The sequence below is a fragment of the Streptosporangium sp. NPDC000396 genome (assembly GCF_042898655.1).
Classification (GTDB): Bacteria; Actinomycetota; Actinomycetes; order Streptosporangiales; family Streptosporangiaceae; genus Streptosporangium.
The window spans coordinates 110,906-166,544 of sequence record NZ_JBIAZA010000013.1 but is presented as its reverse complement, the minus strand read 5'-3'; the positions used below and the strand labels follow the sequence as shown (position 1 = coordinate 166,544).

57 protein-coding genes (2 of these 57 cut by a window edge) are annotated in these 55,639 nt (G+C 69.1%); 39 read left to right on the top strand and 18 right to left on the bottom strand.

Annotated features, from left to right (window positions below; all coding sequences use genetic code 11):
- On the top strand, positions 1 to 57 hold the 3' portion of the coding sequence (locus ACFY2X_RS22405; protein ID WP_389940614.1) for an NAD(P)H-dependent glycerol-3-phosphate dehydrogenase. It extends 954 nt beyond the left edge of the window; the window shows 57 of its 1,011 coding nt (coding positions 955-1,011); the start codon falls outside the window, past its left edge; the stop codon is at positions 55 to 57.
- Between the two features lie 212 nt (positions 58 to 269).
- Positions 270 to 1,379 (top strand): D-alanine--D-alanine ligase family protein, encoded by a 1,110-nt coding sequence (locus ACFY2X_RS22400; RefSeq protein WP_389940613.1) that lies wholly within the window; start codon positions 270 to 272, stop codon positions 1,377 to 1,379.
- Here the strand turns inward: ACFY2X_RS22400 and ACFY2X_RS22395 are convergent.
- Complete coding sequence (locus ACFY2X_RS22395; RefSeq protein WP_389940612.1) at positions 1,362 to 1,730, bottom strand: DUF3515 domain-containing protein; 369 nt, start codon at positions 1,728 to 1,730, stop codon at positions 1,362 to 1,364. The two genes, ACFY2X_RS22400 and ACFY2X_RS22395, sit on opposite strands and share 18 nt — an antisense overlap.
- 95 nt (positions 1,731 to 1,825) lie before the next feature.
- The gene (locus ACFY2X_RS22390; RefSeq protein WP_389940610.1) at positions 1,826 to 2,059 is read right to left on the bottom strand and encodes an Lrp/AsnC family transcriptional regulator; all 234 of its coding nucleotides are present in this window, start codon (positions 2,057 to 2,059) and stop codon (positions 1,826 to 1,828) included.
- A gap of 51 nt (positions 2,060 to 2,110) precedes the next feature.
- Between ACFY2X_RS22390 and ACFY2X_RS22385 the strand changes: the two genes are divergently transcribed.
- The 3 genes from ACFY2X_RS22385 to thiD all read left to right on the top strand — a co-directional run bounded on the left by ACFY2X_RS22385 (position 2,111) and on the right by thiD (position 5,150).
- Positions 2,111 to 3,067 carry a thiamine-phosphate kinase gene (locus ACFY2X_RS22385; RefSeq protein ID WP_389940608.1) on the top strand — a complete coding sequence of 319 codons (957 nt, stop codon included), beginning with the start codon at positions 2,111 to 2,113 and terminating at the stop codon, positions 3,065 to 3,067.
- Positions 3,068 to 3,164: 97 nt separating this feature from the next.
- Positions 3,165 to 4,322, top strand: coding sequence for a hypothetical protein (locus ACFY2X_RS22380; RefSeq protein ID WP_389940606.1), 1,158 nt, complete (start codon positions 3,165 to 3,167; stop codon positions 4,320 to 4,322).
- 15 nt (positions 4,323 to 4,337) lie between these two features.
- On the top strand, positions 4,338 to 5,150 hold the full coding sequence (gene thiD, locus ACFY2X_RS22375) for a bifunctional hydroxymethylpyrimidine kinase/phosphomethylpyrimidine kinase (protein ID WP_389940604.1): 813 nt from the start codon (positions 4,338 to 4,340) through the stop codon (positions 5,148 to 5,150).
- A gap of 147 nt (positions 5,151 to 5,297) precedes the next feature.
- On the opposite strand, the gene rpmB is transcribed toward thiD, so the two are convergent.
- Entirely contained in the window at positions 5,298 to 5,483 is a 186-nt protein-coding gene (rpmB, locus tag ACFY2X_RS22370) for a 50S ribosomal protein L28 (protein ID WP_389940602.1), read from the bottom strand.
- A gap of 197 nt (positions 5,484 to 5,680) precedes the next feature.
- Here rpmB and ACFY2X_RS22365 point away from each other — a divergent pair, with 197 nt between their 5' ends.
- From ACFY2X_RS22365 to ftsY, 12 genes are all read left to right on the top strand, one after another.
- Positions 5,681 to 7,246: a DAK2 domain-containing protein gene (locus ACFY2X_RS22365; RefSeq protein ID WP_389940601.1), complete on the top strand. Its 1,566-nt coding sequence runs from the start codon at positions 5,681 to 5,683 to the stop codon at positions 7,244 to 7,246.
- A gap of 120 nt (positions 7,247 to 7,366) precedes the next feature.
- On the top strand, positions 7,367 to 9,538 hold the full coding sequence (recG, locus tag ACFY2X_RS22360) for an ATP-dependent DNA helicase RecG (protein WP_389940599.1): 2,172 nt from the start codon (positions 7,367 to 7,369) through the stop codon (positions 9,536 to 9,538).
- A 436-nt stretch (positions 9,539 to 9,974) separates the two neighbouring features.
- Positions 9,975 to 10,544 carry a 16S rRNA (guanine(966)-N(2))-methyltransferase RsmD gene (gene rsmD, locus ACFY2X_RS22355; protein WP_389940597.1) on the top strand — a complete coding sequence of 190 codons (570 nt, stop codon included), beginning with the start codon at positions 9,975 to 9,977 and terminating at the stop codon, positions 10,542 to 10,544.
- Between the two features lie 15 nt (positions 10,545 to 10,559).
- The gene (coaD, locus tag ACFY2X_RS22350; protein WP_389940595.1) at positions 10,560 to 11,036 is read left to right on the top strand and encodes a pantetheine-phosphate adenylyltransferase; all 477 of its coding nucleotides are present in this window, start codon (positions 10,560 to 10,562) and stop codon (positions 11,034 to 11,036) included.
- A 65-nt stretch (positions 11,037 to 11,101) separates the two neighbouring features.
- On the top strand, positions 11,102 to 11,656 hold the full coding sequence (locus ACFY2X_RS22345; protein WP_389940593.1) for a YceD family protein: 555 nt from the start codon (positions 11,102 to 11,104) through the stop codon (positions 11,654 to 11,656).
- Between the two features lies 1 nt (position 11,657).
- Complete coding sequence (gene rpmF / locus ACFY2X_RS22340) at positions 11,658 to 11,837, top strand: 50S ribosomal protein L32 (protein WP_179824792.1); 180 nt, start codon at positions 11,658 to 11,660, stop codon at positions 11,835 to 11,837.
- Positions 11,838 to 12,117: 280 nt separating this feature from the next.
- Positions 12,118 to 12,783 carry a ribonuclease III gene (gene rnc / locus ACFY2X_RS22335; RefSeq protein ID WP_389940751.1) on the top strand — a complete coding sequence of 222 codons (666 nt, stop codon included), beginning with the start codon at positions 12,118 to 12,120 and terminating at the stop codon, positions 12,781 to 12,783.
- A gap of 19 nt (positions 12,784 to 12,802) precedes the next feature.
- A complete protein-coding gene (mutM, locus tag ACFY2X_RS22330) occupies positions 12,803 to 13,669 on the top strand; it encodes a bifunctional DNA-formamidopyrimidine glycosylase/DNA-(apurinic or apyrimidinic site) lyase (protein ID WP_389940591.1) in 867 nt (288 codons plus the stop codon).
- Complete coding sequence (locus ACFY2X_RS22325; protein WP_389940589.1) at positions 13,666 to 13,941, top strand: acylphosphatase; 276 nt, start codon at positions 13,666 to 13,668, stop codon at positions 13,939 to 13,941. The genes mutM and ACFY2X_RS22325 overlap by 4 nt, the downstream gene beginning before the upstream one ends.
- 189 nt (positions 13,942 to 14,130) lie before the next feature.
- Complete coding sequence (locus tag ACFY2X_RS22320) at positions 14,131 to 14,325, top strand: hypothetical protein (RefSeq protein ID WP_389940587.1); 195 nt, start codon at positions 14,131 to 14,133, stop codon at positions 14,323 to 14,325.
- A gap of 704 nt (positions 14,326 to 15,029) precedes the next feature.
- Positions 15,030 to 18,719, top strand: a complete 3,690-nt coding sequence (smc, locus tag ACFY2X_RS22315) for a chromosome segregation protein SMC (protein WP_389940585.1) — start codon at positions 15,030 to 15,032, stop codon at positions 18,717 to 18,719.
- 48 nt (positions 18,720 to 18,767) lie between these two features.
- The gene (ftsY, locus tag ACFY2X_RS22310) at positions 18,768 to 19,955 is read left to right on the top strand and encodes a signal recognition particle-docking protein FtsY (protein ID WP_389940583.1); all 1,188 of its coding nucleotides are present in this window, start codon (positions 18,768 to 18,770) and stop codon (positions 19,953 to 19,955) included.
- Positions 19,956 to 20,286: 331 nt separating this feature from the next.
- Here ftsY and ACFY2X_RS22305 read toward each other — a convergent pair whose 3' ends face one another.
- Positions 20,287 to 20,874, bottom strand: coding sequence for a TetR/AcrR family transcriptional regulator (locus ACFY2X_RS22305; protein WP_389940581.1), 588 nt, complete (start codon positions 20,872 to 20,874; stop codon positions 20,287 to 20,289).
- A gap of 239 nt (positions 20,875 to 21,113) precedes the next feature.
- On the opposite strand from ACFY2X_RS22305, the gene ACFY2X_RS22300 reads away from it, so the two are divergent.
- The gene (locus ACFY2X_RS22300) at positions 21,114 to 21,266 is read left to right on the top strand and encodes a hypothetical protein (protein WP_389940579.1); all 153 of its coding nucleotides are present in this window, start codon (positions 21,114 to 21,116) and stop codon (positions 21,264 to 21,266) included.
- A 336-nt stretch (positions 21,267 to 21,602) separates the two neighbouring features.
- Positions 21,603 to 22,196, top strand: coding sequence for a hypothetical protein (locus tag ACFY2X_RS22295; RefSeq protein WP_389940577.1), 594 nt, complete (start codon positions 21,603 to 21,605; stop codon positions 22,194 to 22,196).
- A 189-nt stretch (positions 22,197 to 22,385) separates the two neighbouring features.
- On the opposite strand, the gene ACFY2X_RS22290 is transcribed toward ACFY2X_RS22295, so the two are convergent.
- The 3 genes from ACFY2X_RS22290 to ACFY2X_RS22280 all read right to left on the bottom strand — a co-directional run bounded on the left by ACFY2X_RS22290 (position 22,386) and on the right by ACFY2X_RS22280 (position 25,356).
- On the bottom strand, positions 22,386 to 23,168 hold the full coding sequence (locus ACFY2X_RS22290) for an ABC transporter ATP-binding protein (protein ID WP_389940575.1): 783 nt from the start codon (positions 23,166 to 23,168) through the stop codon (positions 22,386 to 22,388).
- Positions 23,169 to 23,230: 62 nt separating this feature from the next.
- On the bottom strand, positions 23,231 to 24,307 hold the full coding sequence (locus ACFY2X_RS22285; RefSeq protein ID WP_389940573.1) for a FecCD family ABC transporter permease: 1,077 nt from the start codon (positions 24,305 to 24,307) through the stop codon (positions 23,231 to 23,233).
- On the bottom strand, positions 24,304 to 25,356 hold the full coding sequence (locus ACFY2X_RS22280) for a FecCD family ABC transporter permease (RefSeq protein WP_389940571.1): 1,053 nt from the start codon (positions 25,354 to 25,356) through the stop codon (positions 24,304 to 24,306). Before ACFY2X_RS22280 ends, ACFY2X_RS22285 begins: the two co-directional genes overlap by 4 nt.
- A 102-nt stretch (positions 25,357 to 25,458) precedes the next feature.
- Here ACFY2X_RS22280 and ACFY2X_RS22275 point away from each other — a divergent pair, with 102 nt between their 5' ends.
- The 3 genes from ACFY2X_RS22275 to ACFY2X_RS22265 all read left to right on the top strand — a co-directional run bounded on the left by ACFY2X_RS22275 (position 25,459) and on the right by ACFY2X_RS22265 (position 27,956).
- Positions 25,459 to 26,472: an ABC transporter substrate-binding protein gene (locus tag ACFY2X_RS22275; protein WP_389940569.1), complete on the top strand. Its 1,014-nt coding sequence runs from the start codon at positions 25,459 to 25,461 to the stop codon at positions 26,470 to 26,472.
- Positions 26,473 to 26,578: 106 nt separating this feature from the next.
- A complete protein-coding gene (locus tag ACFY2X_RS22270; RefSeq protein ID WP_389940567.1) occupies positions 26,579 to 27,046 on the top strand; it encodes a hypothetical protein in 468 nt (155 codons plus the stop codon).
- Between the two features lie 13 nt (positions 27,047 to 27,059).
- On the top strand, positions 27,060 to 27,956 hold the full coding sequence (locus ACFY2X_RS22265) for a hypothetical protein (protein WP_389940565.1): 897 nt from the start codon (positions 27,060 to 27,062) through the stop codon (positions 27,954 to 27,956).
- A gap of 41 nt (positions 27,957 to 27,997) precedes the next feature.
- Here the strand turns inward: ACFY2X_RS22265 and ACFY2X_RS22260 are convergent, their stop codons facing one another.
- Together ACFY2X_RS22260 and ACFY2X_RS22255 are read right to left on the bottom strand one after the other, a co-directional pair.
- Positions 27,998 to 28,453: a YbaB/EbfC family nucleoid-associated protein gene (locus tag ACFY2X_RS22260; RefSeq protein ID WP_389940563.1), complete on the bottom strand. Its 456-nt coding sequence runs from the start codon at positions 28,451 to 28,453 to the stop codon at positions 27,998 to 28,000.
- Between the two features lie 157 nt (positions 28,454 to 28,610).
- Positions 28,611 to 29,687, bottom strand: a complete 1,077-nt coding sequence (locus ACFY2X_RS22255; RefSeq protein WP_389940561.1) for a PLP-dependent cysteine synthase family protein — start codon at positions 29,685 to 29,687, stop codon at positions 28,611 to 28,613.
- Between the two features lie 266 nt (positions 29,688 to 29,953).
- On the opposite strand from ACFY2X_RS22255, the gene ACFY2X_RS22250 reads away from it, so the two are divergent.
- Entirely contained in the window at positions 29,954 to 30,550 is a 597-nt protein-coding gene (locus ACFY2X_RS22250; protein ID WP_389940559.1) for a sigma-70 family RNA polymerase sigma factor, read from the top strand.
- 144 nt (positions 30,551 to 30,694) lie between these two features.
- Here ACFY2X_RS22250 and ACFY2X_RS22245 read toward each other — a convergent pair whose 3' ends face one another.
- Complete coding sequence (locus tag ACFY2X_RS22245; RefSeq protein WP_389940557.1) at positions 30,695 to 31,540, bottom strand: EamA family transporter; 846 nt, start codon at positions 31,538 to 31,540, stop codon at positions 30,695 to 30,697.
- 85 nt (positions 31,541 to 31,625) lie between these two features.
- Here ACFY2X_RS22245 and ACFY2X_RS22240 point away from each other — a divergent pair, with 85 nt between their 5' ends.
- The 4 genes from ACFY2X_RS22240 (at position 31,626) to ACFY2X_RS22225 (ending at position 34,224) form a co-directional block, all read left to right on the top strand.
- Positions 31,626 to 32,201: a helix-turn-helix domain-containing protein gene (locus ACFY2X_RS22240; protein WP_389940555.1), complete on the top strand. Its 576-nt coding sequence runs from the start codon at positions 31,626 to 31,628 to the stop codon at positions 32,199 to 32,201.
- Between the two features lie 141 nt (positions 32,202 to 32,342).
- Positions 32,343 to 32,648, top strand: a complete 306-nt coding sequence (locus tag ACFY2X_RS22235) for a hypothetical protein (RefSeq protein ID WP_389940553.1) — start codon at positions 32,343 to 32,345, stop codon at positions 32,646 to 32,648.
- A gap of 122 nt (positions 32,649 to 32,770) precedes the next feature.
- Entirely contained in the window at positions 32,771 to 33,538 is a 768-nt protein-coding gene (locus ACFY2X_RS22230; protein WP_389940551.1) for a polysaccharide deacetylase family protein, read from the top strand.
- Between the two features lie 50 nt (positions 33,539 to 33,588).
- On the top strand, positions 33,589 to 34,224 hold the full coding sequence (locus tag ACFY2X_RS22225) for a DUF2461 domain-containing protein (protein WP_389940549.1): 636 nt from the start codon (positions 33,589 to 33,591) through the stop codon (positions 34,222 to 34,224).
- Here the strand turns inward: ACFY2X_RS22225 and ACFY2X_RS22220 are convergent.
- Complete coding sequence (locus ACFY2X_RS22220) at positions 34,199 to 36,241, bottom strand: HelD family protein (RefSeq protein ID WP_389940547.1); 2,043 nt, start codon at positions 36,239 to 36,241, stop codon at positions 34,199 to 34,201. The genes ACFY2X_RS22225 and ACFY2X_RS22220 overlap by 26 nt on opposite strands.
- A 66-nt stretch (positions 36,242 to 36,307) precedes the next feature.
- Between ACFY2X_RS22220 and ACFY2X_RS22215 the strand changes: the two genes are divergently transcribed.
- Positions 36,308 to 36,922, top strand: coding sequence for a TetR/AcrR family transcriptional regulator (locus ACFY2X_RS22215; RefSeq protein ID WP_389940545.1), 615 nt, complete (start codon positions 36,308 to 36,310; stop codon positions 36,920 to 36,922).
- A 238-nt stretch (positions 36,923 to 37,160) separates the two neighbouring features.
- On the opposite strand, the gene ACFY2X_RS22210 is transcribed toward ACFY2X_RS22215, so the two are convergent.
- A complete protein-coding gene (locus tag ACFY2X_RS22210) occupies positions 37,161 to 37,829 on the bottom strand; it encodes a superoxide dismutase family protein (protein ID WP_389940543.1) in 669 nt (222 codons plus the stop codon).
- A gap of 321 nt (positions 37,830 to 38,150) precedes the next feature.
- Entirely contained in the window at positions 38,151 to 40,004 is a 1,854-nt protein-coding gene (gene typA / locus ACFY2X_RS22205) for a translational GTPase TypA (RefSeq protein ID WP_389940541.1), read from the bottom strand.
- A 234-nt stretch (positions 40,005 to 40,238) separates the two neighbouring features.
- On the opposite strand from typA, the gene ACFY2X_RS22200 reads away from it, so the two are divergent.
- Genes ACFY2X_RS22200 through ACFY2X_RS22190 form a run of 3 tightly spaced genes read left to right on the top strand, consistent with a single transcriptional unit; the run spans position 40,239 to position 44,352 of the window.
- Positions 40,239 to 41,090: an alpha/beta hydrolase gene (locus ACFY2X_RS22200; protein ID WP_389940539.1), complete on the top strand. Its 852-nt coding sequence runs from the start codon at positions 40,239 to 40,241 to the stop codon at positions 41,088 to 41,090.
- A 57-nt stretch (positions 41,091 to 41,147) separates the two neighbouring features.
- Positions 41,148 to 43,193, top strand: coding sequence for a phosphate acetyltransferase (pta, locus tag ACFY2X_RS22195; protein ID WP_389940537.1), 2,046 nt, complete (start codon positions 41,148 to 41,150; stop codon positions 43,191 to 43,193).
- A gap of 37 nt (positions 43,194 to 43,230) precedes the next feature.
- Positions 43,231 to 44,352 (top strand): acetate/propionate family kinase, encoded by a 1,122-nt coding sequence (locus ACFY2X_RS22190; protein WP_389940749.1) that lies wholly within the window; start codon positions 43,231 to 43,233, stop codon positions 44,350 to 44,352.
- Between the two features lie 196 nt (positions 44,353 to 44,548).
- Here ACFY2X_RS22190 and ACFY2X_RS22185 read toward each other — a convergent pair whose 3' ends face one another.
- Positions 44,549 to 45,982, bottom strand: a complete 1,434-nt coding sequence (locus tag ACFY2X_RS22185; protein ID WP_389940535.1) for an aldehyde dehydrogenase — start codon at positions 45,980 to 45,982, stop codon at positions 44,549 to 44,551.
- A 141-nt stretch (positions 45,983 to 46,123) separates the two neighbouring features.
- Between ACFY2X_RS22185 and ACFY2X_RS22180 the strand changes: the two genes are divergently transcribed.
- The gene (locus ACFY2X_RS22180; RefSeq protein ID WP_389940533.1) at positions 46,124 to 46,516 is read left to right on the top strand and encodes a VOC family protein; all 393 of its coding nucleotides are present in this window, start codon (positions 46,124 to 46,126) and stop codon (positions 46,514 to 46,516) included.
- A gap of 174 nt (positions 46,517 to 46,690) precedes the next feature.
- On the top strand, positions 46,691 to 47,602 hold the full coding sequence (locus tag ACFY2X_RS22175) for a coiled-coil domain-containing protein (RefSeq protein WP_389940531.1): 912 nt from the start codon (positions 46,691 to 46,693) through the stop codon (positions 47,600 to 47,602).
- Positions 47,603 to 47,772: 170 nt separating this feature from the next.
- On the opposite strand, the gene ACFY2X_RS22170 is transcribed toward ACFY2X_RS22175, so the two are convergent.
- The 3 genes from ACFY2X_RS22170 to ACFY2X_RS22160 form a co-directional block, all read right to left on the bottom strand.
- Positions 47,773 to 48,516: a maleylpyruvate isomerase family mycothiol-dependent enzyme gene (locus ACFY2X_RS22170; protein ID WP_389940529.1), complete on the bottom strand. Its 744-nt coding sequence runs from the start codon at positions 48,514 to 48,516 to the stop codon at positions 47,773 to 47,775.
- Between the two features lie 90 nt (positions 48,517 to 48,606).
- A complete protein-coding gene (locus ACFY2X_RS22165) occupies positions 48,607 to 49,044 on the bottom strand; it encodes a hypothetical protein (RefSeq protein ID WP_389940527.1) in 438 nt (145 codons plus the stop codon).
- 175 nt (positions 49,045 to 49,219) lie between these two features.
- Positions 49,220 to 50,533 carry a GH1 family beta-glucosidase gene (locus ACFY2X_RS22160; protein WP_389940747.1) on the bottom strand — a complete coding sequence of 438 codons (1,314 nt, stop codon included), beginning with the start codon at positions 50,531 to 50,533 and terminating at the stop codon, positions 49,220 to 49,222.
- 71 nt (positions 50,534 to 50,604) lie between these two features.
- Here ACFY2X_RS22160 and ACFY2X_RS22155 point away from each other — a divergent pair, with 71 nt between their 5' ends.
- A complete protein-coding gene (locus ACFY2X_RS22155; RefSeq protein ID WP_389940525.1) occupies positions 50,605 to 51,261 on the top strand; it encodes a TetR/AcrR family transcriptional regulator in 657 nt (218 codons plus the stop codon).
- A gap of 53 nt (positions 51,262 to 51,314) precedes the next feature.
- Positions 51,315 to 52,118, top strand: coding sequence for an enoyl-CoA hydratase (locus ACFY2X_RS22150; protein ID WP_389940523.1), 804 nt, complete (start codon positions 51,315 to 51,317; stop codon positions 52,116 to 52,118).
- Positions 52,119 to 52,168: 50 nt separating this feature from the next.
- Here the strand turns inward: ACFY2X_RS22150 and ACFY2X_RS22145 are convergent, their stop codons facing one another.
- A complete protein-coding gene (locus ACFY2X_RS22145; protein ID WP_389940521.1) occupies positions 52,169 to 52,345 on the bottom strand; it encodes a hypothetical protein in 177 nt (58 codons plus the stop codon).
- 93 nt (positions 52,346 to 52,438) lie between these two features.
- Here ACFY2X_RS22145 and ACFY2X_RS22140 point away from each other — a divergent pair, with 93 nt between their 5' ends.
- The 4 genes from ACFY2X_RS22140 to ACFY2X_RS22125 form a co-directional block, all read left to right on the top strand.
- Positions 52,439 to 52,843: a DUF4267 domain-containing protein gene (locus ACFY2X_RS22140; protein WP_389940519.1), complete on the top strand. Its 405-nt coding sequence runs from the start codon at positions 52,439 to 52,441 to the stop codon at positions 52,841 to 52,843.
- Between the two features lie 149 nt (positions 52,844 to 52,992).
- Positions 52,993 to 53,355: a MerR family transcriptional regulator gene (locus tag ACFY2X_RS22135; RefSeq protein ID WP_389940517.1), complete on the top strand. Its 363-nt coding sequence runs from the start codon at positions 52,993 to 52,995 to the stop codon at positions 53,353 to 53,355.
- An 86-nt stretch (positions 53,356 to 53,441) separates the two neighbouring features.
- The gene (locus ACFY2X_RS22130; RefSeq protein ID WP_389940515.1) at positions 53,442 to 54,902 is read left to right on the top strand and encodes a peptidoglycan D,D-transpeptidase FtsI family protein; all 1,461 of its coding nucleotides are present in this window, start codon (positions 53,442 to 53,444) and stop codon (positions 54,900 to 54,902) included.
- A 143-nt stretch (positions 54,903 to 55,045) separates the two neighbouring features.
- Positions 55,046 to 55,639, top strand: partial view of an ATP-binding protein gene (locus tag ACFY2X_RS22125; RefSeq protein ID WP_389940513.1) — the 5' end (the start) only. It continues 1,878 nt past the right edge of the window; the window shows 594 of its 2,472 coding nt (coding positions 1-594); the start codon lies at positions 55,046 to 55,048; its stop codon lies beyond the right edge, outside the window.

The window sequence follows — 55,639 nt, the reverse complement described above, 5'->3', positions numbered from 1 at the left end:
GAGGCCGCGATGCTGCTGATGTCACGGACCCCCAAACCGGAACGGTACGGCGTTTGACGTCCTCCCCGGTCCCGGGCTTCACGGCCTCGGGCGCCGGGGCGGCCGACCGGAGCGGAAGTCACCGGGCGTCCGCGGTCCCGGGGGCGCCGAGAACCTGATCGTGGGCCGTGAGGGGACCACGACCGAGGCCTTCGGCATCCTTCCCGTATCGGGTAATAAGCGCGTCTGACAGGCGGATTGACCCCCCAGAGGGGGTAGATTCGGTCATCATGAGCGAGCAGCACGAACCCCGGCCGCGGGTCGCAATCGTCTTCGGTGGCCGTAATTCCGAGCACGCCGTCTCCATCCTCGGAGCCGGAAGCGTGCTGGATGCCATTGATCGGTCCAAGTACGAGGTGATCCCCGTTGGGATCGCCCAGGACGGGCGATGGGTGCTCGCCCCCGACGACCAGCGCTACGCGATCGAGAGCGGGGCCCTGCCGTCCGTCGACGGCCAGGGGGCCGGCCTGGCGCTGCCGTCGGGTGGCGGCTCGCTGGTGGCCTACGACCCCGGCAGCATCCCGGTCGAGCTCGGCCAGGTGGACGTCGTCTTCCCCGTGATGCACGGGCCCTTCGCCGAAGACGGCACGATCCAGGGGCTGCTGGAGATGGCAGGGGTTCGCTACGTCGGCTCCGGGGTGCTGGCCAGCGCGGTCGGCATGGACAAGGGCTACATGAAGATGGTGCTGGCGGCCTCGGGCCTGCCGGTCGGCCCGTACGTCGTGATCCGGGACCGTGACTGGCGGGTCGACCGCGACCGGGTCCTCAAGGAGGTCGAGGAGCTCGGCTGGCCGGTCTTCGTCAAGCCCGCCCGTGCCGGGTCCAGCCAGGGCATCTCCAAGGCTCACGACCTGGACGAGCTGGAGCGGGCCGTCGAGTTCGCCCGCACCCACGACCCCAAGGTGCTCGTGGAGGCGGCCATCGTGGGCCGCGAGATCGAGTGCGCGGTGCTGGAATCCCTGGGTGACGAGGCCGCGAGGGCCAGCCTGCCCGGTGAGGTGCTGGTCCGAGGCGACCACGAGTTCTTCGACTTCGAGGCCAAATACATCGGGGACGACATGTCCCTCGCGGTCCCCGCCGACATCCCGGCGGACGTGGCGGAGAACCTGCGGGCGATGGCCGTGCGCGCCTTCGAGGCGCTCGGCTGCGAGGGCCTGTCCCGGGTCGACTTCTTCTACACGTCCGACGGCCGCCTGATCCTCAACGAGATCAACACGATGCCGGGCTTCACCGCGATGTCGGTCGCGCCGCAGCTGTGGGCGGCCACCGGCCTGTCCTACGCGGACCTGGTCGACCGCCTGATCCAGCTCGCGCTGAACCGGTCACCCGGTCTGCGGTAGCGCCGCCTTGATGGGGCCCGCGAGATCGACGAAGACGTTCTGCGGGTCGTGCTGCCGGGAGATCGTCACCTCGACGTAGGCCTGCCTGCCGATCGAGGTGAACAGCAACGGTCTGGTGGGGTCGGCGAACCACGCCACCCCATCGATCTCCGGGATCTGCTCGGTGGCCGTCATCGCCGCGGGTCGCGGCACCCCGCAGCGCAACGCGATCTGCCCGTCCCCCCACACCGCGACGTACGGCGACGCGGGGGTGGACTCCACCCGTTCCGCGCCGTCGAGCTTCTGGGGGAGCCGCTCGCCGAGTGACCTGCACGCGGCGGCGGCCGCACCCTCCGGGGTGGGGGGATCCACCCGGACCGTACTACTGCATCCCGCCAGGATCAGCAGGGCGCAGGCACACCCCGTCCAACGAGCGAATCGGAGTGGCATCTCACGTTCCCAGAAGTTCAGATGTGGACGATGGGACACGTAAGAGTACGGGTGATTCCCCCGACTGCCTGAATCTGAGCCACCACGAGTTTGCCTAGCTCGTCCACGTTCCGGGCCTCGGCGCGGACGATCACGTCGTAGGGGCCGGTGACGTCCTCGGCCTGCGTGACACCGGGGATCACGGAGATCTCACCGGCCACGCTCGCCGCTTTACCGACCTCGGTCTGGATAAGGATGTAGGCCTGCACCATCACGTCCTCCCGGGCGATTGGATCAGTGCCGAAGGGCCACCGTACCCTGTGATGAACGGGAGGTGTGTCATCACAGTCGGAGATCTCGGCGAATTCGGAGTTGTTGCTCGTATTGCTGGACGGTTGCCACAGGGTGGGACCGTATTGCTCGGCCCTGGAGACGACGCCGCGCTGGTGAGCGCTCCTGATGGGCGGGTCGTCGTGACGACAGACTTATTGATCGAGGGTAGGCACTTTCGTCGCGATTGGTCCAGTGGGTACGACATCGGTCGTAAAGCCGCCGCACAGAACCTGTCCGATGTCGTGGCGATGGGAGCCGATCCCACCGGCATCGTGGTCGGCCTCGGCCTGCCCGCCGACGCCACCACGGACTGGCTGGACGACCTCACCGACGGCTTCCGCGACGAGTGCGACCTCGTCGGCGCCAGTGTGGTCGGGGGTGACATCACCCGCTGCGATCTGGTCGTGATCGGCGTCACCGCCCTGGGAGACCTCGGCGGGCGCGCGCCGGTCACGCGTTCGGGAGCCTGTCCGGGCGATGTGGTCGCGGTGGCCGGACGGCTCGGGTACGCCGCGGCGGGGCTCGCGCTGCTCGCTGCCGGCCGTACGGAGCCGGCGGAGCTGGTCGACGCTCACCGTCGCCCGCAGCCGCCCTACGCCTGCGGGCCGGAGGCGGCGGCACTCGGCGCGACCTCGATGCTCGACGTCAGCGACGGTCTGTTCCAGGATCTCGGTCACGTCGCGAAGGCCGGTAAGACGGGCATCGTGCTCGATCCGGAGGCCTTCACCGTCCCCGCCTCGATGGAGGAGGCGGCCCGGCTGCTCGGGGCCGACCCCCTGGAGTGGATACTCTCCGGCGGGGACGATCACGCCCTCGCCGCGACCTTCCCGGACGGCGTGCGACTTTCTCCCGCCTGGACCGTGGTGGGCCGCGTGGTCGACGGTAAAGGTGTGCAGGTCAAGGGGCGTTCTCTGGAGCACGGTGGCTGGGATCACTTCCGGGCGTGACCTTTCCCACTCATGTGACATTAGTGAAATTTGCGACAAACGGTTATGAAACTGGTATGAAGATGGGCGGCCGAGATTCCCTAGAGAAAGGGGCGCTATGGGCCGCCATGGTGGACATGGAGAAGACGCCCCCCACAGCGGGGGGAACCACGAGCCGCAGCCCTCACAGGAGGCCGACTATCGGGACGAGCCGTTCGGGCGCCGGCTCCGTCCCGAGGAGTCGGCGATCACCGAGCCCCAGACGGGTTTCCCGGGGTCGGGGCTGAGCCGGACCGAAGAGCTGTCCGAGCGGGTCTGGCCGCCCGCCGAGGGGCGCTCCGAGCGGGTCTGGCCGCCCGCTGAGGAACTGCCCGAGCAGATCTGGCCGCCCGACGAGGAGCGGCCCGAGCAGATCTGGCCGCCCGACGAGGAGCAGGAGCGCCGGCCCGGCGGACGGATCAAGATGGCGCTGCTGGCCGTCGTGGGGGTGGCCGTGGTGCTCGGCGGCACCGTGGCCGGCATCCAGATCATGAGCAGCACGGCGGGATCGAGCACCGACTGCCCGTCGTCCGGCTGCTACGCGAAGTCCTCCAACCAGCCGGAAACCGCCTCCATCACCACCGAGCCGAGCGAGGAGCCGGAGCCGACCGAGGATCCTGTCCCCAGCGAGGAACCCAAGGCGACGAAGCCGAAGCCCACCCCGAGCCTCACACCCTCGGCCACACGTCCGCGTGTCGGCCGTACCGCCACCGCGAAACCGACGCGGACCCCCACCCAGAGGCCGAAAGCCACCCGCGCTCCCCGGCCTACCCGGTCGGCATGGCCCACCAAGGAGCCGGAGTCCACGCCGAGCCCCACCGACGAGCCGCTCGTCATCGACGATCAGGGACACCACAACCCGACGCAGTCCCCGTCCGCCACCACCTCCCAGACCGCCCAGCCCACCGGGACGGCCGCGCCCGCCGCGGCGGGAGTGGCGGGAGCGGCGCTCACGGTCGGCTACGACCTGGTGAAGCAGCAGTCGAAGACGTACACCGCCAAGCTCGTGGTCGTCACGAATGAGAATCTCGGCGGGCTGGCGCTGAGCCTGCCGGTCAGCGGCGAGGTCACCTCGGTGAAGGGGGCCGAGTGGAGTCAGGCGGATGACACCCTGACGCTTGAGTCGGTCCAGAGCCTGGAGGCCGGTGAGGACCTGGTCATCACCTTCACCGCGTACGGCGAGGCGAAGGCTCCGCGGACCTGCCAGAGCACCCAGGGAGAGTGCTCCATCACCTGACCGGAAGCTGGTTGGATGGTGAACATGACCGATTCGACCCCTCCTCGCGTGCTGACCGTCGCCGGTTCCGACTCCGGCGGCGGCGCCGGCATCCAGGCCGACCTGAAGACCATGCTGGCCCTCGGCGTGCACGGCATGAGCGTGATCGCCGCGGTGACGGCGCAGAACTCGCTGGGCGTCCAGGGATACTGGGAACTTCCCCCGGAGGCGGTGCGCGCCCAGCTCGACTCGGTGCTCGGCGACATCGGCGCTCAGGCGGTCAAGACGGGGATGCTGGCCTCGCCCGTGCTCGTGGAGACGGTCGCCGAGGTGCTGGCCGGACTGGACGTGCCGGTCGTGGTGGACCCGGTGGGGGTCTCCAAGCACGGTGACGCGCTGCTCGCGCCCGAGGCCGTGGAGACGGTGAAGTCGCGCCTGCTGCCGACGGCCACCGTGGTCACCCCCAACCTGTGGGAGGTGTCGCAGCTCACCGGGGTGAAGGTCGAAGACGAGGGGGACCTGCGCCGGGCCGCGGACGCGGTCCTGGAACTGGGCTCCACCTGGGTGCTGATCAAGGGCGGCCATCTGCCCGGTGCCCCGGTGGATCTGCTGACCGACGGTGTCCAGGAGTTCCGTTTCACCGCCGAGCGCCATGACAACCGGCACACCCACGGCACTGGCTGCACCCTGGCCTCGGCCATCGCCTCCTACCTGGCGCTGGGTGAGGACATCCCGGCCGCGACGGAGAAGGCCAAGGCGTACGTCACGGGAGCGATCGCCCGGGGGTTCCCGCTGGGCGAGGGCATCGGCCCGGTCGACCACGCCTGGCGCTGGCGCCAGGCGGACTGACGCCGCCGGCGGCGGAGCAGAACGGCCGCCTCGGAGGCCCGCAAAGGCCGGCTCGGGGAGCCTGCAAAGGCCGGCTCGGGGAAAGGGGCCCGGAAAGCAACAGCCCGCCGTCCCTCACAGGGGACGACGGGCTGCGTGGAAGTCTGACTAGCGGGTGACCTTGCCGGCCTTGATGCAGGAGGTGCACACGTTCATCCGCTTCGGCGTGCCGTTCACCACGGTGCGCACGGGCTGGATGTTGGGGTTCCAGCGGCGGCGGGTGCGGCGGTGCGAGTGGGAGACGTTGTTGCCGAAGGTCGGCTTCTTAGCGCAGACGTCGCAGACGGAAGCCACGATTCGCTCCTTCTATCGGTTGAGAGGCTCGATCCGCCGCTATGGCGGCGATCATCGGGCACGCCGGGACGACCGGCTGGCCACACGAGAATATCTGATGTCCGGCTATGCATGCCAACACGAGCCGCCATGACTGGCCGAACGGGGATAATCTCCATTGGCAACCGTAGCGCATCCCGGACGGGCGGAGGGCAGGCATGCTGCAGGTGCTCGACCCGCCCGCGGTCCGGCAGTGGTCGCGGCTGGCCGCGGAGACCTTGGGAAAGGCGCGCGAGGAGATCAACGCGCTCAACGTCTTTCCCGTGCCTGACGGCGATACGGGCACCAATCTGCACCTGACCATGCTCTCCGCGGCCGAGGCGCTCGACGAGCTGCCCGATGACGCCGACGCCGCGGTCACCTGGCAGACGCTCGCGAGGGGGGCGCTGCTCGGCGCCCGGGGCAACTCCGGTGTCATCGTGAGCCAGGCGCTGCGCGGTCTCGCCGAGGTGCTCAAAACGGCCGAGGGCCGGGGCGCGGACCTCGGGCGGGGATTGATCAGGGCCGCCGAGCTGGCCCGCGGCGCGGTGGAGCGGCCGGTCGAGGGCACCGTGCTCAGCGTGCTCAGCGCCGTCGCCGGGGCGGTGCGCGACCTGTCCGACGATCTGGCGTCGGTCGCCAGGAGCGCGGCCGACGCGGCCCGCTCCGCGCTCCGGCGCACCCCGGACCAGCTTGACGTGCTCGCCCGGAGCGGGGTCGTGGACGCCGGCGGCGCGGGCCTGGCGATCATCCTGGAAAGCCTCGCCGCGGTGATCACCGACTCCTACACCGAGCGGGTGGACGTCCCCGCGCCGACTCACCGGGTCACCCCCGAGCCGGAGGAGGGCCCCGGCTACGAGGTCATGTATCTGCTGGACGCCGACGCGGCCGCCGTCGACGCGCTCCGGCGGGAGCTGGACGCGCTGGGCGACTCCCTGGTGGTCGTGGGCGGAGAGGGCCTGTGGAACGTGCACGTTCACGTGGACGACGCGGGCGCGGCGATCGAGGCGGCCATGCGGCTGGGGCGGCCCCACCGGATCAAGGTGACCTACCTGGTCGGGTCCGGCCGGACCCACCCGGCCTCCCGGGGGAGAGGCGTGGTGGCCGTGGCCGCGGGGCCCGCGCTGGGCGCCGTGTTCGAACAGTCGGGGGCCGTGGTCGTCCGCCGGAAGCCCGGCTCCAGCCCGCCCCTGGCGACGGTGCTCGCCGCGATCCGCGAGGCGGGCTCCGAGGTCGTGGTGCTGCCCAACGACAGCGGGACCCGCGAGGTCGCGGTGGCCGCCGCCGAGATCGCCCGCGAGGAGGGTCTGGTCGTCAGCGTGCTGCCCACCAAGGCCTCGGTTCAGGGCCTGGCGGCGCTGGCCGTCCACGATCCGCTGCGGCGCTTCGACGACGACGTGGTCGCCATGACCGAGGCCGCCGCGCACACCCGCCACGGGCATGTCTGGGTGGCCGACCGCGAGGTCATGACGAGCGCGGGCCTGACGAGGCCGGGAGACGTCCTGGGGGTGATCGACGGCGACGCCGCCGTGATCGGCACGGATCTCCTGGACACCGCCCTTAAGGTCATCCGCCGGATGGTGTCCTCCAGCAGCGAACTGGTGACCATGCTCGAAGGCGTCAACGCCCCGGCCGGGCTGGCGCGAGCCGTGCATGACCATCTGGCCGAGACCCGGCCCGACGTCGAGGTCGTCCTTTACGAAGGAGGGCAGGGCGGCTACCCGCTGCTCATCGGCGTGGAGTGAACGGCGCGCGCCGAACGAGGCGGGGAAGCCTGGGCCGTCGGCTCCGTGAGGGGGATGACGGGTGGGGCGGGAAGGCGGCGTCACGTGAATTCTGTCGCCCGGACGCGGTAGAAACTTGGGGTGACGAGCTTCGACGAGCCGCTGGCGAAGGCGCTGGACCCCAAGACGGCCAAGCTACTGGAGAGCGTCCTCGACCTGCGCACCGTCGGTGACCTGCTGAGGCACTACCCGCGGCGCTATGCCGAGCGGGGCGAGCTGACCGACTTCGACGACCTGCAGGTCGACGAGCACGTCACCGTGGTGGGTGAGGTCACCAGGGCCATGCGCAAGCCGATGCGCAACAGGGGCGGCACCTGGCTGGAAGTGGAGATCGTCGACGGCCGCGGCAGCAGGATCTACCTGTCGTTCTTCGGCAAGGGATCCCACATCGCCGAGTCGCGGCTGCGGCCGGGCAAGAGAGGGATGTTCGCGGGGAAGGTCGGCGCGTTCGGCCACGGAGACAAGCGCAAGTGGCAGCTGTCCCACCCGGAGTTCGAGATGTTCGAGGAGACCGAGTCCAAGGCCGAGGAGTTCGCCGCCGCGCTGGTGCCGATCTATCCCGCGGGCAAGGACGTGACGCCATGGGCCATCCGCCGGGCGCTGGGAGTCATCCTCGACACCATGGGCTCCCTCGATGACCCCCTCCCCGCGGAGCTGCGGGCCCGGCACAAACTCCCCGGCCTGGCCGAGGCGCTCCTAGCGATCCACCGGCCGCGCGATCACGGCGACGTGTCCAGGGCGCGCAAGCGGCTGAAGTTCGACGAGGCGTTCCAGCTCCAGGCCGTGCTGTTGCAACGCCGGATGGCCGCCGCCGCCTGGTCCGCCACACCCCGGCCCCCGCGTGGCGACGGGCTGCTGACCGACTTCGACCAGCGCCTGCCGTTCCAGCTCACCGAGGGGCAGCAGAGCGTGGGCAAGGAGATCGCGGCAGATCTGGCCCAGGCCCATCCCATGCACCGGCTGCTCCAGGGCGAGGTCGGGGCGGGCAAGACCATCGTCGCGCTGCGAGCCATGCTCCAGGTGGTGGACGCCGGAGGGCAGGCCGTGCTGCTGGCGCCCACCGAGGTGCTCGCCCAGCAGCACCATCGGTCGATCACGGCCATGCTCGGCGACCTGGCCACCGGCGGAATGTTCGGCGGCACGACGGTCGCGCTGCTGACCGGCTCGCTGGGTGCGGCGGCCCGCCGTTCGGCCATGCTCGACGCGGCCTCGGGTGTGGCGGGCATCGTGGTCGGCACCCACGCGGTGCTCCAGGAGCGCGTGCAGTTCGCCGACCTCGGCCTGGTCGTGGTGGACGAGCAGCACCGGTTCGGCGTGGAGCAGCGCGACGCGCTTCGCGAGAAAGCCGGAGGCGGACGCCCCCACGTGCTGGTCATGACCGCCACCCCGATCCCGCGCACGGTCGCCATGACGGTCTTCGGCGACCTCACGGTCTCCACGCTCTCCCAGCTGCCCTCCGGCCGCGCGCCGATCACCACACACGTGGTGCCCGCCGCGGAGAAGCCGCACTTCCTGGACCGCACCTGGGTGCGCCTGCGTGAGGAGGTCGAGCTCGGGCGGCAGGCTTACATCGTGTGCCCGCGCATCGGCGACCTGGAGGGAGACGAGGGCGACCTGTCGAAGGACGACGACGAGCGCCGGCCGCCGCTGGCGGTGCTGGACGTGGCCGAGATGCTGTCCGAGGGGCCGCTGCACGGGCTCCGTACGGCGGTGCTCCACGGCAAACTGCCGCCGGAGGAGAAAGACGCGGTGATGCGGGCCTTCTCCCGGGGCGAGGTCGACGTCCTGGTGGCGACCACGGTCATCGAGGTCGGTGTGGACGTGCCGAACTCCTCGGTCATGGTCATCATGGACGCCGACCGGTTCGGCGTCTCCCAGCTCCATCAGCTCCGCGGCCGGGTCGGCCGGGGCGGGCTGCCCGGGCTGTGCCTGCTGGTGACCGAGTCCCTGGGCGGCACTCCCGCGCGGGAGCGGATGGACGCCGTGGCGGCGACCCTGGACGGCTTCGAGCTGTCCCGTGTCGACCTGGAGCAGCGACGGGAGGGTGACGTGCTGGGCGTGGCCCAGTCAGGTCGCAGGTCATCCCTGAAGATGCTTCAGCTCCTCCGCGACGAAGACGTGATCGTCTCCGCCCGCCTGGATGCCGAGACCATGCTGGCGGCGGATCCCGACCTGGTGGACCATCCCGTTCTCCGGATGGAGATCGACAGGCTCCTCGCCGACGAGCGCGCGGAATACCTGGAGAAAGCCTGAGGCATCCGGTCCGCCCGACCGGAGCGGGAACGCGCCCGTGACCTTCATCAGAAGATGGAAGTGGCCCGGCCGGACTTTGAGAGCGGTCCGGCGGGGTTCGAAAGGGAGGGCGGCCGATGTCGCGGTCGGCTGGAGGTGCGGGCCCAACTGCGGGGACGGCCTCCCCCCGAATGCCGTCCCCGCCTGGGCCCACTCTCGGGTCAGGTGCCGAGAGCACCGGCGTGCGGAAGGGCTCACGATCACGCCGGTCGGCCTCCCCCTGGGTCACTTGGAGGCCGCAGGACTCATCATGCAAGGCACCGGGACCGGGGGGAACGACCCTTGCGCTTTCGTCGCCACTTCTTGCCCACTCTTGACCTAGATCACCTACCCAGACCCTTTTGACCTGCGGTTATGTGATGCGCCGCGACACGCCGGGCGCTGAGACAATGGACCGGTGAGTCGAGTCATCGCGGGAAGCGCAGGAGGACGACGGCTGGCCGTGCCGCCGGGGCGGGGGACCCGCCCCACGAGCGACCGGGCCAGGGAAGGGATCTTCTCCACGGTGGGGTCGCTGCTCGGCTCGCTGGACGGGGCGAGAGTGCTGGATCTCTATTCCGGGTCCGGCGCGATCGGGTTGGAGGCGCTGTCGCGGGGGGCGGCCCACGCGCTGCTCGTGGAGTCCGACGCCAAGGCGGCCCGAACGATCAGGGCGAACATCGCGAGTCTCGGGCTGGCGGGAGCCGAGCTCGTGGCCGACAAGGTCGAGCGGGTGCTGGACAGGGGCACCGCGGAGCCGTACGACCTCGTGTTCGCCGATCCGCCGTACGCGGTGAGCGACGAGACGGTGAACGCGATGCTCGGCCAGCTGAGAGATCAGGGCTGGCTGGCGGAAGACGCGCTGATCGCAGTGGAACGGGAGAGCCGGGGAAAGGGCCTGGTGTGGCCCTCCGGGTACGAAGAGGAGAGGGTCCGTCGTTACGGCGAAGCGTCCGTTTGGTACGGTCGCGCCGCCGGGAATCCATAGAGCAGGGGGTTCACCTTGCGTCGCGTTGTCTGTCCGGGATCGTTCGATCCCGTTACCAACGGTCATCTGGACATCATCGGCCGGGCCTCCCGGCTGTACGACGAGGTCGTCGTAGCCGTCCTGATCAACATCGAGAAGAAGAGCCTGTTCACGGTCGAGGAACGCATCGAGATGCTCCAGACCATCACCAAGGAGTACGGCAACGTACGCGTGGACAAGTTCCACGGCCTGCTGGTCGACTACTGCAAGCAGCAGGAGATCCCCGCCATCGTGAAGGGCCTGCGCGCGGTCAGCGACTTCGACTACGAGCTCCAGATGGCCCAGCTCAACTACCGGATGTCCGGGGTCGAGACGCTGTTCATGTCGACCGGCCCGGAGGTCTCGTTCCTGTCTTCCAGCCGCATCAAGGAGATCGTCCGGTACGGTGGGAACGTGGCCGGTCTGGTCCCCGATCTCGTGCAGGAACTCCTGGTCGAACGGCTCAGGGGTTAGGTCCTGGTATTCTCTTGTTTTGCCTTGCACGACGGCGGTGATTCGCCATGCCTGATGAGAGCGAAATGACTCTGCACAACCTCGACCCCAGAGCCCCATGGGTGATCTCTACCCATGATCTGGGCCGGCGACCGGGGTCGATGCGCCAGATGAGTCTCACTCTCCCGGCACCGGTGGACGTCGGCGTCGAAATGATCGGTGTCCCCAAGGACGCCGAGGTCGAGTTGGACATCCGACTCGAAGCGGTCATGGAAGGTGTGCTCGTCACGGGCACAGCGCGCGCCCCGCTGCGGGGGGAGTGCGCACGCTGTCTGGAGCCGATCGTCTCGGAGACCGAGGTGGGCTTCCAGGAGCTGTTCTTCTACTCGGCAGAGGATGCTGCCGAGGGTGATCTGCTTCTTGACGGCGAACTTCTCGACCTCGAATCCACCTTCCGCGACGCGGTGGTGCTCACACTGCCGTTGAGCCCGGTCTGCAGTGAAGACTGCACGGGGCTCTGCGCGGAGTGCGGGGTCAGGCTGGCGGACGCCGAGCCTGGTCACAAGCACGAGGTGATCGACGTTCGCTGGGCCAAGTTGCAGGGTTTGATTCCGGAACATAACAACGATCAGGAGAGCTGACGTGGCTGTCCCCAAGCGCAAGATGTCGCGGAGCAACACTCGCTCCCGCAGGTCGCAGTGGAAGGCCGCCGCGGTCTCGCTCGTGAGCTGCCCCCAGTGCCGCTCGCCGAAGCGTCCGCACGTGGCGTGCCCGTCCTGCGGCACTTACAACCGCCGTCAGGTGATCGAGCCCTCCGCCTGATCGCATACTGACTGACGGATGCCGGCCGGGCCCTCGTGGCCCCGGCCGGCGTCACCGTCTGCACACCCATGCGATGGCGGTTCGCCCGAGGCTGTGGTGGACGCCGGGGTTCGCGGTAACGCGTACCCTCCCGGCGCCCACCACGTCTTCGGGCACTTCCTGTGCCCCCCCTTCGCCATCGCGCATTCGATGAGAGACGTGCGAGGAGAAGACGTTGGGTACGAGCGTGAAGCCGGTTGCCGTCGAGTTCGCCAGAGACGAGCTTGAGCAGCTCCTTTCGGTGCGGCTGGACATCGCGATCCTGGAGCGGGCGTTGACGCACCGCTCCTACGCCTACGAGAACGGCGGCCTGCCCACCAACGAGCGCCTGGAGTTCCTCGGCGACTCGGTGCTGGGCCTGGTGGTCACCGACACCCTCTACCGCAACCACCCCGACCTGCCCGAGGGGCAGCTGGCCAAGCTCAGGGCCGCGGTGGTCAACATGCGTGCCCTCGCCGACGTGGCCCGCACGCTGGGCCTGGGCCGGTTCCTGCGGCTCGGCCGGGGCGAGGAGGGCACCGGGGGACGTGACAAGTCCTCGATCCTCGCCGACACCCTTGAGGCGCTCATCGGCACGGTCTACGTGAACAAGGGCCTGGATGAGGCGTTCCGCGTCGTCCACCTGCTCTTCGACCCCCTCATCACCCGCTCGGCCTCCCTGGGCGCCGGGCTGGACTGGAAGACCTCCCTCCAGGAGCTGACCGCGTCCGAGTCGCTCGGAGTTCCCGAATATCACGTCGGTGAGAGCGGCCCCGACCACGCCAAGTCCTTCACCGCGATCGTGCGTGTCGGTGGTGAGGAGTACGGTTCGGGTTCCGGCCGGTCGAAGAAGGAAGCCGAGCAGCAGGCCGCGGAGGCGGCCTGGAACCGGATCCGCCAAGACCGGGACAAGCGCGAATCCGGCTGACCCGCCGAGGAGGGGACGCATGCCCGAGTTGCCCGAGGTCGAGGTTGTACGGCGTGGCCTGGAGCGCTGGGTGGCCGGGCGGGTCGTCGCCCACGCCGAGGTGTTCCACCCGAGAGCGGTCCGGCGCCACGTCCCCGGTGCCGAGGAGTTCGTCTCCCGCCTGAGCGGCCGCACGATCGGCTCCGCCGAGCGGCGGGGCAAATACCTCTGGCTGTCCCTGGACGGCTCCGACGCGATCCTCGCGCATCTCGGGATGAGCGGCCAGCTGCTGGTGGTGGAGCCGGACGCTCCTCTGGAGAAACATCTGCGCGTCCGGATCGGCTTCACCGACGGCGGCCCCGACCTGCGCTTCGTCGACCAGCGGACCTTCGGGCACGTGCTGGTGACCGCGATGGCCCACGCGGAGGGCCGGCCCGTGCCGGAGCCGATCACGCACATCGCGGCCGACCCGTTCGAGGAGCACTTCGATGAAGCCCGGTTCGCCCGCCGCCTGCGCGCCAGGCAGACCGAGATCAAGCGCGCGCTTCTGGACCAGTCGCTGATCAGCGGTGTCGGCAACATCTACGCCGACGAGGCGCTGTGGCGGGCGAGGCTGCATGGGTCCCGTTCCACGGGGACGCTGACCCGGCCGAAGATCGCTGAGCTGCTGGGTGCCGCCCGCGAGGTGATGTCCGCGGCCCTGGCCGAGGGCGGCACATCCTTTGACAGTCTTTACGTGAATGTCAATGGCGAGAGCGGTTACTTCGACCGCTCACTCGCCGTGTACGGCAGGCGGGACGAGCCCTGCCTGAGATGCGGCGCCCCGATCATCAGGGAGGCGTTCATGAACCGCTCCTCCTACAGCTGCCCCCGCTGCCAGCGGCGTCCGAGGAAAGCGCGGGTGTGATGGGCGTCCGGTTGACCGCCTGGGTCAGAGGCCATGTGCAGGGCGTGGGTTTCCGCTGGTGGACGCGGGCGCGGGCGCTGGAGCTCGGTCTGACCGGCTGGGCCAGGAACATGCCCGACGGCCGGGTGGAGGTCGTGGCTGAGGGCGCGGAGGAGTCTTGCGCCAAGCTGCTCGAACTGCTCCGGGGCGGTGTCACGCCGGGCCGGGTCGACAGGGTTGTGGAACGTTGGAGCGAGGCAAAGGGTGGGTTGACTGGTTTCGTTGAGCGCTAAACACTTTCCTTAATCCTCTTGTTTAAGGTATATTTTACTGTCGAGAGTGCCCACGGGTGCATCCACCTGGAGCGTTCAGCTTGACCGTCTCCCTCACCAGTGCGACTCTTGATAAGAACCACGCGCACCCCTCCCGCGGCAAGAAGTGCGCGAACCAGTCTGGTCACTCAGCGTGGAGGACCCTAAACCATGGCGAAGGCTCTACTCGGCCACGTCGGCGGTCCTGACCCTCGTATGGTCTCGGAAATGCGCCGCCTCCAGCAGCGCATCCGTGATCTCGAGGCAGAGCTTACCCGGCTCCAGGCCCAGAACGACGAACTCGCGGCACATACCCGTGACGAGGCGTTCACCCGCCTGCAGGATCGTGAGCCGGCCCTTACCTAGAGGCCGGGACGGAACCACAGTGTCCAGGGACGCCTCGCAGGGGCGTCCCTTGTCATATAAGAGCGATCACTACAACGCCTGAAGAAGGTCCGCGGCTCCGGAAGAACCCGGCGGCGGCAGGCCGTGTCCGGCATTCCGAAAATCCCGCTCTCAGCGCTGGCGCCGGATGCCCTCAGGCTTCTCAACCCTTCCCACCGTTGTCTCCACCTGCAGGTCTTTCCCGCCACTGTCTCCACCTGCAGATCCAGCCCAGGTTCGCTCCGGTCTGATCGAACCGGGATGTCCCCGGCCCCCGGGCGACGCCCGCGCCGCGGTGACGGCCGATGTCTCGGCGGCGACGCGGAGCCCGGCAGCGGAGAGCGGTTCAGGCAGAGGCGTCCGGGCAGAGGCGCCCGGGAATCCCGGAGACCGTCTGATCCTCGTCGCCGAGACCCGGAACGACCGACCTGCCACTCATGAGAAAAGCGCGTTGTTTGACGTGAGTTTCCCCGCTTGGGGGGTGTGGCAGAGCTTCACCCTCATCGCATTGCGCATCCATGCAGGGGACCATAGGCGCTGCACAGGCAGGCACGGGTGAAGAACGGTAGTCTTCCCAGGCGGAAGCCGAGTGACACCAGCGATGCGGGAAGACGCCGATCACCAGCGCCCGAGCCGTGACATGCGGCGCCAGGGGAAACGCGGACAAGCCGGAGGATGGGGGGGTCGTGTATCTGAAGACCCTCACCTTGCGCGGATTCAAGTCCTTCGCGTCGGCCACCACCCTCCGTTTCGAGCCGGGCATCACCGCGGTCGTCGGGCCCAACGGGTCCGGCAAGTCCAATGTGGTCGACGCCCTGGCCTGGGTCATGGGCGAGCACAGCGCCAAGTCGCTGCGCGGCGGCAAGATGGAGGACGTCATCTTCGCCGGGACCTCCTCGCGGCCTCCTCTGGGCCGTGCCGAGGTCACGCTCACCATCGACAACACCGACGGCGCGCTTCCGATCGACTACACCGAGGTCACGATCAGCCGCCTGATGTTCCGGGCCGGCCAGAGCGAGTACGCCATCAACGGCGACACCTGCCGCCTGCTTGACATCCAGGAGCTGCTGTCGGACTCCGGCATCGGCCGTGAGATGCACGTCATCGTCGGGCAGGGCCAGCTCGACCAGGTGCTCCATGCCGGGCCCGAGGAGCGCCGGGCGTTCATCGAGGAGGCCGCGGGTGTCCTGAAACACCGCAAGCGCAAGGAGAAGGCGCTGCGGAAGCTCGACGCGATGCAGGCCAACCTGACCCGGGTCCAGGACCTCACCAACGAGCTGCGCCGCCAGCTCAAGCCGCTGGGCCGCCAGGCGGAGATCGCCCGTAAGGCCGCCGTCATCCAGGCCGATCTTCGTGACGCCCGGCTCCGGCTGCTCGCCGACGACGTGCTGACCCTGCGAACCACCCTGGATCGGGAGATCGCCGACGAGGCCGCGATCCTCGCCCGCCGTACGACGGTTGAGGCCGAGCTGGAGCAGGGCCAGCTCGCGGAGGCCGAGCTGGAGGCGGCCGAGGCCGAGGCCCAGCCGCGCCTGGCCGCCGCGCAGGAGACCTATTTCCGGCTTTCCTCCCTGCGTGAGCGTCTGCGAGGCCTGGCCGGGCTGGCGGCCGAGCGGCACCGGCACGCCACCGACACCGCCATCGAGCGGCGCGGGCGCGACCCGGAGGACCTTGAGCGCGAGGCCGAGGAGATCCAGGAGCAGGAGCGGGTTCTCGACGAGATGCTCGCCGGGGAGCAGGAGTCGCTCGCCAGGGCCGTGGCCCAGCGCGCCGAGGCCGAGTCCTCGCTCGCGGCCGAGGAGCGGCGGCTGGCCGCCGAGGCCAGGGCCTCCGCCGACAGACGTGAGGGGCTGGCCAGGCTCCGCGGCCAGGTCGGCGCCGTGCGCAGCCGAGCCGTGGCCGCGGAGGAGGAGATCGGCCGGCTGACGCGTTCCCTGGAGGAGGCTCAGGAGCGCGCCGAGCGCGCCCAGGCCGAGCACGACAGCCAGGAGCAGGCCGACCCCCTCGCCGACCCCGCCCTCGCCGAGGAGCTGGAGATGGCCCTGGAGGTCGTGGACCAGGCCAGGCAGACCGTCGACCAGGCCAGAGCCGTGGTCGACGAGGCCAAGGCGGCCGTCGCGGGCCCGAATGCGGCGCTCGGCGCGTCCAAGGCCGCTCTCGGCGCGGCGCGAAAGGCCGACCAGGAGGCGCAGCGCCAGGTCGCCGCGCTGGGGGCCAGGTTCGAGGCGCTGGAGCTGAGCCTGGCCAGGGGAGCCGATGGCGGTGCGGCGCTGCTGGCCGCGGATCTGGCCGGAGTACTGGGCCCCTTGGCCACCATGCTGACCGTCCGGCCCGGCGCCGAGGTGGCCGTCGCCGCCGCACTCGGCGCGGCGGCCGAGGCCGTCGCCGTGGAGTCCCTGCAGAGCGCCGCGGACGCCATCGACTTCCTCAGGAGCGAGGACGGCGGCCATGCCTCCCTGGTCGTCGCCGCCGAGGGCAAGAAACCGGACACTTCGCGGCTTTCCACGCCGGTGACCGGGTCCGAGTGGGCGATCGACCTGGTCACCGTCCCCGGCGAGCTGTGGGACGCGGTCGCGCACCTGCTGGCCGACGTGCTGGTCGTGGACGACCTGGAGATCGCCAGGAAGGTGGTCGAGCAGTGGCCGGAGCTGCGGGCCGTCACCCGATCCGGTGACCTCCTGGGCGCCTATGCCGCCAGGGGAGGTTCGGCCGGTGGCACGTCCGCACTGCAGATGCGGGCCGCGCTGGACGAGGCGGCCGCCGACCTGGCCTCGGCCAGGGTGGCCGCCGAGCAGGCCGGAAGGGTGCTGGAGGAGGCCGCCGAGGCCGAGGGCGAGGCGCAGCTCGCGGTGGAGACCGCCCAGGCGCGGGTGACCGAGACGCAGACGGGAGTGCAGACCGCGCAGGCCGGGGTCAACACGGCGCAGGCCGCGCTGGACCAGATCCGGGCCCGGCAGCGTGATGCCGACCAGCGGGCCGCGGCGGCGGCCAAGCGGCTCGCCCAGCTGGACGCCGCGGCCAAGGCCGCCCGTGACGAGTGCGAACGGCTGGCCAGGGGCGTGCAGGCGGCCCAGGAGGCCCGCGACCGGGACGCAGCCGGGCTCGCCGAGCTTGAGGAACGCCTCGTCGTCGAGGAGAGCGCGGGGGAGCTGGAGGCCGAACCCACCACGGAGATCCGCGACGAGCTCGCCGAGATCTGTTCGGTGGCCAGGCAGGCGGAGATGGAGGCTCGCCTCGCCGTACGAACGGCCGAAGAGCGGGTCAGAGGTCTTGAGGGCAAGGCCGACGAGCTGATGCGCGCGGCCGAGCGGGAGCGCGAGGAGCGGGCCAGGGCAGCCGAGCGGCGCGAGCGGCAGCGCAGGCAGGCGCGGGTGGCTCAGGCGGTCGTCCGGGGTACCGAGCTGACGTTGAGCAGGCTGGAGGCCTCGCTGGCCGCCGCGACGTCCGAGCGTGACGAGGCCGAGCAGGCGCGAGGGCAGATCGACGCCTCGCTCAAGTCCGTCCGGGTCCGGGTCCGTGAGCTGTCCGGGGAGCTGGACAAGCTGATCAACCGGGTGCACGGCAGCGAGGTGGCCAGGACCGAGCAGCGGATGCGCCTTGAGCAGCTCCAGGAACGGGCGGTGGAGGAGTTCGGCGTCGAGGTCGACACGCTCATCGCCGAGTACGGCCCGGCCGAGCCGATCCCCTCGGTCGACGGCGACCCGGTGCCCTACGTCCGGGAGGAGCAGGAGAAGCGGGCCAAGGTGGCCGAGCGGCAGATGGCCCAGCTCGGCAAGGTCAACCCGCTCGCGCTGGAGGAGTTCGCGGCGCTGGAGGAGCGGCACGCCTTCCTCACCTCGCAGCTGGAGGACCTGAAGAAGACCCGCCGCGATCTGCTGCTCGTGGTCAAGGAGGTGGACGAGCGGGTCGAGCAGGTCTTCGCCGCCGCCTACGAGGATGTGGCCCGCGAGTTCGAGAAGATCTTCACGCGGGTGTTTCCCGGGGGCGAGGGCAGGCTCCTGCTCACCGACCCCACGGACATGCTGACCACCGGGGTCGAGGTCGAGGCCCGGCCGCCGGGCAAGAAGGTCAAGCGGCTGTCGCTGCTGTCCGGAGGCGAGCGGTCGCTGACCGCCGTGGCCTTCCTCGTGTCCATCTTCAAGGCGCGGCCCTCGCCGTTCTACGTGATGGACGAGGTCGAGGCCGCGCTGGACGACACCAACACCCAGCGTCTGCTGACGCTGTTCGAAGAACTGCGACAGACATCACAGATCATCATCATCACCCATCAGAAGCGCACGATGGAGATCGCCGACGCTCTGTATGGCGTGTCGATGCGGGGAGACGGCGTCACCCAGGTCATCAGCCAGCGCCTGCGAGAACACGACTCCGGGTGAGTCTCATGGGTTCGGAGCATCCCGGCCCGTCTGGAAAACTGTGGTCTTGTGGAGAGTTATCTCGGCATAATCGCGATCGTTGTCGTCGTCGCCCTGCTGGCGGTGGGCGGCGTGTTCCTGCTGTTCAGGCCAGGAGGCAAGGCGGCTCCGCCGCCCGTTGAGCCGCCCGAGGTCCGCCCGCTTCCCAAGGAGGGGGAGCAGGCGCCGCCCAAGGCCGCGACTGGGGACGACGACGCGGCCACGACCACCCTCCCGCCTCCGCCGGTCAAGCCGGCCGAGCCCATGGTCGTCCCCCCGGCCGTCGAGGTCCCGCCGCCGTCCGCCGGCCGGATGGTACGGCTGCGCGCCCGGCTGGCCCGCTCGCAGAGCACCCTCGGCAGGGGGCTTCTCGACCTGCTCTCCCGGGATCGCCTCGACGACGATACGTGGGATGAGATCGAAGAGACCCTGATCACCGCCGACGTCGGCGTCTCGCCGACCCGGGCGATGGTCGAGGAGCTGCGGACCCGCGTGAAGGTGCTGGGCAGCCGGACGCCCGAGGAGGTCCGAGCCCTGCTCAAGGAGCAGCTGCTCGTCCAGATCGGCGCGGACATGGACCGCACCCTGCACGTCAAGCCGCACGGCGAGCGCCCGGCCGTGGTGCTCGTGGTCGGTGTCAACGGCACCGGCAAGACCACCACCACCGGAAAGCTGGCCCGTTCCCTCGTCGGCGACGGCAACCGCGTCGTGCTGGGCGCGGCCGACACCTTCCGCGCCGCCGCCACCGAGCAGCTCCAGACCTGGGGGAATCGGGTCGGAGCCGAGGTCGTGCGCGGCCCGGAGGGCGGTGACCCCGCCTCCGTCGCCTTCGACGCGGTGGCCAAGGGCATCGAGGACAAGGTCGACGTGGTGATCGTGGACACCGCCGGACGGCTGCACACCAAGACGGGCCTGATGGACGAGCTCGGCAAGGTCAAGCGCGTCATCGAGAAGAAGGCCACGGTGGACGAGGTCCTGCTGGTTCTCGACGCCACCACGGGCCAGAACGGCATGCGCCAGGCCCAGGTGTTCGCCGAGGTTGTGGACGTCACCGGCATCGCCCTGACCAAGCTCGACGGCACCGCCAAGGGCGGCATCATCATCTCGGTCCAGCGCGAGCTGGGCGTTCCGGTCAAGCTCGTCGGCCTCGGCGAGGGCCCGGACGACCTGGCCCCGTTCGACCCCGAGGTCTTCGTGGACGCGCTCCTCGGCGACTGAACCCAGCCGGCCTGTTGACAGGCACATGTGAGAACGCCCCTCTTCGGAGGGGCGTTTTCTGTTGCGCGGCCAGGTTTCTGTCGTGCGGCTGCTTCTTCTTGTACGGCTGGTTTCCCGCTGTGCGGCTGGTTCTTCGTTGCGCGGTCGATATCCCGTTGTACGGCGAGACGCGCGTGACCCGCCCTGGCTGCTGCCGAAGGCCCTTGGACTTCGGCCTTTGGCGGACGGCTCCGGTCCCGTGGGCCGCTGGATCGTCCATCATCCTGGGGGCGTCCTGGGTCCGGGGCCGGACCTCGGCCGGGCTGGGGCGGCGCCGGTGCTGGTGCCCGGGTCAGGCGGGGGCGTTGGGGTCGGGCAGGATGCGTTCGACCACGGTGGTGATCAGGTCGGGGATCTGCTCTTCGGGAAAGAGGTCGGGCAGGGTGAGGCGTTCGAGGATCAGCCAGTTCAGGGCGAGGTAGAGCACGGTCACGGTGGTGGCGTCGCCGGGCATCCCGGATTGGACGTGGTAGGCGATGTTGCCGTCGAGATCGGCGCGGATGCGGTCGGTGAGCAGGCGGCGTAGTTCGGGGCGGCGGGTGGCTTCCAGGCGGAGTTCGAGCAGGGCCAGGTAGCCGGAGCGGAAGTGGCTGACGCGGTCGACCACTTCGTGCATGAGGGCGGTGACCTGGGCGCGGTCGCGGGGGCCTGTCAGCAGATCGGTGAACAGGGCGGGGTCGGGGGCGAGGCGTTCGTAGAAGCGGTGGCCGACCTGGGTGAGCAGGTCGTCGCGGTTGGTGAAGTAGTTGGAGGTGGTGCCGGTGGGCACCTGGGCCTCGGTGTCGACGGCGCGGAAGGTCAGGCCGCGGGCGCCGTCGCGGGCGAGGACTTCGATGGCGGCGTCGAGAAGGGCGGCGCGGCGTGCGGGGTTGTGGCGCATGGTGGATCTCCACTCGGGCTGGTCGGGTTGGGCCGGGGTTGTTCTGGGCTGGTCGGAGTTGGTCGGGTTGGGCTGTCGTGTCGTGATCGGGCTGGTTGAGCTGGGTCGGGCCGGGCTTAGCCGGGTCTGGATGGGTGATTGGGGTAGCGCACTGTTGACACTACTCCATATGTAGTACTACGTTTTAACCACTCCGAACAGAGTACTACGCCGATCGGGTCGGCGGAAAGGAAATCCAGATGCGCGTTCAACTCGCCACCCCGGCCATCGCCCCCGCGACCACCCCGGCCCGCCGGGCCTTCCCGGCCGCCCCGGCCCACCGCCGCCAGGCCCCCAAGCCCCGCTCGGTGCCCCGCCCCCGCCCGCTGCCCAAGCCCGGCGCCGCCCGCTAACCCCCGGCGGCGCCCGGCTGGCCGGCAGCCTGCTGCCGGAGATCGACCGACTCGTCATCAAGCTCTACCCGGTGGTGATCGGCACCGGGGTCCCGTTGTTCACCGCGGAGTTCTCCCCGGCCCACTTCACGCTGGCCGGCACCCGCTCCCTTGAGGGGGGCACGGTCATCCTCACCTGCGACAAGAAATGATCACGCGGTGATCGATGCCGGTTTCTCGTGCTCCGCCGTACCGCCATCGACGTCTGACCATCTTCGGGATCCGGATGACCATCACTCCCGCTCTCGGTAAGTTCTCCCACATAGCGTGAGATATCTGTGAATAAGGGGATTTGTGATGTTTCGTGTGACTGTGGGCCTCGGCCTGGCAACCATGCTGATCGCCGGGACGGGGGCGGTCGTCGCTGCTCCGGCCGAAGCCGCGGCCGGGCCCGCGTGCTACGCGGGGCTCTGGAATCTGACCGCCATGAAGATCGTTCATCAGGGCAAGACGGTGAACAGCCCGCTCAGCACAGATGTCCTCAAAGGCGGTGCCGGGATCAAGCTGACATTGAGCGCGAGTGGCGCGACCTATGACTTCACCGGCTCGAAGAAGGTCTCCTTCAAGTTCCAGAGCGACAACACGACCGGCTGGGAACAGTACACCGGTGTCCTGAAGACGCGGGCCGCGGTGACCGGTGACCGCGCGGGCCGGATCGCCGTCTCCCGCACGGGCGCCACGGGCGACGCCAAGGTCTCGACCACCTACACCGATCCATACACCAAGGGCCCGTCCGAGTCGGTCCGGTCACGCCTGGCGAAGGGGTACTACGACGGCCCGCTCGTCGAGAACGCCACCTTCACCTGCGAGGGCGCCAGTCTGAAGATGGTCGACAAGCGCAAGCACAACGGCTGGACCACGGTCGCCGACCTCCGTTTCACCCGCGGCTGACCGCCCCCTCGAACGCCTCGTCGTCAGGCGCCGCCGCTCACCGGCCGGGTCGTACCGTGCTCACTGATCACCTACGAGCCACAGGTGGCAGACCGTGGAAAGTCACCCAGCCCTTCTGGGGCATCCGAACCTCATGAGGCCCGGATGCTTGAAAGGCGGGGACCACCGATTTCCCCTGGGACCAATGATCTAGTGACGGACACCGATCGGGACGACCAGGGGAGTCCCGGCCACGGGGTCTTCGATGACCTTGGCTTCCAGGTCGAAGACCTCCGCCAGGAGAGCCTCGGTGAGGACCTCGTGCGGGCTGCCCGCGGCGATGACCCGGCCGTCGCGCATGGCCACCAGGCGGTCGGCGTAGCGGGCGGCGAGGTTGAGGTCGTGCAGGACCATCACCACCGTACGGCCCAGCTCGCCGTGGAGCCTGCGGACCAGTTCCAGAACCTCGACCTGGTGAGCGAGGTCGAGGAAGGTCGTCGGCTCGTCGAGCAGCAGCAGGTCGGTGCCCTGGGCGAGGGCCATCGAGATCCACGCGCGCTGGCGTTGCCCGCCGGACAGCTCGTCCAGCGGGCGCTCGCCCAGATCGAGCAGGCCGGTCATGGACAGGGCCTCGCTGACCGCCGACTCGTCGTCGGACGACCACTGCCGGTACCACGTCTGGTGCGGGTGCCGCCCCCTGGCCACCAGGTCCGCCACGGTCAGGCCCTCCGGGGCGGTCGGTGCCTGCGGCAGCACGCCCAGGATCTTGGCGACCTCCTTGGTGGGCATCCTGTCGATGCGCTTGCCGTCCAGCAGCACCTCGCCGCCCGACGGTTTGAGCAGCCTTCCCAGCGCGCGCAGCAGCGTGGACTTGCCGCACCCGTTGGGCCCGATGATCGTGGTCACCGTTCCGGCTTCGATCCCGAGGTCGAGCCCGTCGACGATGACGCGGTCGCCGTACCCGAGCTTGACGTCGACGGCCTGCAGTCTCACGCTGCCCTCCCCATCTGGCGGCCCGCCTGCGCGTTCGCCTGGTCTGCGGTGTCTGTCGGTGCTCACGTCCGTGCCCGTCCGCGGGCACGGATGAGGAGATAGATCAGGTAGGGCGCGCCGAGCACCGCGGTGACCACGCCCACCGGCAGCTCGACGGGGCTGAACGCGGTTCGCGCGACCAGATCGGCGGCGGTGGTCAGAACGGCTCCGGTGAGGGCGGAGACGACCAGCGGCGGCTGGGCCACCCCGGCCAGGCGCAGGGCGATCTGCGGGGCGGCCAGGGCGACGAACGCGATGGGCCCGGCCGAGGCGGTGGCCACGGCGGCGAGCAGGACCGCCGCGAGAATCATCAGGCCCCTGGCGAGGTTCATCCGCACGCCCAGGCCGGTCACGGTGTCGTCGCCGAAGCGCAGCGCGCCGAGCGAGCGGGTGCCGACCAGGGCCGGCGGGATGAGCAGGGCGAGCGCGATCGCGACGGGGACCACGTGCTCCCAGCCCCGGCCGTTCAGCGAGCCGCTGATCCAGACCATGGCGCGGCTGCTGTCGGTGACGTCCCCGATGGTCAGCAACCAGTATTTGACGTTGGTGAACACGGCCGAGACGCCGATGCCGACGAGGACCAGCCGGTAGCCGTCCATTCCGTTACGCCAGGCCAGCAGGTAGACGGTCAGCGCTCCGGCCAGGCCGCCGGCCAGGGCCATGAGGGGCACGCCCACCTCGGCCAGGGCGCCGCTGGCGCCGCCCGCGGTGCTCCCGGCGGTCACGATGATCGCGACCACGGTCACGCTGGAGCCGGTGGTGACCCCGAGGACGTCGGGGCTGGCGAGCGGGTTGCGGGCGATGGCCTGGGTGATCGCCCCCGCCAGGGCGAGCGCCGCGCCGACGAGGGCGCCGGTCAGCGCGCGGGGGAGGCGCAGCTCCATCACGACGAAGTGGTTGGAGCCGTCGCCGATGATCGCCTGGAACACCTCGGGGACGCTCATCGGGATGTCGCCGATGCGCATGCCGAGTGCCATCAGCAGCATCGTGGAGGCCAGCAGGGCCAAGGCCACGGCGGCGGAGCGCAGGCGGAGCAGCCAAGAGGCCGGGCCGATCCTCAGCGGACGCTCGTGCGGAAGCCGTACGGGACTGGGGATCACAGGCGGACCGGCCTTCTACGGCGGATCAGGGCGATGAAGAACGGCGCGCCGATCAGGGCGAGCACGACGCCGACCTCCAGCTCTCCGGGGCGGGCGACCACCCGGCCGATCACGTCGGCGAGGAGCAGGGCCGCGGCGCCGATCAGCCCGGAGTACGGCAGCAGCCAGCGGTGGTCCGGGCCGGACAGGGGACGTGCCAGGTGCGGGACCATCAGGCCGAGGAAGGCCAGCGCGCCGCAGGCCGCGACGGAGGCCCCGCTGAGCAGTGTGATCGCGGCGACGCCGACGGTGCGGGTCAGGGTGACGTTCTGGCCGAGGGCACGGGCGACGTCCTCTCCCAGAGAGAGGGTGTTGAGGCCGGGGGCGTTGAACAGGGCCAGGAGCAGCCCGGCGGCGATGAACGGGAGCACCTGCCAGACGATGTCGGCGCCCCGGCCCGCGATCGAGCCCGCCTGCCAGAACCGGAAGACGTCCATGGCCTGCTCGTCCATGAGGACCAGGGCCGAGGTGAGGGCGTAGAGGAAGGCGCTGACCGCGGTGCCCGCGAGGGCGAGGGTCACCGGGGTGGGGCCGCTGCGCCCACCGATCATGCCGAGGGCGAAGACCCCCACGCTGGCGATCAGGGCACCGGCCAGGCCGAACCAGATGTAGCCGTACAGACTGGTGACGCCGAGCACCATGATGCTGAGCACCATCGCGAACGCCGCGCCCTGGGTGACGCCGAGCAGGCCGGGGTCGGCCAGCGGGTTGCGGGTGTGGCCCTGCATGAGCGCGCCCGCGACGCCGAGCGCGATCCCGGCCAGGATGCCGACGGCCGTCCTGGGAACGCGCAGGGAGCGGACGACGATGTCGTTCTCGGTGCCGGTCGGGGCGGTCAGCGCGTGCCACACGTCGCCCGGCGGAACCGGCTTGGCGCCGATCGTGACGCTCAGCACGATCGTCACCGCGAGGGCCCCGAACAGCCAGGCCAGGACGAGCACGCGCTTGCGATGGACCGCCCTGAGCCTTCCTGGCGACGGTGGCCGGGCGGTGGCTACCGCTGTGCTCACCCGCGTTCCTCTCGTCTTGTTTGCCGGATCCAGTTTGAGTATGTCAGGTTAGGTATGGCTAAGCTAAATGAGCTTTGCCTTGCCTTTGGAGAGGAACCTTTGATGAAAGTGCTGCGCGCCTTGACGGTGGGCGTGGCGGGAGCCGTACTGGCCGTGGGTCTTGCCGCCTGCGGGTCGAGCACTTCCGGCACGAAAGCCTCGGCGGGCGGCACGACGCCCGCTCCGGCGACGGCGGCGAGCGACGCGGCGTTCCCCCGCACGGTGAAGCACGCCATGGGCGAGACCGTGATCCCGGCCCAGCCCAAGCGGGTCGTGGCACTGGACCAGAGTTTCGTCGACGCGGTGCTGACCCTGGACACCGACGTCGTCGGGTTCACCACCTACCGCTCGATCGACGAGAAGCTCCCCGACTACTTGGCCCCGGTTCTCGGCCACGCCAAGGAGGCCAAGTCGGTCGGCACCCTGGAGCAGCCGAGCCTGGAGCAGATCGTCGCGCTCAAACCCGACCTGATCCTCTCGGCCAAGGTCCGTCACGAGGCGCTGTACGACAAGCTGTCGAAGATCGCGCCGACGGTGTTCAGCGAGACCACCGGCGCCATCTGGAAGGACAATCTCAAGCTCGTGGGCCAGGCCCTGGGCAAGGAGGACCTCGCCGAGAGCACGCTCAAGACCTACCAGGACCGCGCCGCCAAGATCGGCGAGTCCATCAAGGCCAAGGACGGCAAGCTGCCCACCGTCTCCGTCGTCCGCTTCGCCGGTGAGCCGACCGTTCGCCTTTACGTGGAGAAGTCCTACTCCGGCCTGGTGCTGAAGGACGTCGGCTTCACGCGCCCCGAGGGCCAGCCGACCGTCAAGGACACGATCGCGGTGGACATCAGCCAGGAGAACATCTCCCAGCTCGACGCCGACCACATCTTCGTCGCGGCCTTCTCCGACCCGAAGGTCGAACCGATCAAGAAGGAGTTCGAGGCCAACCCGCTCTGGGGCAAGCTCAAGGGCACCAAGCACGACGTGGCCGACATCACCTGGATGACTGCGGTCGGCATCCAGGGCGCCCACGCCATCCTCGACGACCTCGCGACGTTCTTCCAGGTCGACCCGGCCAAGGCCGCCTGACCTCCGCGCCGACAGGCCCGGTGTCCCCAACGGGGGCGCCGGGCCTTTTCGTTGCGCCGCGACCTGCGGGAGGAGCTGCCCGAACAGAGATCATCATCTGTCTGGTGTGTTGTTGTTGATCCTGATTTACTTGCTGTTCACGAGTGTCACTTGGTTCACGCATGTCACAGCGGGAGGCGGGGGCGGAATGGTCGAAATCAAGACGACAGAGCTGAAAAACGTAGCCCAGGAGTGGCTGGACGGGCTGCTCGACATCGCGGAAGACGCCAAGGTCATCATCGATGCGGCTCATCTGGACGCGATGGCGTGGGGCCTCATCGGCGCTGGCACGGTGGCCCAAAACTACACCCCTGCTCATGCGTACCAGGCCAAACAGGCGACCGGCTTCATCAACTCGCTCAACGGCATCAGAGCGGGTCTGCTCAGCGTGGTGATCCACTATCGAGAGGCCGAGCTCGCCTCCGCTCAGGCGGCTCATGAGACGGAGAAGATCATGGACCTTCAGGGGAAACTCGAGCGGGACAAGACTGATCTTGCTGAAGCGCAGAAGAAGGATCAGGGGCTCACGGACTAGGTGGGGTCATCACATGCCAGGCGAAGAATTTGGAACAGTTGCCGCTGGAGAAGGCGCGACCATCGGTTTGATGGCGGCTCTTGGCAAGATCTTCCCAGTCTGGGCAAAATCTATGGCCAAGATCGAATTGGCGGGAAAGCTGGCGAAACCGGCCGCCGGAGCGGGGGCCATTTGGGCGCTCGCCCAGCCGTGGGACGATGACGCGATCTCCAAAGCGTGGAATGACTGGCGCACGGTGAACATGAGGCTCGCCCACCTCAGATTTAGGGAGTGGGACGACAAACTCAAAGCGATTCAGGCGGCGTGGCCGGAGGGTGAGGATCGCAAGGCCTTCGACAGGTTCATGCAGCGTGTTTATCACGAGATCTATCAGTTCGAGACCGCCACCGGGCAGATGGCCACCGCGGTGCAGAACGCCCAGTCGAACATCCACCGGATTGTCAACACCTCTGGAGCCTTCGTTGACTCCATGCTGGGCATCATCATCCTCTCGGAGCTCATGCAGTTCTACGGCTACAGGCTGGTGGCCCATGGTGAGAAGTTGGTAGCCGAGGCCGCGAAGATACCTCCCGTCCCCGCGTACGGCCTGGCCAAGATAAAGCTGCTGGGCACGGCCGCTCTGTTCATAAAGCGAGGCGAGGCCGTCATGGCGAAGGCCATGGCCACGAAAGACTCTTCTGGCTTGTTCCTCATGGGAGGGACGATAAGCGCGATCGTCGGTGTGAGCGCGACCCTCATCTTCAGCCTGGGAGACCTGCTCGGACTGGCAAGTGCGGACAATCAGTTCCCGCAGCCCCAGATCAATCTCGGCAGCGACGGTCAGGCGGAGGACTCGAGCAAGACGGACTTCGACGACATCAAACGCGGTAGCGTCGCGAAGTCCGGCAAGGAAGGCTGGACCTACACCTGACCCTGGTGGACCGGCACGGTACGCCGTGCCGGTCCACCGGCTCATCGGTTTTCGTGCTCGGCGCGGATCCTTTGAAGTTCGCGCAGCGCTTCGGCCACCTGTGGATTGGAGCCGACCTGGGGGTTCAGTCCCAGGCGCGGGAGCCGGTCCTGCACCGTCTCGTTGAATGCCTCCACGCCCTGGGTGAGCGGTGCCATCACATCGTTCAAGAGTGCCGTCGCATTGCTGAGCGCCTTCGAGGCGGCCTCCATGATCGCTTCCTCCAGGCCCTCGGAGCCCAGTCGCATGGCCCGAGGGTCGATCTTCACGCTGATCAGCGACCCTTCGGGGCCGACCTCGACCCGGACCAGGCCGTCCGCGGCCTCCCCCTGCCCCGTCGCCTCGACGAGCTCGTCGACCATCTTCTCGTATTGGTGGGCGAGCTTGCCGAAGTTTTCCAGCAGTCGATCCACCTCGGGGTCCCCGCTCCGCCCGAAGTCGCCGAAAGGCATCGTCATGTGGCCTCCTCACGAGTGCTACAAGATCGGTTCAAGCCGTGTTCACCTTAATGCCAAAGGGGCGTTTCGGGCAGGTGTGAAGGATGGGGTTTATCCTGCCGCGAGGTGTGAAGGGCGGAGGCCCGCGTCACCGCGCCCGTCTGGCCCGGAAGGCCGCCTAGGGTTCGGTGAGGAAGGACCTCAGCTCCTGCAGGTGGGGGGCGATGTCCAGGCCGCGTTCCGCGAGCCAGGCGTCGTTGTCGTACGTCCCCCGGTAGCGCTCGCCGCCGTCGCAGATCAGGGTGACGACGCTGCCCCGCTCGCCCGCCTGGCGCATCTCCCGCAGGATCTGCACGGCCGCCGCCACGTTGGTGCCCGTGGAGCCGCCGACGTCGCGGCCGGTCACCTCGCGGACCCAGCGCATGGCCGCGATGGACCGGGCGTCGGGGACGTGGATCATGCGGTCGATCACGCTGGGCAGGAAGGACGGTTCCACGCGGGGGCGGCCGATTCCCTCGATGCGGGAGCCGGGGGCGGTGACCGTGTCGTCGCCGGAGCACCAGGAGGGGTAGAAGGCGGAGCCCTCGGGGTCGACCACGGCCAGGCGGGTGGAATAGCGGCGATAGCGGATGTAGCGGCCGATGGTCGAGGAGGTGCCGCCGGTGCCGGCGCCGACCACGATCCACGCGGGCTCGGGGTGGGGCTCCATCTGCATCTGGCTGAAGATGCTCTCGGCGATGTTGTTGTTGCCGCGCCAGTCGGTGGCCCGCTCGGCATAGGTGAACTGGTCCATGAAGTGACCGCCGGTCTCGGCGGCCAGCCGGTGGGACTCCTCGTAGATCGTTCCAGGATCGCTCACGAGGTGACACTTGCCGCCGTAGAACTCGATCAGCGCGATCTTCTCGGGCGAGGTCGAGGAGGGCATCACCGCGATGAACGGCAGGCCGATGAGCCGGGCGAAGTAGGCCTCGCTCACCGCGGTCGAGCCGCTGGAGGCCTCGACGACCGTGGTCGATGGACCGATCCAGCCGTTTGCCAGGCCGTACAGGAAGAGAGAGCGCGCGAGCCGGTGCTTGAGTGAACCGGTGGGGTGGACAGACTCGTCTTTCAAGTAGAGGTTGACGCCCCACTGCGAGGGAAGCGGGAAGACGTGGAGATGGGTGTCGCAGCTTCGATGGGCGTCGGCCTCGACTCGGCGGATGGCTTCGGCCACCCACGAGCGGGTTTCGGGGTCGTGTCGGTCCACGTATTTCATAGGTCAAAGGTATCGCTACCTGGGGTTATGTGATGATAGCCACATCTTCAGCGAAATCGGTGGATGGATGTTACGCTAATGAGACTTGTCCGGCTGTAGGGCGTGTCGTATCCGCCATTGGCACAGCCACTGATGAACCCCCTGACCAGCAACGACTCTTAACGGCACCTTTACGGGAAGCCTGCGAGCATGCGATAGCCCGTCAGGAAGGACGCATCGCACCTGTGCCGGATAGTAACCGGGGGGAACGGCCCAAGGGGGAGTACATGATCGCGATGACCGAAGAGCAGCGCCAGGATTGGTTCGAACGCGATGTCGTGCCGGTGACCAACCAGCTCTACGCGTCCGCGATGCGTCTGACCCGTAACTCCGCCGACGCCGAGGACCTCGTCCAGGAGACGGTGACCAAGGCCTTCACCTCCTACCACCAGTTCCGTGAGGGCACCAACCTCAAGGCGTGGCTGCACCGGATCCTCACCAACAACTTCATCAACGACTACCGCAAGAAGCAGCGCTCGCCCAAGCTCTCGGCCACCGAGGAGATCGAGGACTGGCAGCTCGCCGCCGCCGAGTCGCACATGTCCTCCGGGTTGAAGTCCGCCGAGACCGAGGCGCTGGAGCAGCTGCCCGACAGCGCCGTGATGAACGCCCTGCGTGCCCTGCCCGAGGACTTCCGGGTGGCCGTCTACCTGGCCGACGTCGAGGGCTTCCCCTACAAGGAGATCGCCGAGCGGATGGGCACGCCCATCGGCACGGTCATGTCCCGCCTGCACCGTGGCCGCCGCCAGCTCCGGGCGATGCTCGAAGACTACGCTCGCGAGGAGGGCGCGCTCCGGCTGCCGGAGCAGCGCCAGGCCGCGTAGCAGGCCTTCCTCCGTCCGTACGGCCACGCCTGCGTTCGTACGGCTCACGCCTGCGTTCGTACGGCTCACGCCCGCGTTCGTACGGCTCACGCCCGCGCCCGGGCGTGAGCCCCATCTTCATGCGCTGCCTCTCGCATGGTCACCTCATGCGGCTCCGCCCGCGGCTATCAGGGTGACGGCGGCGAGGGTGAAGCCGATGCCCGTCATCTGGACCGCGTTGAGCCGCTCTCCCAGCACGTGACGGGCCAGCAGGAGGGTGCTCGCCGGATACAGCGAGACCAGGACGGCGATGAGGCTCAGCATGCCCTGCTGCTGGGCGAGCATGAACAGCAGGTTCGCGGCCATGTCCAGGGCTCCGGCCGCGACGATGACGCGCAGCCCACCGGGGGCGGGCCGCAGCGTGCGGCGGGTGGCCAGGGCCAGCAGGGCGATGAAGGTGATCGAGATCGTCCGTGCGCCGAACAACGGCCACATGCCGCTGTCGTCGGGAGTCTGCGCGAGCAGGATGAAGAAGCCTCCGAAACCCGCGCCCGCGGTGAGTGAGGCCAGGACCGGGCCGTAGCCCCGGCCGGGTGCGGCCGGGGAGGAGTCGCGGCTCACCAGCAGCACCGCGACCAGGGCGAGCACCACGCCGCCCAGTGCCGTCGCCTTCGGGCGTTCCCCGGTGATCAGCCCGAACAGCACCGGCAGCGCGGCCGAGGTGGTCGCGGTGATGGGCGCCACCACGGACATCACGCCGGTGGCGAGCGCGCGGTAGAACAGCACCAGCGCGGCGGCGCCGGACACCCCGGCCGCCACTCCCCAGGCCAGGGCCTCCACGGTGAGGACTCCCGGGAGGAAGGGCAGCAGCGCGGCGACCAGGGCCAGGCCGGCCATCTGGGACAGCACCACGACCGCCAGCACGCGTGATCGCCGGGTGGCCAGACCTCCGAAGAAGTCCGCCGTGCCGTACACCACCGCGCAGACCGTTGCCAGCACCACAGCGGTCATTCGTCACCTCAGTTCAATAGGTTGCACTTCTAGTACAACACACAAGGTGCACTACAATGCAAATCAAGTTCACTACACTGAACTCATGGATCCAGAGACGATCACCGGCGCCATCGCCAACAACGTGCGGGCCCAGCGGGCGCACCGGCACATGACGCTCGACGAGCTCGCCGCGCGTTCGGGAGTGAGCCGGGGCATGCTCGTCCAGGTCGAGCAGGGGCGGACCAACCCCAGCATCAACACGCTCATCCGCATCGCCGACGCGCTCGGGGTGACGGTCGCGCGGATGGTCGAGGTCTCCGACATCCCGGTGGTCCGGGTGGTCAACGCCGCCGACGTCGTCACCTTCCCGCACGGCGAGGCCAGCTCGGCGCGGCTGCTGGTCGGCACCGACGCGCCCGCGATCCTGGAGCTGTGGGACTGGCGGCTGGCTCCGGGCGAGCATCACGACGGCGACGCCCACCCGTCCGGCACCCGCGAGATGCTGACCGTGCTGGAGGGGGAGCTCACCCTGTCGGTGTACGGCAGGAGCCACGTCATCGCCGAGGGGGGCGCCGTCGTGTTCAGCGCCGACCGGCCGCACAAATACACCAATCAGGGTGAAGTCCCGCTGCGCTTCGTGATGGTCGTGACCGAGCCCAGGGAGACCCCTGACCAATAGCGGCGAACCACTGCCCGGCGACCGTGTGGAATCGCATCATTACATTATGTCGCTTTCGTTGCCCCGGGCCGGCAGGCCGAGTCCGCCAGATCATGTCCTTGACCGCGTGTGCCCGCTCTGCCGCCGTCCGGGAGACGGCGAGTGAGCGGGTCCTGCGCGGAGATAGGCAAGCTCCGCGCCGAGCTGGTGGAACTCGGCGTGACCGATGTCTACGAGGTCGGCGACGACGGGGTTCTGTCGGTGTGGATCGGCCTGGTCGTGCGGTTCAGGGATGGTTTCTACCGCTGGCAGGAAGGACAGGTGAAACGACGCCATCTGGGTACGGATCCAGGCGGATGTGCCATTCGGGTGGCGCGTCGATACGCGGAATTACACACCCATGTCCCACCCTGGTGGGAAGACCTGGCCGAGATCTTGCGGGGAGACGCGGCCGAGGACCGTCCGTAGCCCCCCGCATCGTCGTGGGGGTAAGGATGCGGCGGTGGATCGTTCCAGTCGGCTTTCTACTGCTGCTGGTGGTGGGGGAATGCGCCGCCCCAACCACTCTGATGAGATCCGGGGGCATACCGGTGGCTCCCACGCCCAGGGCCCCCGCGCCCCCGGTGCCCCAGACGGTCGATCCCGCGGAACTGGCCGCGAAGCTGGCCGGAATCCAGCCGGGGTGGCCGGGGCCCAGGTTCCCGGTCCCGCGCAGGCCGCGTGACATCAACTGCAGGCGGGTCAAGTGCGTGGCGCTGACCTACGACGACGGGCCGGGCGAGCACACCGGGAAGCTTCTCGACATGCTCGCCAAATACCGTGCCAGGGCGACCTTCTTCGTGCTCGGCCAGATGGTCGCGGAGGACACCGAGCACAACATCCGCCGGATGGTGCGGGCGGGGCATCAGCTGGGCAACCACACCTGGGACCACCAGGACCTCGCCGCACTGCCGGAGGAGGGGATCAGGTCCCAGCTGAGCCGTACGCAGGAGATCGTCAAGCGGTTGACCGGGATCCGGATGACCCTCATGCGCCCGCCGTACGGATCCACCAACGACATGGTCGCCGCCGAGGCCAGCAGCGAGGGGCTCGCCCAGATCCTGTGGAGCGTCGACACCCTCGACTGGCGCGACCGCGTCACCTCGACCGTCATCAGACGCGCGACCGCGGCCACACCGGGATCCATCGTGCTCATGCACGACATCCACGCCACCACGGTCGACGCCACCCCCCGGGTGCTGGAGCACTTCGCCGCCCGGGGCTACAGGTTCGTGACGCTTTCCGAGCTGTACGGCAAGCCGCTCACCCCGGGCAGGAAATACGTCGAGGGCAAGGACTACGCGTACGGCCAGCGATGACGGAGCGGGCGCCGCCGGAATCGTCGGAGGGTGGTGGCACGATGGGCGGCATGAGCTTCAGCGGTTTTCCCGACGAGGCCTTCGTGTTCTACGAGGGCCTGGAGGCGGACAACTCCAAGACCTACTGGACCCGCCACAAGCAGGTCTACGAGGACATGGTGAAGGCGCCGATGGCCGCGCTGGCCGAAGAGCTGGAGGCCGAGTTCGGCCGGGTGCATCTGTTCCGGCCGCACCGCGACGTCCGCTTCGCCAAGGACAAGTCGCCTTACAAGACCCATCAGGGCGCCTACACCGCGACCGGCGAGGCCATCGGCTACTACGTCCAGATCGACGCCGAGGGGCTCCGCGCCGGAGCGGGCCTGTATTCCGCCGAGGGCGGTCAGCTCGCCCGCTACCGGCAGGCGGTCGACGAGGAGATCAGCGGTGTCCCGCTGGAGAAGATCGTGGCCGAGATCCGCGCCGCGGGCTACGAGATCGGGGGCGACCGCCTCAAGACGCGTCCCCGAGGCGTTCCCGAAGATCACCCCCGCCTCGACCTGCTCCGCCACAGATCCCTGCACGCGGGCCGCCGCTTCCCCCTGGAGCCGTGGATTCACACTCCCGAGGCCCTCGACCGCGTCCGCGTGGTCTGGCGCGACCTCATCCCGCTCGTCGAGTGGCTCACCGTTCACCTCCCGACCGACTAGCCCTCGCGAAACTCTCGATGTGAGACGGCAGCGGGCGGGAGTGCAGCACGTCGAGCCGTGAGACGGCGCGGGTGAGCGCGACGTAGAGCCGGTTGAGGCCGCGGTGCTCGGCTTCGACGATGTCGGCCGGCTCGGTCACCACCACGTGGTCATACTCCAGGCCCTTGGCCATTGTCGCGGGCACGACGGTCACCCGCGCGGAGTCGTCCGCCGTACCGGCTTCGACGACGGAGATGCCGGCGTTCCACAGCGCCGACGCCAGCTTCTCGACGTCGGCGTCGGCGACTATGACGGCGATCGAGCCGTCATGGCGCAGGGCGTCACGCACCGCGGCGACGGCGGCGTGCGGAAGGTCGGACACCTTCTCGATGCGCAGCCGGCCGTCGGTCCGGAAGGAGCGGGTCGGGGGCAGGTCCATCCCCAGCGCTCCGAGCAGGCGGTTGGCGAGTGCGACGACGGCCGCGGGCACGCGAAAGCCGGTCGTCAGCGCGATCACCCGTGCCTCCGGCTTGCCCAGATGCGCGAGCCGTTCCCGCCAGTCGCGGGCGGACCACGGCGTCGTGCCCTGCGCCAGGTCGCCCAGCACCGTGATCGAGCCGTGCTCGCTCCTGCGGGCGATGGCCCGGCACTGCATCGGGGACAGGTCCTGTGCCTCGTCGACGATCACGTGACCGTAGCCTCGCGGGCGTTCCAGCAGGCCGGCGACCTCGTCGATGAGCACGGCGTCGGCCGCCGACCACCTGGCGCTCTTGAACGAGCGGGGAGGCCGCGCCCACAGGATCGCCGACTGCTCCTGCGGTGTCAGCAGCCCGCCGGCGGCTCTCGCCAGCGCCGCGGGATCACCGAGCAGCTCCGCCACGACCTCTTCCGGCCGTACGGCGGGCCACACGGCGTCCAGGAACGGGGTGGCGGCCCTGTCCATCCTGCGGGTCCAGGCGGCGTTGATGGTCTGCCCGCGTGCTTCGGCCTGCCGCCGTAGCACGGCGACGATCCGTGACAGCACGCGCTCGCGTCCGACGGCGTACGGCGTCGCCTCGCGCCGGGTGTCGTCCACGATGCGGCGAAGATCCTCCTCCGGCACGCGCCAGCGGTAGGAGCCGTCGGGGACGGTGACCGGCTGGGTGGGCTTGCGCACGCGCCCGTACAGCGCTCGGCGCAGCACGGCCGCCATGCGGACATCGTGCTTGACGGTCGCGGTGGCCTCACCGTCGTCTCCCCGGGCCGGGCCCTTGGCCAGCAGCTGGTCCACGGTCGTCTGCTCGACGTCGACCTCGCCCAGCGCCGGCAGGACCGCCGAGATGTAGCGGAGGAAGGCGCGGTTGGGGCCGAGAACCAGCACGCCCGCGCGTTCCAGGCGCCGGCGGTGGGCGTAGAGCAGGTAGGCGGCCCGATGAAGGCCGACGGCGGTCTTGCCGGTGCCGGGGGCTCCCTGAACGCAGATCGACTCGTCGAGTACGGCGCGGACCAGCTCGTCCTGCTCGGGCTGGATGGTGGCGACGATGTCGCGCATCGGGCCGACGCGGGGGCGCTCGATCTCGGCCGCCACGATCCGGCTCACGCTCTCCGGCTCCTGGCCGCGGTCGAGCCGTTCGTCCTCGAAGCCGGTCAGTGAGTTCTCCGCCCAGCCGAAGCGGCGCCGTACGGCGATGCCCTGGGGGTCACCGGCACTGGCCCGGTAGAACGCCCGGGAGACGGGGGCGCGCCAGTCGATCACCATGGGCTGCTCGCCCACGGCGCCCGAGATGTGCCGTCGGCCGATGTAGTAGCGCTGATCACGGTGATCGCCGGCGTCGGTGCCCGAGCCGAAGTCGAGACGGCCGAAGAACGGGGGACCGTCCGGCTCCTCGCTCAGCTCTTTGGCGAGGCTCTTGAGGTGGCGTCCGAGCCGCTCCGCGCTGTATCGGTCACCTGCCACCTGCTCGCCGATGACGACGTTCAGACGGGCGCCCTCGAGCATTTCACGCAGAGCCTCCCGGCATCGCGTCACGTAGGCCTTCTCGTCGTCGAGCACGGTCATCTCGCACCACCAAAAGTTAACCTGGTTAATAGATTAACCAGGTTAACATCTTGCTAGGCTTGGCGCGTGACAGGACTTCGGCATCTCAAGAAGCAGCGGACCCATGAGGCGATCTCCGCGGCGGCGATCTCACTGTTCCTGGAGCGGGGTTTCGACGACGTGTCCGTCGTCGAGGTGGCCGCCGCCGCGGAGATCTCCAAACCGACCCTGTTCAAATACTTCGCCACGAAAGAAGATCTGGTCCTGCACCGGATCGCCGATCATCAGGGCGAGGCGGCGCGTGTCGTCCGGAGGCGAGGGCCGGGAGAGGAGCCGCTCGCCGCGCTGCATCGGCACTTCCTGGCCGGACTGGAGCGACGCGACCCCGTCACCGGGCTGAACGACGACGAGGAGGTGGTCGGCTTCCACCGCATGATCTTCTCCACCCCCAGCCTGGTGGCCCGCCTGTTCCATTACATGACCGGGGATGAGGAGGCTCTCGCCGAAGCGCTCGCCGGGAGCATGGACGATCTCACGGCATCTCTCGTCGCCGGCCAGGTGCTCGCCGTGCAGCGCGTGCTGTCTCGCCGGAACTGGCTGGAGATCGCCGGAGGGAAGACGGCGGCGGAGGTCTATCCCGCGGCGGTCGCCGCCGCCGACCACGCGTTCGCCCTGCTGCGCGGCGGTTCCGCCGCCCTGTGACCTCCCGCGCCGCCTGCCCGGGGACGCGGCGACGATCCTGGCGAGGTACGGCTCCGCGCTCCCCCGAGGGCGGAGCCGTACCGGACGAGAGCTCAGGCGAGCAGCAGCACCAGCGCGGTGAAGACCACCCACGCGAGCAACAGGGCCAGATGCATCCGGCCCGACATGACCTGCATGGCGGGATCCCCCTTTCGGCAGGGATCCTGCCGGGTGGCCCTTGGACGGGACTTGGAGCTCGCTAGCGCCGGGTGATCACACCGCAGGCGATGCGCTTGCCGGAGTCGCCGGTCTTGAGCGTGTCGGCGTCGGGACCGGCCTCGCCCCGCGTGCCCTTGTACCGGTCGGGGATGTTGGAGTCGTTGTCCGGCAGGGCGTGGATGACGATGGAGCTGCCGTCCTCGTCGAAGAGCTGCTTCACCTGGAAGCGGTCGGTGAAGGCGGCGGCCCTGCCGGTGCCGTCCTCGCCGACCAGCAGGCTGGGCAGGTCGCCGGAGTGGTTGGGATGCGAGCCCGAGCCGAGATTGAAGTGCGGGCCCGCGCTGAAGAACGGGCTGCCGGTGGCGGGATCGGTGGAGTTGGGATCGCAGGTGCCCACGGTGTGGATGTGGAAGCCGTGGTAACCGGGCGGCAGGTTCCTGACGGCGACCCTGATCCGGGTCTTGCCGCCGGGCCGGGTGTCTATGTCCATCAGCCCGACCGGGTTGCCCTGGGCGTCCTTGATGACGGCGCCGACCACGGCGCCGGGAGAGGCGGGCGGGCTGGTCGGGCTCGGGCTCATCTGGTCCGACGGGCCCGGTGGGCTTGGGCTCATCTGGTCCGGCGGGCTCGGTGCCGGTATCGGCGAAGCCGCGCCGACCGCCCCTAAGCCGAGTGTGACGGCCAGCAGCAGGTGAGTTCTGCGAAGCATGAGGGCCCCCCGTACGTTCGTCGGCCCCTGTGCGGAGTCGCCCTCCGTCACACGGGATCGTGAGCGCTTCTCATACCCCAAGTATCAGACGAGGGCCATGTCAGCGGGGGAGGAGGGGTGAGCGTACGGCCGGTCCGGGGACGCGGGCCGTACGAAAAGGCGCGGTGACCGGCCGTGAGGAAAGACCTCGGCGGGAGCAGCCGGGGCTCGTCGCGGGGAAAGGCTCCCCGGCGGAGCGGGTGACACGGAGAAGGCGCCGGACCACGAGGGTCCGGCGCCTTTCCAAGGGTTTTCCAGGGGCCCCGCGGCCCCTGCGGCGGGTCAGTTGCCGCGCTTGGCCCGGGCGGCGGTGCGGCCGCGGGTCGCGGCGTCCAGGACGACCTTGCGGATGCGCACGGTCTCCGGGGTGATCTCCACGCACTCGTCCTCGCGGATGAACTCCAGCGCCTGCTCCAGGGAGAGCTGGCGCGGCGGGATCAGGGTCTCCGTCACGTCCGCCGTGGAGGAGCGCATGTTGGTGAGCTTCTTCTCCTTGGTGATGTTCACGTCCATGTCGTCGGAGCGCGAGTTCTCACCGACGATCATGCCCTCGTAGACCTCGGTGGTCGGCGAGACGAACAGGATGCCGCGCTCCTGCAGGTTCGTCATGGCGAAGGCGGTGACCGGGCCGGGACGGTCGGCGACCAGCGAGCCGTTGTTGCGGGTGCGCAGCTCGCCGAACCACGGCTCGTAGGCCTCGAAGACGTGGTGCACCAGGCCGGTGCCGCGGGTCTCGGTCAGGAACTCGGTCCGGAAGCCGATCAGACCGCGGGCCGGGACCACGAACTCCATCCGGATCCAGCCGGTGCCGTGGTTGGTCATGTGCTCCATGCGGCCCTTGCGGACGGCCAGCAGCTGGGTGACCGCCCCGAGGTATTCCTCCGGGCAGTCGACGGTCAGCCGCTCGACCGGCTCGTGCACCTTGCCGTCGACGACCTTGGTGACCACCTGCGGCTTGCCGACGGTCAGCTCATAGCCCTCACGGCGCATCTGCTCGACCAGGATGGCCAGCGCCAGCTCGCCACGGCCCTGGACCTCCCAGGCGTCGGGACGGTCGGTCGGCAGGACGCGCAGCGACACGTTGCCGATGAGCTCCTTGTCGAGCCGGTCCTTGACCATGCGGGCGGTGACCTTGGAACCCTTGACCTTGCCGACCAGCGGCGAGGTGTTGGTGCCGATGGTCATCGAGATCGCGGGCTCGTCCACCGTGATCAGCGGCAGCGGGCGCGGGTCCTCGGGGTCGGCCAGGGTCTCGCCGATCATGATGTCCGGGATGCCGGCGATCGCGATGATGTCACCGGGGCCCGCCTGCTCGGCGGGCTTGCGCTCCAGCGCCTCGGTCATCAGCAGCTCGGTGATCTTCACCTTCTGGATGCTGCCGTCGGTGCGGCACCAGGCGACCTGCTGGCCCTTCTTGATGGTGCCCTGGTGGACGCGGCACAGCGCGATCCGGCCCAGGTAGGACGAGGCGTCCAGGTTGGTGACGTGCGCCTGCAGCGGGGCGGACGGGTCGTAGGTCGGCGCCGGGATCGTGTCCTTGATGACCTGGAACAGCGGCTCCAGGTCCTCGGAGTCGGGCATCCCGGCGTCGGCGGGACGGTTCAGCGAGGCGCGACCGGCCTTGGCCGAGGCGTAGACGATCGGGAAGTCGATCTGCTCCTCGGTGGCGTCGAGGTCCATGAAGAGCTCGTAGACCTCGTCCACGACCTCCTTGATGCGGGCGTCGGGGCGGTCGACCTTGTTGATGCACAGGATGACCGGCATCTTGGCGGCGAACGCCTTGCGCAGCACGAACCTGGTCTGCGGCAGCGGACCCTCGGAGGCGTCCACCAGCAGCACGACGCCGTCCACCATCGACAGGCCGCGCTCGACCTCGCCGCCGAAGTCGGCGTGGCCGGGGGTGTCGATGATGTTGAGGGTCATGTCACCGTGCTTGACGGCGGTGTTCTTCGCGAGAATGGTGATGCCCTTCTCGCGCTCGAGGTCGTTGGAGTCCATGACACGGTCGTCCACGTCCTGGTTGGCCCGGAACGCTCCGGACTGCCAGAGCATGGCATCCACGAGAGTGGTCTTGCCGTGGTCGACGTGCGCGATGATCGCGATGTTCCGCAGGTCATCGCGGCTGTTCAAGGGCATGATGGAGTCTCACTCTGTGATCGTGGAGGCTGGCCGCGGACGATGCGGCCCTACCATTTTAGTTGATCCGTCCAATCGCTCTTACGCTCCCGCCGTATGAAGTACGCCAATTCACCTTCTCGACACCCTTTTGCCCCGTGCTGCGGCCCGCTCTTCCCCCGTGAAACGGCTCACCAGCGCGCCGTGGCGCAGGCCGTGCGCGGGCGCTGATCGAGGCCGTCCTAAGCTCGGAACATGCCTTTAGCGCCATCGTTCGCCGTGATGCTCAGGACCGAGGACAACGTGCGGATCGACGCCGCGCACACACCGCCGCGCGGGCCGGACGATCTGGGGATCGTGCTGGCGCACGGGTTCACCGGATCGCTCAGGGAGCGTCCCACGCGGCGGATCACCCACGTGCTCAGCGGGTTCGGCGGGGTGATCTCTTTCGACTTCCGGGGGCACGGCCGGTCGGGGGGCGAGTCGACGGTCGGCGACCTGGAGGTCCTCGATCTGGACGCGGCGGTACGGCACGCGCGGGCGATCGGCTACGCCAGGGTCGCCGTCGTCGGGTTCTCGATGGGCGGGGCGGTGGCCGTACGGCACGCGGGACTGCGCGGCGCGGTGAGCCGGGCCGGGGTGGGCAGGGGGCCGGTGAGCGGGGATCCGGGTGAGCCCGGCGGTCGTGAGGCGGCTCGTGGGCCGGGTGACGGGCGTGACGGGGTGGACGCCGTGGTCGCGGTCAGCGCGCCCGCGCGGTGGTACTACCGGGGAACCCGGCCGATGCGGCAGGTGCACTGGGCGATCGAGCAGCCGCTGGGGCGATGGGCGGCGCGGATGGGAAAGAGAACGCGGATCAGGAAGGGCGTGTGGGACCCGGTGCCGCTGGCGCCCTACGAGGCGGCCGCGAAGATCTCACCGACTCCGCTGCTGGTCGTGCATGGCGACTCGGATGGTTTCTTCCCGCTCGATCACGCGCATCAGATCTACGATGCCGCTCTGGAGCCCAAGGAGCTGTGGATCGAGCCCGGATACGGGCATGCGGAGTCGGCGGCCACACCGCAGCTGATCCGCCGGATCGGAGAATGGGTCAGCGCCAATTCCTGATCCCCTGAAGGTGGCATTCCTGTTGGCGAACGATGTGTTGAGATGGGGGCGATGCACATGCGGAGCATCTACGTGGCCGGCCTCGGGCGTGGCGACGGCAGGCAGATCGTCGAGCTCGGCGTGATGGAGCTGCTCACCCGCAGGGTGGGCCGGGCCGGGGTGTTCCGCCCGATCACCGGCGGCGGGGACGACCGCGCGCTCGAACTGCTCAACACCCGGTATCACCTCGCGGCCTCGGCGATCGGGGTCACGGCCGAAGACGCTGCGGAGATCTACGCCCGGCAGGGCACCGAGGAACTCATCGCCCGGCTGGTCGCCCGGTTCCACACGCTGGAGCGGGAATGCGACGGGTTGCTGGTGCTGGGCAGTTCCTTCGAGACCGCCGACCTCCCGCGCGAGCTGGCTTTCAACGCCCGCCTCGCCGCCGAGTTCGGCGCCCCGGTGATCGTGGTGGTGGGCGCGCACGGTGACCAGCCCGCCGAGATCGCGATGGAGATGCGCACCGCCTACCAGGTCTTCTCGGACCTGGGCAGCACGGTGCTGGCGGTCATCGCCAACCGGGTGCCGGAGGGGATGGTCGTCGATCCGGGCCTGCCGGTGCTCAGCTATGTCATTCCCGAGCACCCCTCGCTGGCGGCGCCGACCGTGGGCCAGGTGATGCAGGCGGTGGAGGCCAAGCAGATCCAGGGCGACGACGACGGGCTGCGCAGGGACGTGCTCGGGTTCGTGTTCGGCGGGGCGACGCTTCCGGTGTTCCTGGAGCATCTGGTCGACGGGGCGCTGGTGATCACGCCCGGAGACCGGGCGGACCTGCTGCTCGTCTCGACGGCGGTCGACGCGGCACGTACGGCCAGGCCGTCCGGCGTGGTGCTGACGCTGGGGGAGGAGCCCACGGAGGCCGTCAAGACCCTCACCGCCCGCCTGGCGCCCGGAATGCCGGTGCTGTCGGCCGCCGCGGACAGCTTCACCGTGGCCACCACCCTGGCGGGTCTTGAGGGGCGGCTCACCGCCGACAACCCGCGCAAGATCGAGACGGCCCTCGGCCACTTCGAGACCCACGTGAACATCGCCGACCTGGCCGACCGGATCGAGCTGGCCCGTTCCGAACGGGTCACCCCGATGATGTTCGAGCACAGCCTGCTGGAGCGGGCGCGGGCCGACCGGCAGCACATCGTGCTGCCCGAGGGGGAGGAGGACCGGATCCTCCGGGCCGCCGATATCCTCCTGCGGCGAGGGATCGTGGACCTCACCCTGCTGGGGCGGGAGGAGGTGGTCCGCAGGCGGATCGGCGACCTCGGCCTCGACCTGTCCGGCGTGACGGTCGTCGACCCGCTGACCTCCCCGCTGCGTGACTCCTTCGCCAAGGACTACGCCGCGCTCCGGGCGCACAAGGGCATGACCCTCGAACGGGCCAGGGACGTGGTCACCGACGCCAACTTCTTCGGCACGATGATGCTGCACCGGGGCGTCGTGCACGGCATGGTCTCCGGCGCCGCGCACACCACCGCCGCCACGATCCTGCCCGCCTTCCAGATCATCAAGACGGTCCCGGGCACCTCGATCGTCTCCTCGGTGTTCTTCATGTGCCTGGCCGACCGGGTGCTCGTCTACGGTGACTGCGCGATCAACCCGGATCCGGACGCCGAGCAGCTCGCCGACATCGCCATCTCCTCGGCGCGTACGGCGGAGCGGTTCGGCGTCGAACCGAGGGTCGCGATGCTGTCGTACTCCACCGGCCACTCCGGCACCGGCGTCGACGTGGACAAGGTTCGCGAAGCCACCGCCCTGGTCATGGAGCGGGCGCCGGACCTGCTGGTCGAGGGGCCGATCCAGTACGACGCGGCGGTGGACGCCAGGGTCGCGGCCACCAAGTTGCCCGAATCCCAGGTGGCGGGCCGGGCGACCGTGCTGATCTTCCCGGACCTGAACACCGGCAACAACACCTACAAGGCCGTGCAGCGCTCCGCCGGAGCCGTCGCGGTCGGGCCCGTGCTGCAGGGACTCCGCAGGCCGGTCAACGACCTGTCGCGGGGCGCCCTGGTCACCGACATCGTCAGCACCGTGGCCATCACCGCGATCCAGGCACAGGAGGCCGCCCGATGAGAGGGCAGGCAGAGGAGGCACGTTGAGCCGCGTACTGGTGCTCAATAGCGGATCTTCTTCCGTGAAATATCGCCTCATGTCAGGCAATGAACGGCTGGCGTCCGGGACGATCGAGAGGATCGGCGAACCCGGGTCCCCGGCGGCCGACCACGAGACGGCCCTGAAGATCGTCGCGACCGAGCTCGCCGAGAAGGGCCTCGGCCTCGACTCCCCGGAGCTGGTCGCGATCGGGCATCGGGTGGTGCACGGCGGCACGACCTTCACCGAGCCCACGCTGATCACCGAGGAGGTGGTCAGGAAGGTGCAGGAGCTCATCCCGCTCGCGCCCCTGCACAACCCGGCCAACCTGGCGGGCATCGAGGTCGCCAGGCGGCTGCGCCCCGACCTTCCGCAGGTGGCGGTCTTCGACACCGCCTTCCACTCCACGATCTCCCCGGCCGCAGCGACCTACGCGATCGACCGTGAGGTGGCCGGGCGGCTGAGGATCCGCCGCTACGGCTTCCACGGCACGTCGCACGCCTACGTCTCCCGCGAGGCCGCTCTCGCCGTGGGCAGGCCTGCGGGCAACGTGATCGTGCTGCACCTCGGCAACGGGGCCAGCGCCTCGGCGGTGTCGGCCGGGCGGTGCCTGGACACCTCGATGGGCATGACCCCGCTGGAGGGCCTCGTCATGGGCACGCGCAGCGGCGACCTCGACCCGGCGGTGGTGCTCTATCTGGCCCGGACCGGGGGCATGTCCCTCGACGAGATCGACACGTTGCTCAACCGCCGCGGAGGCATGCTCGGCCTCTGCGGGGACAACGACATGCGTGCCGTACAGGAGCGGCTGGCCGACGGCGACCCGGACGCCGAGCTGGCCTTCTCGGTCTACTGCCACCGGCTGCGGAAATACGTCGGCGCCTACTACGCCGTGCTCGGCACGGTGGACGTGATCGCGTTCACCGGGGGCGTGGGGGAGAACTCGCCGCTGGTCAGGCTGACCGCGCTGGCCGGGCTGGAAGCACTCGGCATCGCCGTGGATCCCGGGCGCAACGCGCGCGGGGAACGGCTGATCTCCACCGACGACGCGGCCGTGAAGGTCGCCGTGATCCCCACGGACGAGGAGCTTGAGATCGCCCGCCAAACTCTTGAGGTGATTTCGCGAACCAATCGTGGATAAACGTCGTCTACCTACAGCGGATGGATCAACTCCGTCGGGAGAAGTCCGCGGGACACGAATCCTGGCTTAGCTGGAATCGTGGGACATACTTCACGTAGTCAGACGGTGGCCCAGCGTCGCGGGGGCGTGCTGGGCCATCCATCCGCGCGTGCTTGTACGGCTCCGCGTGAGCCGTACAAGCACGTCTCGGGGATCCTCAGCCCATGCGGGCGATGGACTTGTACTCCAGGTAGGCCGACAGGCCCTCGGGGCCGAGTTCGCGGCCGACGCCGCTGCTCTTGAAGCCGCCGAACGGGGAGCTGGTCTCGATCATGAACATGTTGACGCCGTAGGAGCCGGTGCGCACCTGGCGGGCGATGTCCATGCCGTGCTCGACGTCGGCGGTCCACACCGTTCCGGCCAGGCCGTAATCGCTGTCGTTGGCGATCCGGACCGCGTCGGCCTCGTCCTCGTAGGGGATCACGGTCAGCACCGGGCCGAAGATCTCCTCGCGGGCGATGCGCATCTCGTTGGTGGCTCCGGCGAAGACGGTCGGGGCGACGTACCAGCCCCGGTCGTGGGGACGGTCCAGGCCGCCGACGACCGGCTTGGCGCCCTCGTCGATGCCGATCCTGATGTAGTCCTCGACCCGCTCCTGCTGGCGCCGGGCGACCAGCGGGCCGATTCCGGTCGCCGGGTCGGCCGGGTCGCCGACCCGCATGCCCTGGACCATCGACGCGACCGCGTCCACGACCTCGTCGTAGCGGCCGCGGGAGGCCAGGATGCGGGTCTGGGCGACGCAGGCCTGGCCGTTGTTCATCAGCGAGGCGATCGACAGGAAGCCCATGGCGGAGGACAGGTCGCAGTCGTCCAGAATGATCGCGGCCGACTTGCCGCCGAGCTCCAGGGTGCACCGCTTGAGCTGCTCGCCGCAGATTCCGGCGATGCGGCGGCCCGCCGCGGTGGAGCCGGTGAAGGCGACCTTGTCCACGCCGGGATGGGAGACCAGGTGCTCGCCCGCCTCGCGTCCCGCGGCGACGATGTTGACGACCCCGTCGGGGATGCCCGCCTCCTTGACCATCTCGGCCAGGAGGTAGGCGTCGAGCGGGGTCTCGGGTGCGGGTTTCACCACGACCGTGCAGCCCGCGACGAGGGCGGGAGCCAGCTTGATCATGATGACGAACTGCGGGACGTTCCAGGGAACGACGGCGGCGACCACGCCGACCGGCTCACGGCGGACGGTCACCGGGCCGAAGGTGCCCGGGCGCTCCTCCTCCACGGGGAACGTCTGGCCGAGCTGGGCGTAGTACCGCAGCATGCCGAGCGGCTGGGGAGCCTGTGCCATGTGCGAGAAGGTGATCGGGCAGCCCATCTCCAGAGTGATGACCTCCGCCATCTCGGACTGGCGGGCCGCGTAGATCTCGGCGAGCCTGCCGACGACGGCGGCGCGTTCGGCCATCGTCATCCGGGGCCAGGGGCCGTGGTCGAACGCCTGGCGGGCGGCGGCCACCGCGCGGTCCATGTCGGCCGGGGTGCCGTCGGGAACGCGGCCGACGACCTCCTCGGTGTGGGGTGAGATGACGTCGATGGTCTCGGTGCCCGCGGGGGCCACCCAGTCGCCCCCGATGAACAGCGTGTCGTGCCTGCGCATGATGAGTGCCTCCTGGTGGGGGGGAGCCGGAGCCGGGTTCTTGAGCGAATGCTTGCTTGGATAGTGTTACCCGTGGGAAAGCTCGACAAAGTCCCGCTGATGAAACCGAATCATGTTCTGTCGATGATGGCAAGGAGTGTCATGTCCGAGCTCACGGGTTTTTCGCACATCGCGCTGTCGGTCGCCGACCGTGACGCCAGCGTCCGCTGGTACTCCGAGGTCCTCGGCTTCAAGGAGATCGCCGTCCTCGACAGCGAGCGGTGGCTGCGCACCATCTGCTTCCATGACAGCCTCGCCGTCGTCGGCTTCACCCAGCATCTGGACCGCGAGGAGGGCGGCTTCGACCACCGCAGGACCGGCGTCGACCACGTCGCCTTCGGGGTCGGCAGCCGTGAGGCGCTCGACGAATGGGCGCGGAGGTTCGCCGAGCTCGGCGTCACACACTCACCGGTCGAGGAGAGCCCGTTCGGGCCACTGCTCTCCTTCCGTGACCCCGACGGAATCCAGCTGGAGCTGTTCTTCACCCAGATGTGACAGCAGGGAGGGTTGTTGTCGTTCTGACGCACCCGGCAGCATTTGTTTGGAGCCCTGCAAGCTGGTAGATAGTTCGTCAATGGTGCACGGGTTCGGCCGTTCCGGTAGCGGGCTCCAAGATCGTCTTCTATAGTTTCGCTCCGTCCATGAGGGGGCTCTGGAGGTGAGCGAAGCGTGAGATCGGCTCACTCGGCCGCGCTGGGCATCGTGCTCGCCACCCTGCTTCTGACCCCGGTCATGGCCGGAGCCGCAGCCCAGCGCATGGCCAAGCCCAACCCCGAAGCCGAGCTCCGCAAGCTGACCCGTGAGGCGAGCAGCCTCAACAAGTCCTACCGCGGCGAGGTGCAGAGCCTGGAGGACACACGGGTCCAGGCCAGCAAGGCCGCCGAGACCGCCAAGGGCCTGAGAAGAGACCTCGCCACCGCCAAGACCGACATCGTGCGCTTCGCTCAGACCAGCTACATGGGCGTCCCGCTGGACGGCGCCAACCTGCTGAGCTTTCAGGGCGACGCCTCCCTCGCCCTCAACCAGGCCGCCCTCATGTCCTACCTGACCGGCCAGCGCGCCACCCGGCTCAACCGGATCCAAGAGCTGATCAAGAAAGCCGAAGACGCGGAGAAGGCCGCCGAGGGCAAGATCGAAGACCTCAAGAAGGACATCGCCAAGCTCAAACAGGACCGGGTCCGGATCGAGAAACTCCTCGCCAAATACAGCTACCAGGCCCCTACCAGCAGCGACGGCCTCACCGCCCGCATGGTCAACGTCCGCAACACGATCCTGCAGAACTTCCCGATGCCGTACGCCGTGGGCTGCCTGAGGGTGGGAGACCCCGGAGAACACGGCAGCGGCCGGGCCTGCGACTTCATGATGAGCACCGGAGGCCGGATGCCGACCCCCGAGGCCAAGGCGCGCGGCGACCGTCTGGCGCAGTGGGCCATCGACCACGGTCGCGAGCTCGGAATCATGTACATCATCTGGCAGCAGAGGTACTACGACATCCGAACCGGCGCGGGCTGGAGAATGATGTCCGACCGCGGCGGCATCACCGCCAACCACTATGACCACGTTCACGTATCGGTCTTCTGATCCACCGGGTTCCTGACCTGCGTGGATGATTTTCGGGGTATGTCCGGGACGCTTCGGTCCGGCGGGAGATCGCGCGGGACCGACCGCCCTGACCGCCGCCGGAATGCCCGCCGGAATGCGGGGCGTCGACGCGGTCTCTCACCGGTGGGTGCGGCCGTCCCGGCGTAGGGTCAGCCCCAGCCGGGGGCGGGTGGCATCGGCCAGTTGGGCGGGGTGGGAAGCGGCCGGTCGGACATGAGCGGGTCGTCGGCCGCGCGGCCGCTGAGCCAGCCGAGAAGGGCGTGGCCGGGGCCGCCGATCGCGGGACCGGCCGGGGACACGGTCCAGGACCGGCCGAGGTCGACGGCTTCGACATGGGCGACGGGGAAGCCGCGCGCGGTCAACGCGGCGAGGGTGTCATCGAGGGCCCACGTCACGTATGCGACAGGCCAGTCGGCCGTACGATAGCCGGTGCCCAGGTCGACGTGGTGGGTCTCAAGCTCGCGCCAGCAGCGGCAGAGGGTGTACCAGGCCGGGTGCCGCCAGCCCGCCAGCGCCGTGACCAGGGTGTCCCACGCTTCGGCGGGCATCGACGCGGCGTCCTCGGCCAGACGCGCGAAACAAGTGCGCGCGTCGGTGACGAGCTCGGCGGCGGGGAGGGCGGCGCCGTCCTCCACCGCACGGGCGAACGCCTCGGCGCCGGTCCTCGGGGAGGGCTCGGCACCGGTGCGGGCCACGGCCAGTAGCCACCGGTAGGCGTCGGCGCTACGGGACAGATGGGCGATGACGTGGCCGCGAGTCCAGCCGGGTAGCGACGAGGGGGCGCGCATGTCCGCGTCGGTCAGGGCGGCCAGGGTGCCGGCGAGCCGGTCGCCGGACCGGGTGATCTCGCCGATGATGCCGGCCACATCCGGCCTGATCGGTGGTTGGGACACCGGGCTACGATACGCCCCGATCGGCGGGTGACCCCGACCTTGAGCGGTTCGCCGGATGGCTCGGAGAGTCTCGGCTCGAAGCGGATGCGGTCACGCCCCCAGGTCGACAGAGCTGATCACGGGGCAGCCGAGGTTCTCCGCGAGCACGTCCCGCTGATGATCCGTCAGCGGATTGAGGAAGACGACCGCGCCGGCGTTGGTGTCCTCACGAGCCAGCGCGATCTCACGCACTTTGCCCGTGCTCACCAGCGTGCGGGATGAGTAGGGTCGGTCCATCGCTCTCACACCTCCGTCGGAGACACCTCGGCGTTGCACGAAGCGTCCCACCACACGAGCGCCGAGAGCCGTCACCGCGTCGGCGAACTCGTCCATGAGCGCGGCGTACTCCTTCTGCTTGGCCGAGAAGTAACCGACAAGAAGGACATCCATCCCGGCCGACACCGCGGGCAAGGGGTACTGCCGCCCCTTCGACGGCCGGGTGCCCCGCAGCGGACGACGTCCTCGCCGCAGGCGTCGATGCGACTTCACGACTGACACGGTAGTGATCGGCTGGCCTGCGTTCACGCCTTCGGCGTCTGACCATCCGGGTCTGTCCGGGGCCGGGCGCGGTTCCCGCCCCGGACAAGCCCTCCTGGCGAGAGCCCGCTCTCAGCGGAGCGTGGTCGATTTTCCGTCTCGGCCTCAACGCGGGCGGCCGGAGCCTCTACTGGATGGCCGAGTTCTCCGCGATCCGCTTCTTGAGCCAGTGGTAGGAGGCCTTGGGGGTGCGCTTCGCGGTGGTGAAGTCGACGTGGACGAGGCCGAATCGCTGGTGGTAGCCCTCGGCCCATTCGAAGTTGTCCATCAGGGACCAGACGTAGTAGCCCCGCACGTCCACGCCCTCGGCCCTGGCCTGCTCGACGGCTTTGATGTGGCCGTCGAGATAGGTGATCCGGGCCTGGTCGTCGACCGTTCCGTCGGGGCCGGGGGTGTCGGGCTGGGAGCAGCCGTTCTCGGTGACGTAGACGGGGGGAAGGGCCTCGCCGTACCGGGCCTTGAGGCCGGTCAGGAGCTCGCGCAGGCCGTCGGGCACAACGGGCCAGCCGAAGGACGTGGTGGGGTAGCCGGTGATGCCGGTGTCGGTGAAGGGGAGGCCTTCCTCGGTAGGGGCGGCGATCCGGGTGGGGTTGTAGTAGTTGATGCCGATGCCGTCGAGGCGGGTGCCGATCAAGTCGAGGTCGCCGTCCTGGACGCAGTCGAGGGCCACGCCATAAGCCGAAAGATCGGGATATTTCCCGAGCAGAACTGGGTCGTTGAAGAGACGGTTGTGCAGGATGTCGTAGGCGTCGGCGGCGGCAAGGTCGGCCGGGGTGGAGGACGAGGGCCAGACAGGGGTGCAGTTGTTGGTGATCAGCACCTTCTCCGCGCCCCGGTTTCTGAGCTCCCGTACGGCCAGGCCGTGCCCGAGCAGCTGGTGGTGGGCCACCGGCAGCGCGTCCATGAGCAGGGTCCTGCCGGGGGCGTGGGTGCCCAGGGCGTAGCCGAAGACCATGTGCACGAACGGCTCGTTCAGGGTGATCCACATGGGGATGCGGTCGGCGAGCCGGTCGGCCACGACACCGGCGTACTCGGCGAAGCGGTAGGCGGTGTCACGGTTGAGCCACCCGCCCTCGTCCTCCAGGGCCTGCGGCAGGTCCCAGTGGAACAGCGTGGCCGCGGGGACGATGCCCTTCTCGCCGAGCGTGTCCGTCAGCCGGTCGTAGAAGTCCAGGCCGGCCTGGTTGATCCGGCCCTTGCCGTCGGGCTGGATCCGCGGCCAGGCGATGGAGAAGCGGTAGGAGTTGACCCCGAGGTCGGCCATCAGCGCCACGTCCTCGGGCCAGCGGTGGTAATGGTCGCACGTCACGTCGCCGGTGTGCCCGTCGCGGACACGGCCGGGCTCGTGGGCGAAGGTGTCCCAGATCGAGACGCCCCGGCCGTCTTCGGTGACCGCGCCTTCGATCTGGTAAGAGGCGGTAGCCGTACCCCAAAGAAACAATGCGACCTCCAAATAGTATGAGTAAGGCTCATGTTAGCTCTTGTTTTGCTTCTGTAGGGGATGATGGAGCGATGACGAACGTTTCCGGGGGAACGCTGCGCCGTCGCCCCGCCCAGCGGCGCAGCCTGGAACGGGTCGAGCGCATGCTGGACGAGTGCGCGCGGCTGCTCGACGAGGTGGGTTACGAGGCGCTGACCACGAAGGAGGTCGCGCGTCGCGCGGAGGTGCCGATCGGCACCTTCTACCAGTTCTTCCCCGACAAGCAGGGACTGGTGCGCGCGCTGGCGCTGCGCAACCTGGAGGCATTCCTCGACCGGATCACCACCCGGCTGTCGGGGGTGCGGGTGGCGGACTGGACCGAGATGGTCGACATGGCGATCGACGAGTTCGTCGCGATGAAACGGTCCAGACCGGGGTTCGCCGTCGTCGACTTCGGTGAGGTGCTGCCCTCGCCGGGGGGTCCGGCGCTCCGGGGCACCGAGCGGATGCTCGACGCCGCGCTGGAGAACAACGTCGTCGTGGCCGACCGGCTCCGCACGATCACCATCGACCTGCTCGGCGCTCCGATCGGGCCGAATCTGGACCGGGCGCTGGTCGTCGCGGTCGAGGCCGCCGACGCCGTGCTCAAGCTCGCCTTCCGCTCCCAGGCGGGCGGAGATCCCGATCTGATCGACGAGTGCAAGCGACTGGTCCGCCGTTACCTGTCCGACCACATGCCCCAAGAATGACACCAAGCGCTTGCTCGTGCTAGAACGTGTTCTAGCGCGAGGAAGGGGTCGCCATGTCGTTCATCCTGGTCGACAAGCCCAGGCCGCATGTCACGCGGATCACGCTGAACCGGCCCGAGCGAATGAACGCGATGGCGTTCGACGTGATGATCCCCCTTCGCGAGGCCTTGGAACGGATCAGTCATGACAACGACACCCGGGTCGTGGTGCTCACCGGGGCGGGGAAGGGCTTCTGCTCGGGCGCCGATCTGGAGAACCCCGGCCCGATCCCGCACATCGACGGCCTGGGCGTCCCGTCCATCGCCCGTCGCTCGATGGAGCTCCTTGACGAGGTGATCCTCGCGCTCCGCAGGACGCACCACCCGGTGATCGGCGCCGTCAACGGCCCGGCGATCGGCGGCGGGCTGTGCCTGTCGATGGCGACCGACATCCGGATCGCCGCCGACACGGCGTATTTCCGGGCGGCCGGCATCAACAACGGCCTGACCGCCTCCGAACTGGGCCTGTCCTACCTGCTGCCGAGGGCGGTCGGCTCGTCCCGGGCTTTCGAGATCATGCTCTCCGGCCGGGACGTGGACGCCGCCGAGGCCGAGAGGATCGGTCTCGTCTCCCGGACCGTGCCGGGAGACGAGCTGCTGGACACCTGCTACGAGCTGGCCGAGCGCATCATCGGCTTCAGCCGGGTGGGCGTGGAGATCACCAAGCGGATGCTCTGGTCGAGTCTGGACGCGGGCAGTCTCCAGGCCCACATGGAGCACGAGGGCCATGCCCAGTTGTACGTCCGTCTGACCACGAAGAACTTCGAGGAGTCGATCCGCGCGCGCAAGGAGAACCGCGCCCCGGAATTCCGCGATTGAGGACGCCGCCGCCTCGGGCCCGGTGATCTCGCCGGGCCGGGCGGCGTCCATCACGGTGTCAGCCGGCAAGGAGTGAGAGGAGCAGGCCGACACGTGCCTCCCGCCTCCGCCAGCCGCCGGGTGGTGACCGCGTCCCACCCCTCGGTCTCTGCCGGCTCGCGGGCCGAGGTGATGATCAGCCGGTGCCGCTCGGCCTTTTCGCGTTCCTTGCACTCTTGGATAGCCATGACACGAATCCTAGCGACGCTAGACATTTAATCGCTAGCAGTGCTAGTTTCGTTCTTGTTCCTAGCACTGCTATATCGCTGGAGTGATCCCCCATGCTCAGAAGGCACATCGGCACCGTCATGGCCGTCCTCGTCGTCCTCGCCCCGATGTTCTTCGGACTGAACTTCCTGTTCAACGGCCCGAACGCCGCCCCCGGCTTCGGCATCGCCCCCTGGCCCGAGGGCAACGCCGACGGTTACTTCATCGTCAAGGGCGTCCGCGACCTCGCGGTCTCTCTCACCGTGCTCACGCTCCTGCTGCGCGGCCACCGACGCACGCTGGGCATCGTCATCCTGATCGACGCCCTGCTGCCGCTCGGCGACGCCTACGCCGTGGTCACGCACGGCGGCACGCTGGCACAGGCCCTCTCCATTCACGTGAGTGCCGCGGTGGTCGTCCTGCTCAGTGGAGTGCTCCTGCTGACGGAGAAGCAGGCGGAGAAGCAGGCGGAGGAGTAGGCGAAGAAGCGGCCATGACGTGACGGACCGCGCCGCACTCGTTCGTTCCGAGAGTCCGGCGGTACAGCGGCAGCCAGGAAAGCCCAGGGCGACCACCGGTCTCGTCCGGGCTTGACCTGGAGTGGGCTCCAGGTGGGATGCTGCAACGCGTGAGTGTGTACACGCCGGGACAAGTGGTGGAGGAAACCGGCTTCAGCATCGACACGCTGCGCTACTACGAGCGGATCGGGCTGCTGGAGCCGATCGGCCGCAACGCGGCCGGGCAACGCCGGTTCACTCAGGACGACATCGGATGGCTGGGCATGCTCCGCTGCCTGCGGGACACCGGCATGCCGATAGCGGAGATGCTCCGCTTCGCCGAGCTGGTCCGGGCGGGCGAGCACACGATCTGTGACCGGATCGCCCTGCTCGAAGCCCACGACCGGCGGGTGGAGGCTCAGATCGACAACCTGCGGGAGAAGCAGACGGCGATCCGGAACAAGATCGGTTACTACTGCTCGATGGTCGGTTAGAAGCCGTACGACGGCTTTGCCCCCGGGCGGCCCCCCCTTTTCGGTCTGGCTGTTAGACCGGTAATCCGGGATCGGGGGAGGGGCCCATGGCCGCACCGCGCGCGCGCCGGATCAACATTCCACTCCGGCATGTCTCCTTGATGTGCGGGGCGATGTTGTTCGTGTTGCTCGGCAACATGACCTACCTCCAGGCTTTCGAGGCCGACCGGTTCACCGAGGATCCGCGCAACCAGCGGTTGCTGATCGCCCGGTTCGACAGGCCCAGGGGCGACATCCTGCTGCGCGACGACACGGTCATCGCGACCAGCGTCAGGAACGAAGGCGGCAAATATAAGTATCAGAGGCTCTATCCCGAAGGTCCTCTTTATGCGCCTGTGACTGGCTATCTCTCGCTCTACGGCACCAGCGGCATCGAAGAGGCCGAGGACGCCGCACTGTCCGGGAACGATCCCCGGGTGAAGATGCGCTCGCTGGTGGACGGCATCGAGGGCGGGGCCACGCTTGAGCTCACGATCGACGGGCAGGCGCAGCGGGCCGCCTATGAGGCGCTGCGCGCCACCGGGCTGCCCGGGGCCGCCGTCGCGATCGATCCGGGAACCGGCGCGATCCTCGCCATGGTGTCCTTTCCCTCCTATGACCCGAACGTCTACACGAGTTTCGACGGCGCCGAACTCGGCAGGGAGGACAAGCGGCTGCGGAGCGATCCCGGCCGCCCTCTGCTGAACCGGGCGATCCAGCGGAACTACCCGCCCGGGTCCACCTTCAAAGTCGTCACCAGCGCGGCCGCGCTCAGCTCGGAGAAGTACAGGCCGACCACCAACGTCAGTGCACCCGCCGCGCTCCGCCTTCCCGGCACCGACATCTACCTGCGTAATTCCGGTGGTACGGCCTGCGGTGACGGCAATCCGCCGCTGGCCTACGCCTTCAAGGTCTCGTGCGACACCCCGTTCGCGAAGCTCGGCCTCGACCTCGGCCAGGACGCGCTGCGCGAGCAGGCCGAGGCGTTCGGGTTCGGCGACGACCTGGCCGTGCCCATGCCCGTGGCCAGAAGCGTGTATCCGCAGGAGATGGACCGGGCGCAGACCGCGATGTCGGCGCTGGGGCAGTTCGAGGATCGGGTCACCCCGCTCATGATCGCGATGATCTCGGCGGCGGTCGCCAACGACGGCCTGCTGATGCGTCCCTACCTGGTGAAGGAGATCCGGCTCCCCGACGGCACGGTCGTCGACAACACCGAGCCGTCGCCGTATCGCCACACGCTCGGCGCGGACGAGGCCAACCGGCTCACCGCGATGATGGTCACGGTCACCCGGCCCGGCGGTACCGGCGCGGCCGCCGCCATCCCGGGCGTCGAGGTCGCCGCGAAGACCGGCACCGCCGGGAACACCGCCTCCGGTCAGGATCACGCGATCTTCACCGGCTTCGCCCCGGCCGCCTCTCCCCGGATAGCGGTGGGGATTCTCGTGGAGCACGGCGGGTCCGGCAGCCGGGTGGCGGCTTCCATCGCCAAGGCCGTCGTGGAAGCGACGCTGGGAGAGCCGGGCTGATGCCGGTGCGTGGAAAACGGCCCACGGTGCGTGGAAAACGGTCCACCAATTTGAGCGTCCGAAATAGGGCCAAGCCTGGGCATGAGACGGTAATCGGTGTCACACTCTCTGTAACGGTTGACCCGCGACCTTGTTAAGAGCCGATGACACAGGACTCCGCGCGCATCTCCCTCACCGGAGGCAACCTCCCTCTCGAACCCAACGCCTTCATCGGCCGCGAAGCCGACGTGGAAGAGCTCACCGAGCTGTTGGGTGTCGCCCGGGTGGTGACGCTGTGCGGAGCGGGCGGCATCGGCAAGAGCAGGCTGGGGGTCCGGGTGGCGGCCCAGGTGGCGGCCCAGTTCCCCGGGGGCGTCTGGCTGGTGGAGCTGACGGAGGCGGTCCCGGGCGACCTGATCGCGCCCCGGGTGGCCGCCCTGCTCGGGGTGAAGGCCGAGCCGTCGCGCCCGCTGACCGAAACGCTGATCGACGCGCTCGGTGACCGGCGGCTACTACTGATCATCGACAACTGCGAGTCGCTCATCGAGGAGTCCGCGCGGTTCTGCCAGGCGTTGATCACCGCCTGCCCGGGGGTGCGCGTGCTCACCACCAGCCGGGAGCCGTTGCGGGCGGCGGGGGAGACCGTGTGGCGGGTGCCGCCGCTCACGCTGCCCCAGGGTGGCGTCCACGACCTGGCCGTCAGCGAGGCCGTACGGCTCTTCGTCGACCGCGCCACCGCCGCCTCGCGCGGCTTCGCC

Bases quoted from the DNA above. Each gene is read 5' to 3' on its own strand.
- ACFY2X_RS22400 (WP_389940613.1), top strand. From the start codon at position 270: ATGAGCGAGCAGCACGAACCCCGGCCGCGGGTCGCAATCGTCTTCGGT.
- ACFY2X_RS22390 (WP_389940610.1), bottom strand. From the start codon at position 2,059: ATGGTGCAGGCCTACATCCTTATCCAGACCGAGGTCGGTAAAGCGGCG.
- ACFY2X_RS22385 (WP_389940608.1), top strand. From the start codon at position 2,111: ATGAACGGGAGGTGTGTCATCACAGTCGGAGATCTCGGCGAATTCGGA.
- ACFY2X_RS22380 (WP_389940606.1), top strand. From the start codon at position 3,165: ATGGGCCGCCATGGTGGACATGGAGAAGACGCCCCCCACAGCGGGGGG.
- thiD (WP_389940604.1), top strand. From the start codon at position 4,338: ATGGTGAACATGACCGATTCGACCCCTCCTCGCGTGCTGACCGTCGCC.
- ACFY2X_RS22365 (WP_389940601.1), top strand. From the start codon at position 5,681: ATGCTGCAGGTGCTCGACCCGCCCGCGGTCCGGCAGTGGTCGCGGCTG.
- ACFY2X_RS22345 (WP_389940593.1), top strand. From the start codon at position 11,102: ATGACTCTGCACAACCTCGACCCCAGAGCCCCATGGGTGATCTCTACC.
- mutM (WP_389940591.1), top strand. From the start codon at position 12,803: ATGCCCGAGTTGCCCGAGGTCGAGGTTGTACGGCGTGGCCTGGAGCGC.
- ACFY2X_RS22320 (WP_389940587.1), top strand. From the start codon at position 14,131: ATGGCGAAGGCTCTACTCGGCCACGTCGGCGGTCCTGACCCTCGTATG.
- ACFY2X_RS22305 (WP_389940581.1), bottom strand. From the start codon at position 20,874: ATGCGCCACAACCCCGCACGCCGCGCCGCCCTTCTCGACGCCGCCATC.
- ACFY2X_RS22300 (WP_389940579.1), top strand. From the start codon at position 21,114: ATGCGCGTTCAACTCGCCACCCCGGCCATCGCCCCCGCGACCACCCCG.
- ACFY2X_RS22295 (WP_389940577.1), top strand. From the start codon at position 21,603: ATGTTTCGTGTGACTGTGGGCCTCGGCCTGGCAACCATGCTGATCGCC.
- ACFY2X_RS22275 (WP_389940569.1), top strand. From the start codon at position 25,459: ATGAAAGTGCTGCGCGCCTTGACGGTGGGCGTGGCGGGAGCCGTACTG.
- ACFY2X_RS22265 (WP_389940565.1), top strand. From the start codon at position 27,060: ATGCCAGGCGAAGAATTTGGAACAGTTGCCGCTGGAGAAGGCGCGACC.
- ACFY2X_RS22260 (WP_389940563.1), bottom strand. From the start codon at position 28,453: ATGACGATGCCTTTCGGCGACTTCGGGCGGAGCGGGGACCCCGAGGTG.
- ACFY2X_RS22255 (WP_389940561.1), bottom strand. From the start codon at position 29,687: ATGAAATACGTGGACCGACACGACCCCGAAACCCGCTCGTGGGTGGCC.
- ACFY2X_RS22250 (WP_389940559.1), top strand. From the start codon at position 29,954: ATGATCGCGATGACCGAAGAGCAGCGCCAGGATTGGTTCGAACGCGAT.
- ACFY2X_RS22245 (WP_389940557.1), bottom strand. From the start codon at position 31,540: ATGACCGCTGTGGTGCTGGCAACGGTCTGCGCGGTGGTGTACGGCACG.
- ACFY2X_RS22240 (WP_389940555.1), top strand. From the start codon at position 31,626: ATGGATCCAGAGACGATCACCGGCGCCATCGCCAACAACGTGCGGGCC.
- ACFY2X_RS22225 (WP_389940549.1), top strand. From the start codon at position 33,589: ATGAGCTTCAGCGGTTTTCCCGACGAGGCCTTCGTGTTCTACGAGGGC.
- ACFY2X_RS22220 (WP_389940547.1), bottom strand. From the start codon at position 36,241: ATGACCGTGCTCGACGACGAGAAGGCCTACGTGACGCGATGCCGGGAG.
- ACFY2X_RS22210 (WP_389940543.1), bottom strand. From the start codon at position 37,829: ATGCTTCGCAGAACTCACCTGCTGCTGGCCGTCACACTCGGCTTAGGG.
- typA (WP_389940541.1), bottom strand. From the start codon at position 40,004: ATGCCCTTGAACAGCCGCGATGACCTGCGGAACATCGCGATCATCGCG.
- ACFY2X_RS22200 (WP_389940539.1), top strand. From the start codon at position 40,239: ATGCCTTTAGCGCCATCGTTCGCCGTGATGCTCAGGACCGAGGACAAC.
- pta (WP_389940537.1), top strand. From the start codon at position 41,148: ATGCGGAGCATCTACGTGGCCGGCCTCGGGCGTGGCGACGGCAGGCAG.
- ACFY2X_RS22185 (WP_389940535.1), bottom strand. From the start codon at position 45,982: ATGCGCAGGCACGACACGCTGTTCATCGGGGGCGACTGGGTGGCCCCC.
- ACFY2X_RS22180 (WP_389940533.1), top strand. From the start codon at position 46,124: ATGTCCGAGCTCACGGGTTTTTCGCACATCGCGCTGTCGGTCGCCGAC.
- ACFY2X_RS22155 (WP_389940525.1), top strand. From the start codon at position 50,605: ATGACGAACGTTTCCGGGGGAACGCTGCGCCGTCGCCCCGCCCAGCGG.
- ACFY2X_RS22150 (WP_389940523.1), top strand. From the start codon at position 51,315: ATGTCGTTCATCCTGGTCGACAAGCCCAGGCCGCATGTCACGCGGATC.
- ACFY2X_RS22145 (WP_389940521.1), bottom strand. From the start codon at position 52,345: ATGGCTATCCAAGAGTGCAAGGAACGCGAAAAGGCCGAGCGGCACCGG.
- ACFY2X_RS22140 (WP_389940519.1), top strand. From the start codon at position 52,439: ATGCTCAGAAGGCACATCGGCACCGTCATGGCCGTCCTCGTCGTCCTC.
- ACFY2X_RS22130 (WP_389940515.1), top strand. From the start codon at position 53,442: ATGGCCGCACCGCGCGCGCGCCGGATCAACATTCCACTCCGGCATGTC.